The following is a 57431-nucleotide window of genomic DNA, read 5'->3' on the forward strand; positions in this document are numbered from 1 at the left end:
CGCTGGGCGATGTGACGCTGGCACCGGGTGAGGGCAAATATGCCGGCCGCTATCAGGTGCCCACGCTTAAGCCCGTGATTGAGGATGTTCTGGCAAGCGAAACCACTGTGCGAGCCGAAGAAATTGTTGCCATCAGCGGGCGGGACCGCGTGTTCCTGGGGCGCCATACGCCTGTCAGGAATGAAAAGGGCGATATCGTTGCTGTCGCGGGAACGTACGAAGATGTAACCGTGCAGGTCCGCGGGATCGAGGAAGCCAACAAGACGCAGGCCCGTTTCCAGGATTTTGCACGCGCGAGCTCTGACTGGTTTTTTGAATGTGACGCTGACATGCGTATCCGCTCACTGTCTGAACGCTTCACTGCGATCGTGGGCCAGCCAGCATCGCTGTTTATCGGGTCCAAGTTCGAGCAGTTCGGCCGTCTTGAGGAAAATCTTGAGAAGCGCATGGACGGCCCGCAGGCTATCCGCATGCGCAAGCCGTTCCGCGAACAGCTTTTTGTCATTACTGAACCTTCGGGTGCTGAGCTGAAGTTCCACCTGTCAGCGGTGCCGGTGTTCGAGCGCCAGAGTGGTGATTTCCGCGGCTATCGCGGTGTGGGCATGGACGTGACGGCGCGCTACAAGCAGGCAGCTGAAGCCGAGGGCATTCGCCGCAATCTGGAAAGCCTGCTGCAGGAGCTGACGCGCAAGAATATGGCGCTTGATGAAGCGACAGAACAGGCGACCAGCGCCCTGAGGGCCAAGAACGAATTCCTGGCAGCCATGAGCCACGAGCTGAGGACGCCCTTGAATGCCATTATCGGTTTCGCTGAGGCATTCGAAAGTGAGACTTTCGGCAGCCTTGAGCGCGCCTATGTGGATTACGCATCCGATATTCGTAAGTCGGGCCAACACCTGCTGGGGCTGATCAACGATATTCTGGATGTTGCCGTGATCGAAAGCGGTGGGCTGTCGCTGAATATTGATGAACAGGAGTTGAGCCAGCTGCTGACCAAGGCTGTGCACATGAATATCGATGCGGCCCGCAACAAGGGCCTGGATGTGGAAGCCCTTACCGTGTCTTCGGGCCTGTGTGTGAAGGTGGATGACCGCCGCACGACGCAAATTCTGGTCAACCTGCTCTCTAACGCCATCAAGTTCACCCCGGAGGGTGGGTCGATCGGGATCGACGTAGTGCCGAATGAGGCAGCGCAGCAAGTTGCTATCACTGTTTGGGATACTGGGATTGGCATTTCCGAAGAGCATGCCGAGCATGTGTTCGAAAAATTCCATCAGGTAACAGAGCATATTTACAGCCGCACCCAGGAGGGTACAGGCCTTGGGCTGCATATCAGCCGGGAGCTGGCCCGCAAGATGGATGGCGATATCACGCTCGAAAGCAAGGTGGGTGAAGGCAGCCGCTTTACGGTGACCTTGCCGCTGTCTGACGGGAATGCGGCAGATACTGGTTATATCTAAGAGATAAAAACCCTGATAAGGGACGGGAGATGGGGCGCAGGCGGATAACCGTCGCGCCCCATTTTTATTCTACTCGCCGCGGATAAAGGTGCGGATGTCCTTCACCAGCGCTTCGATTGATGGTTGGTGCACATACATCATGTGGCCAGCCTCATAATAGGTGAACCAGACGCGGTCTGTATCTATGCCGTTGGCGTTGAACGTGTTTTCTGACGCGAAGAAAGGCGTTGCCAGGTCATAATAGCCGTTCGCCACCATGGTGCGCAGGTCCTTGTTTTCACGCATGGCTGTACCAACGTACGGCGCCACATTTGGATAGCCTTCGCTGTAGCCGCGCTTGCGGGGCTCGGCCCAGTGGCGTCCCGGTGTGCGGGAAAGCACTTCATAGCGGCGCTCGATATCCACGCCCAGGTCGTTTTGCAGATACTGGTAGATGCCAGCCGTATAGGCCGCGTCGATGCCGTATCCTGATGGGTCATTATCGAACGTATCGCCTGTGCCTTCATAGTCTTCGCCAACAAAACGGCTGTCCAGGCGGCCAACGGTTTTACCTTCATTGCGCAGCAGCTCCTTCATGAAGCGCATGTTGTTGACGCGCAGGTTGGCGTTCTTCACATACTGTTCACTGAGGCCCGTGTAAGCCGCGACTTTGGCTGCAATAGCACCAAACTCTTCATCGCTCAGGCGGTTGCCTTGCAGAAGCGCACTGGCATAGTCGCCCAGCGTGAAGGCGCGCACTTCATCAATGAAGCCCTCAAGTGTGCGACCCGCTTTGTCCACCTTGCCGTGGTACCAGGCAGTGGCCGCCATCGTAGGCAGGTAGGAAATATACGGCGTGTCGTTGCCTGGCTGGTAGCGCGCGGTCTGGAAATCCAGGATAGAGGAGATAAACACCACGCCGTTGATGGCAATATCCGACCAGCCGCCCTGAAGCTCGTTCAGGAGCGCGGCTGCGCGGGTGGTGCCATAGCTTTCGCCCGATAGGTATTTCGGCGAATTCCAGCGCTTGTGTTTCACAAGCCAAAGGCGGATGAATTCAGCGATCGACTGTGCGTCGTTATCGATGCCCCAGAAATCTTTGCCGTCCCCCTTGCCAATCGCGCGGCTATAGCCAGTGCCAACCGGGTCGATGAACACCATGTCAGCCATGTCGAGGATCGACAGCGGGTTGTCTTCAAGCCTGTATGGGGCGGCGCCATCGTCCTCTGCGTCAGACGGCAGAACCACACGTTTCGGGCCATAGACCCCTAGGTGCAGCCACAGGCTGGCAGAGCCAGGACCACCATTAAAAATGAAGAAAACCGGGCGCTCCGCATTGTTTTTCACATCGGTGCGCAGGTAAGACACGGAAAAGATCGACGCGGTGGCCTCGCCCTTGTCGTTCTTCAGGTGGGTTTCGCCGGCGATGGCCTTGTATTTGACCCTTTCACCGCCGAAAGTGCCCGACTTTTCAACTTCATAGACCTTCGGCGCCTCGACCGGCGTGCTGGTTTCTTCTTTCTTGTCGGCGGCAAGTGCAGACAGCGTCATGGACGCGGCGAGCAGCAGTCCGACGCAGGATTTGGCGAGCTTAAGCATGGTATACCCCTGATGGTTGACGTTTAAGGCTTGCTAGCCCTTTCGTTTAGTCGTGTCGCCCAGTTCGCGATGAGGCGTGCGCCTTAGTAGGCGAACTGTTCGGTAAAGATCCGTTCCGCCAGCGTATGTTCGCTGTCGAACAGAAGCGTTAGCGATACGTCGCGCGCCTCTTCAATCAATACGTGGCGCACATCCCGCACTTCGTGCATGTCTGCCACAGCCGACACGGGCCGTTTTTGCGGCTGGTTGATCGTCAGCGCCACTGTCACATGGTGCGGCAGCAGGGCACCGCCCCAGCGGCGTGGCCGGAAGGCGCTAAGTGGCGTCAGGGCCAGAAGGTCTGCGCCCAGTGGGATGATCGGGCCATGGGCAGACAGGTTATAGGCCGTACTGCCCGCCGGAGTTGCAACAAGCACGCCGTCGCCAACCAGTTCCGGCAGGCGGACCTTGCCGTCGATTGCCACGCGGATATTCGCGGCCTGCCGGGTTTCCCGCAGGAGCGACACTTCATTGATGGCCAGATGCTCGACCACTTCGCCGTCGCAGCGCGTGGCGCGCATGCGCAAGGGGTGCAGGGTGAAACTGTCTGCCTTGGTAATACGTTCCAGAAGGTCGTCATCATTGAATTCATTCATCAAGAACCCGACAGTGCCCTTGTTCATGCCGAAAATCGGGATGTTTTTCCCCATATAGGCATGCAAGGTCTGCAGCATGAAGCCGTCGCCGCCAAGCGCGACGATAACGTCTGCGTCGCTTGTGCTGACTGCTTTATAACGGTTCCGTAATATTTGCGCAGCTTTGCTTGCTTCACCAAACTCGCTGGCAATGATGGCAATCTTCATATGCTTGTTCCCTCTTGGGCGTGAGTATAGGCAAAAATCCGCAGAGGGCGAGGGGGAATTTTTACGCAGAGATTTTAGGTGCTGGGATCAGCCGCCTGTCTGGCTCATATGGCGGCCGACAGTGCCTGTCATGCGGTCGCCCTCCATGGCAAAATCATGGCCTTTGGGCTTTTCCAGCATGGCTTTGCCGAGCGCGAGATCAAGCGCAGCGTGTGGCTTGTCCGACCGGAGCGCTGCGCGCAGGTCCACATGGTCATCCTGGCCCAGGCACATATAGATGCGCCCGGTGCAGGTAACCCGCACGCGGTTGCAGCCGTCGCAGAAATTGCCGGTGAGCGGCGTGATCAGGCCCAAGCGGCTCTGGTGGCCTGCAACCTCAAAATAGCGGGCAGGGCCACCGGTCCGGTGCAGGCTGGGCGTCAACTTCCAGCGATTTTCGAGGGCCGGCAACAGCGATGTCAGCGGCAGGTAGCGGTCTTCCCGTGCGTCGTCAATGTCGCCCAAAGGCATGGTCTCAATAAGCGTCAGGTCGAGGCCTTCTTCAAGGCACCATGCCATTAGGTCCGGGATTTCAGTGTCATTCAGGCCTTTGAGTGCCACGGTGTTGATCTTGACCTCAAGACCGGCAGCCTTGGCCGCCCGAATGCCCTCCAGCACCTGCGCAAGCCGGTTGCGGCGGGAGATTTCCTCGAACAGGTCCGGCTTGAGGGTGTCCAGCGATACATTGATGCGCCGGATGCCAGCCTTGTAAAGATCAGCCGCCATATGCGGCAGTTGCGTGCCATTGGTGGTCAGCGTGACCTCATCCAGCGTGCCGCGCGCCACGTCCTCCCCCAATCGTCCGATAAGCGTCAGGATGCCTTTCCTTACCAGCGGTTCGCCACCCGTCAGGCGAATGCGGCGGACGCCCCGATCCATAAAGGCTTTGGAGAGGTCGTAAAGTTCCTCAAGTGTCAGAACATCGGCTTTGGGCAGGAACACCATGTCTTCGGCCATGCAGTAACGGCAGCGCAGGTCGCAGCGGTCAGTCACCGACAAGCGCAGATAGCTGATCTGCCGCCCGAATGTGTCGGTCAGTGTTTTTGTGCGCGGCATATGGTCATGGCTATCGGGCATAGCTGCAATGTCGTGCGCAAGGGGCCTGTCGTCAAGTCATTAGGATGTGATAAGGGCGTTAGAAGGTGGGAGCGGCTTAGCTGTCTTCGTCGAAGAAGGAGCCAAGCGCTTCGTCATAGGCTTCATCAAGACGCTTGAACACGGTGGCATTGGCCCTGAAGGCATGCTCTTCCGCCTTAAGGTCCACCATATTCTGCAGCACATCTGAGTAGCCGGCGCCGGAAGGGCTGGTTTTTGGCGACGAAAGCGCGGCTGTGTTCTGACTTTGTGCAGCGCCATCGTCGAGGCTGAAGGAGGAGGCTTCGCTGGTCTTCTTCAGGATTTCCGAAGCCAGGTCGGTCGCCCGGCTTTCAGACTTCATCAGTCCCTGTGCCGCGATGTTCAGCGCTTTGATCATGAAATCGTGATACCTCGTTCAAACCTGCTGTCACTATACACTTACGGCTATGAATTGGCAGTAAACAATTAGATACAATTGTAGTCACCGCTGACCGCGCTATGTTGTTGGTTGAAAAAGAGTGGAGGCTATTGTGGAACTTGATCTTGTCATCGATGTGGTGTGCCCTTGGTGCTTTGTTGGCAAACGCCAGTTGGACAAGGCGCTGGAGATGCGCCCCGGCAGCATTTCGGGTGTGCGCTACCGGCCATACCAGCTTGCGCCCGACACGCCAGCTGAAGGCGTGGACCGCAAAAGCTATTACCGGAAAAAGTTCGGCGACGGGCCTGAGCTCAGTGCCATGCGCGAGCACCTGAGGGCGCAGGGTGAGAGCCTGGGCATCAGTTTCGATTTCGATAGCGACTGCACCATTGCCAACAGCCTCGATGCCCACCGGCTGATCCGCTGGGCCATGAGCTCTGGAAAGCAGGCCGAAGTGGCAGATGCCGTGATGAAGGCTTATTTCGAGGACTGCGCCTTCATTGGCGATCATGCGCTGCTAGCTGATATCGCGGCACAGGCGGGGATGGACCGTGACCTGGTGGCGGAGCTGCTGGCATCTGATCAGGACAAGGACTTGATAAGGGCGGAGGTCGCCCACGCCCAGCAGGCGGGCATCCGCGGTGTGCCCATGTATATCTTTGACAGCAAATATGCCGTCTCCGGCGCGCAGGGGCCGGAGGCTCTTGTACAGGTGATTGACAAGTTGGCTGAGCAACAATCTGCCTGAATGAAAACAGGCAGCCTTTCTGGAAAAGACTGCCTGCTACTCAGGACACTGGTACTCGGAACAAAGGCCAGGGAAAGCCGTTTAGTCAGGCCCTGGGAATTTCAGGTTCCCAGGGGAGCGGGCCCCGCTGATTGGAGAGGAGAGACAGTAGGGCCCACGAGGGAGCTCGTTAGAAGCGGGCGATCAGGCCAGCTTTTGTGGTCCAGGCGCTTTTGTCGTTGCCGTAGGTAGTGTAGTCGGCACCCACGCGGAAGCTCAGGCTTTCGCTCAGGGCGCGCTCATATCCGCCGCCAAAACGCCAACCGTCGTCATTGAAGGCGTCGCCTTCTGCTGTGGTTGGGTCGAAGCGAGTGCGAACAAAGCCGGCTTTACCATAGATCAGGTTCGCGCCGTCAGAGCCGAAAGCCTGACCGAGGGTGAGGGATGCACCCCATTCATATTCGCTTTTCAGGCCTGTGGCGTGGTTATTGTAGCCCGTGTCGCCAAACGTGCCTTCAAGGCCGACAACAAAATTGTTGTCCATCTGGTTGCGGAAGCCGATCACGCCGCCATAATAGAGGCTACGATCACGTTTTGCGTCGCCTGCCAGTTTGGTCCAGTCCACACCGGCCTCAATACCGGCATAGGCACCGTCGAATTTCTTCTCGCCGTCTGCAGCACTTGCTGCCGCTGTCATCAGCGTTGACGCCGCTACCACACCCAAAATCGTTTTCGAGAATTTCATGACTGTCCTCCGTGTCGTTTCTCAAAGCGCCGAGGCATTCTTTCGTGCTCGGCTTCGATGAGTTGAATTTGGAGGGGATTTGGGGCGCGTCTATGGGCGATCAGTGGCAGATTTAAGAAACATTATGGCGCATTGCGGCGCTCAGCTTAACATCTGTTCAGAAAAGGGAGTGAAAGCGGGTTTCACCCCCTGTTTTTCTTATTTTACTCGGCTGACGGCTTTGCCCGCGACAACACGGCCCAGCCCGCCAGCACGGACAGCAGACTCGCAGCCAAAACACCAAGCCGGACATCCGCCTGCAGCTCCACTGATCGGTAGGCCAGGCTGCCGATAAAGAGACTCATGGTAAAACCGATCCCTGCAAGGTGACCGGCGCCCCAAACATGCGCCATGGTGAGCTTGCCTGGCAGCTTGGCGCGGAACAGCCATACAGCGGCCATGGCGCCAGCCATGACGCCCAAAGGTTTGCCGATTGCGAGGCCCGCGAGAATACCTGAGCTCACCGGTGCCAGCAGCTTCTCAACGGAGAGGCCAGCCAGTGATACGCCAGCGTTGGCAAAAGCGAACAGCGGCAGCACCATCAATGCCACGGGCGTGTGAAGGTTATGCTCGAGATCCTCAAGCGGGGAATGGCCTTCCTCGTCCTTGGTTGCCGGGATAGCAAGGCCCACAGCAACGCCTGCGAGCGTTGCGTGCACGCCCGACTTGAGAACAGCCAGCCACACCAGAGCGCCAATGAACAAGTAGGCGGACGTATTTCGGATGCCAGCGCGGTTGAGAGCAAACAGCGCCACACAGCCCAGCGCAGCAAGCGTCAGGGAGGTCACTGAAAGATCGGCAGTATAGAAGGCTGCGATGATGATCACGGCGCCCAAGTCATCAAGGATCGCAAGCGTCAGCAGAAAGAGCTTCAGTTCAGGTGGCACCCGGCTGCCCATCATGGCCAGGATGCCGATGGCAAAAGCGATGTCTGTTGCTGTTGGGATGGCCCAACCGCTCATGGCTTGTGCGTCGCCGCCTGTCGCGAGCCAGAAAAGAAGGGCCGGGACAGCCATGCCACCCACAGCGGCCAGGCCGGGCAGTGCCAGGCTCTTGAGGCTCGATAGCTCGCCTGTGACCACTTCGCGTTTGATCTCAAGGCCAACCAGCAGGAAGAATATGGCCATCAGGCCTTCGTTGATCCACAGCAGGATTGGTTTCGACAGGCCATATTCACCAATGGCGATAGTGCCTTTGGTGTTAAGAAGCGCGTCATAGAGCGGTGCGAAGCCTGAGTTGTCCAGAATAATGGCGAACGCGGCTGCGGCGATTAGCAAAAGACCCCCGATAGCATCGGGCGACAAAGACAGTTTCATTGTGATCTCCAAGACATTCCACCCCCATATTGGAGCAGAAAGCAGAAGATACAATGTTAAATCGACCGAACTGGTCCGATTTCTATGGGGGCGAAATTCGGCGTACTAGATCATGAAAAGGTAAGCAACGAAGCCGCTTACGGCGATCAGGTTAAGGGCAGTGCCCCAACCGGCAGAAACTGTATTTTGGCTGTGTTTCATTATTCTATCCTCAGGCTATCCTCTGTTCGCTGGCTGCAGGTTTTCCTGTCTGTCCAACGTATGGCTGTCGTGTTTCGGGCGCTAGAGCGGTCATTGCCAACCCCGTGTCGCCCGATCTGCAACGTCACCCTTTTTGACTTATCAGCTGCCGGATGATCTTTCTGTGCTGCAGATCACTGCGACATATAGGGAGCCTGGCGCCGATAACAATCTATAAAAAAGTTAGGGCAGCTATGCGTTTTTGGACAAGCTATTGGAATTTCAGAGTAAATGAGCAAGCAGAAAAGCGGCTTGCTGCCCACACAGACAGGTGCTGATGAATTCCTGATCGTCATCCGGTCAAATCAGGAAGAGGTAGGTGACAAAGGCGCTGACACCCAGAAGGTTGAGCCCGGCAACCAGACTGGAAAGGGCAGGGGTGGGCTTCATGACACGTCCCCGGTAACTGTCCTGTTGGCCTGAACAACGGGAGGCGGTGTAGGTCTAGCGGCTGCCTTTTGCCGCCGGTGAAGTAAAGTTACTCCCAAAGGGTACCACCCGGGGCTTAACACTTTCTGATCAAAGAGGGTTAACAAAAGGTAGGAGTTACTCTGCGGCTTTGGTTGCCACGGCTGCCAGCCTTTTGGCAACGGCGTTCACGGCCTTGAGACGCGCGCCAATCTTGTCCATGCGGGCATAGTAGGTCAGCTTGTGATCGGGCCGCAGTTTGGCCGACGCACCTGTGCCTGAGATGAATTCAACAAGGCCTGCCGGGTTGGCGAACTGGTCATTCCTGAAGCTGATGGTCATGCCCTTGGGGCCAGCGTCCAGCTTGTCGATCCCCGCGCGTTTGCACGAGCCCTTGATGATCATGATCGCCGCCAACTGCTTCACGGCGCCCGGCAAAGGGCCGAACCGATCGATCAGCTCCGCGCAGAAGGCGTCCACGTCTTCCCGCGTTTCCAGATCCGCCAGGCGGCGGTAGAGCGCCATGCGCTGGGTCAGGTCAGGCACATATTTTTCCGGGATCATCACGGTGGCGCCCAGGTTCAATTGTGGTGACCACTCGAGATCATCGTAGCTCTCGTCGGCGCTGCCAGCACGGGCTTCCGCCACGGCTTCCTCCAGCATCTTCTGGTACAGTTCAACACCCACTTCCTTGATGTGGCCGGATTGCTCATCACCCAACAGGTTGCCGGCCCCGCGAATATCCATGTCGTGGCTGGCGATCGTGAAGCCTGCGCCCAGGGTATCCAGCGCCTGCAGCACCTGAAGCCGCTTATCGGCATTCTCACTGAGCATCCTGTTCGCGGGCGTCGTGAGGTACGCATAGGCGCGGGTTTTTGATCGACCCACGCGGCCCCGAAGCTGGTAAAGCTGCGCCAGGCCGAACATGTCTGCCCGGTGCACCACCATGGTATTGGCGTTCGAGATATCGATCCCGCTTTCAACAATGGTGGTGGACAGCAGCACGTCATACCGGCCCTCATAGAAGGCGGTCATCACATCCTCGATGGTCTTGGGTGTCATCTGGCCGTGGCCGATGATGAATTTTACCTCTGGCACATGTTCCTTCAGGAAGGTGGCTGCTTCTTCAAGATCCGCGATACGCGGCACCACATAGAAGCTCTGGCCGCCGCGGTAGTGTTCACGCAGCAAGGCCTCGCGCACCACGACCGGATCAAACGGCAGCACAAAGGTGCGCACGGCCAGGCGGTCCACCGGTGGGGTCGCGATGATCGAAAGGTCGCGAATGCCGGACATGGCCATCTGCAGTGTGCGCGGGATCGGTGTGGCTGTCAGCGTCAGTACATGCACGTCCGCCTTCAGTTCCTTTAGCTTTTCCTTATGGGCAACGCCGAAGTGCTGCTCCTCATCCACGATCACCATGCCCAGATTCTTGAACTCAACCCCCTTGGACAACAGCGCGTGGGTTCCGATCACGATATCGCACGTGCCCTTGCGCATCTCTTCCTTTGTGGCCTTCTGGTCCTTGGATGAGACCAGCCGCGACAGCTGGCCAATGCGCACGGGCAGGCCCTTGAAGCGTTCAGTGAAGTTCAGATAGTGCTGGCGCGAAAGCAGTGTGGTAGGCGCAATGATCGCCACCTGCAGTCCGGCCATGGTGGCCAGGAAGGCTGCCCGAAGCGCCACTTCTGTTTTGCCAAATCCAACGTCGCCACACACCAGCCGGTCCATCGGTCTGCCGGATGACAGGTCAGCCGCCACCTGCTCGATGGCTCGCAATTGGTCTTCGGTTTCCGTAAACGGGAAGCGGGCGGCAAATTCGTCATAAAGGCCTTCGGGTGTTGTCACCCGTGTGCCTTCCTTCAGTTCGCGTTCTGCGGCCAGTTTGATCAGCGCGCCTGCCATCTCGCGGATGCGGGCCTTGGCGCGGGCTTTCCGCGCCTGCCATGCCACGCCGCCCAGCTTGTCCAGCTGCCCGCCTGCGTCCTCGCCGCCGAAGCGGGACAGGACCTCAATATTTTCAACGGGCACATAAAGCTTGTCGCCGCCCAGGTAGGTCAAGAGCAGGCAATCGTGCGCCGCGCCAGTGACTTTCACGGTCTCAAGGCCTTCGAACTTACCGATGCCGTGGCTGGCGTGCACCACCAGATCACCGGGCGACAGCGCGCTGGCTTCCTTGAGGAAATTGTCGGCCTTCTTGCTGCGCCGTGCCTTGCGGACCAGCCTGTCCCCCAGCACGTCCTGTTCGGAAATAACCGCCAGGTCTTTGGTCTCAAACCCACGCTCAAGCGGCAGCACGGTGACTGCGATCAGGGTCTTGTTCTCGCGCCGGATGTCTTCCCAGCTTTCGGCTAGCCCCACCGGCATCAGGCCGTGGTCCTCGAGCACGCCCTTAAGGCGGTCGGCGGCGCCAGCGGAGTAGCTTGCGAACACCACACGTTTCTCGCTGGCACGCAGCGACTTCACATGGTCGCGCACGGCGTCATACACATTGATATCGCGGTTATTGCGTTCGGGGCCGAAGTCTCGTCCCTGGCGGGCTTCAAAGCTCACCACATTCAGGGCAGGGGGTTCCTCGAACGGTGTCAGGCGGATGGCGTTCAGCTCATCCAACCGGTCCTGCCATTCGGCTTCGCTCAAATAGAGCTGCGCGCTTGGCACCGGTTTATAGGGCGGCGCGGTGATGCTTTTCTCGTTTTTGGCAATCTTCCAGGCTTCCCGGCGTGCCTCATAATAGTCGTCCACCGCCTTGAAGCGTTCGCCTGCCGCGTCATCCACCTGATGGTCGAAGGTGAAGACGGGGGCGTCCAGATAGTCGAACAGCGTGGCCATCTTGTCGTGGAAGAAGGGCAGCCAATGTTCGGCGCCCTGATATTTGCGGCCTTCACTGATGGCCTCGTACAGCAGATCATCACCCTTTGCCGGGCCGAAGGTGTTCACATAATTCCGCCGGAAGCGCTCAATACCTTCTTTGGACAGGGAAAATTCGGATGCCGGTTTCAGATGCAGGCGCGGGGCCTTGCCTGTGGTGCGCTGGTCCAGCGGGTCAAATCGGCGGATGGTGTCAAGCTCATCGCCAAAGAAATCCAGCCGCAGCGGGCTGTCTTCACCCGGAGGGAAGATGTCGATCAGACCGCCGCGCACGGCAAACTCGCCGGGTTCCATCACCTGGCCGGACCGGGTGTAGCCATTTGATGCCAGGAAGTCCGTCAGCGCCAGCAGGTCCACCTCGTCGCCCGGTTCGGCATGGAAGGTGGCATCCTTGACGGCCGCGGGGGCCGGGACGCGCTGAAGCGCGGCGTTGATGGTTGTCAGCACCAGAAGCGGTCTTGATTGCTTGCCTGCAGTCAGGCGCGACAGGGTCGCCATACGGCGCGCCACGATGTCGCTTTGCGGGCTGACACGGTCATAGGGCAGGCAGTCCCACGCGGGGAACAGAAGCACTTCGATATCCGGCGCGAAAAACTTTACCGCTGCCGCCATTGCAGCCAAGCGCCCGTCGTCAGACGCCACATAGAGAACTGGACGCTTGGCGTTGCGGCCCGCCAGGTCTGCAAGCAGCATGGCGTCAAAGCCGCCGGGCACGCCCGAGGCAATCAGCGGCATCTCCGCGTCTATCAGTTGGTCCAGTGGCATGGTGGTTGGGTGTCCGGTTTACTTGGCCTTGAGCGTCATGAAGTCCAGCTTCTGAAGCCGGTCCATCATCTCACCCTGAAACTTTTCAGGCACATCGATGCCTTTGGTTACCCAACCCAGAATTTCATGGTCCTGCTCTTCAAAGAGCGTCTCGAACCAGGCGCAGTCTTCTGCGCTGAAACTGTCCTTGTTGGCCTCAACGAAATTGCCGAAAATCAGGTCCAGTTCCTTGATGCCGCGGTGCCACGCCCGAAACAACAGGCGGCGCCTGCGGTCTTCAAGGTTGATGTCCTTGTGCGGGTTATAGCCCTGGTCGCTCATTGCTCAAACCTTCCCTCGGGAAACTGGAAAAATACATCGCCACCAGCAGATTTTGATCTGTCTGTTTGATGGGCGGCACACCATAGGCTAAGGTCCGCTTTGGTTAAAGGGAAACTTTCATGATTTTCGGGGGAATTCCGCCCTATGCGGCCTGAAGCGCTGTTTGATTATTTCGCGGATATCGAGCGCCTGCCGGGCATCGGCAAGCGTAACAAGCTGGCGATAGAGCGTCTGGCCGGCGCGCGCACGCGCGACCTTTTGTTCCACCTACCCACGGGACTGGTGGACCGGCGTTACCGCCCGAAAGTAAGGGACGCCGCGCCCGGCAGTATCGCGACGCTTGAGGTGGTGGTGGATGAACACCTGCCGCCGCACAACAAGCGCGCGCCCTATAAGGTGCGCTGTCATGACGACACAGCGGAGCTGACGCTGGTGTTTTTCCATGCCCGCGCGGATTACCTGAGGAAGCAGCTCCCCGAAGGCGAAACGCGGATCATTAGCGGAAAACTTGAGCATTTCCAAGGGGATGCTCAGATGACCCACCCCGATTATATGGTCTCCCTGGATGCTGCTGACGAGCTTCCGCTTCTCGAGACCGTCTATCCGCTGACAGCCGGGCTGTCGGGCAAGGTGCTTCGGAAGGCCATCCATGCGGCGATTGAAACCGTGCCCCCGCTGCCGGAATGGCAGCTGAAGGATATCGTTGACCGCGAAGGGTGGCCTGATTTCCTGAGCTGTATCAAACATTTACATAGCCCTTCCGGACCCGAAACATTAGCACCCAAAAGCCCCGAGCGGCGGCGGCTGGCGGCGGATGAGCTGCTGGCCACCCAGCTTGCGCTGGCGATTGTGCGCGACCGCACGCAGAAAAAACGGGGCAGGGCACTTAAGGGCAATGGGCACATAAGGGGCACACTCATAGGGAATCTTTCCTACAGCCTCACGGGGGACCAGGAAAAGGCGCTTCAGGAGATCATCACCGACCTTGAAAGCGGCCGCGCCATGCTGCGGTTGATGCAGGGCGATGTCGGCAGCGGCAAGACGGTGGTTGCGCTTCTTGTGATGGCGGCGGCGGTGGAAGCGGGTGTGCAGGCAGCCCTTTTGGCGCCCACGGAAATTCTGGCGAACCAGCATCTGGAAACCATCGCGCCGCTCGCGGAAAAAGCCGGGCTCAGGGTTGAAAAACTGACGGGCCGTTTCAAGGGTAAGCACCGCAAGGAAATCCTGGCGCGCTTGGCGGCGGGTGAGATCGACATCCTTGTCGGCACCCACGCCATCATTCAGGATGATGTGCATTTCAAGGATCTGGGCCTCGCGATCATTGATGAGCAGCACCGCTTCGGTGTGCAGCAGCGCCTGGCACTCGCCGCCAAGGCGACGGCAGGGATTGATGTGCTGGGCATGACCGCCACCCCCATCCCGCGCACGCTCACGCTGACGGCGTATGGCGACATGGATGTGTCGCGCATTCAGGAAAAACCACCCGGCCGCCAGCCAGTGGACACCCGCGTGGTGTCGCTGGACCGCATCGGCGAAGTGGCGCAAGGCATCGCCCGCGCCGTCGAGAAAGGCCAGCGTGCCTACTGGGTTTGCCCGCTGGTGGAAGAGAGCGAAAAGCTTGATCTGGCGGCGGCCGAGGACCGCTACCTTGCCTTCCAGCAGATGCTGGGCCCGCGCGTGGGGCTGGTGCACGGCAAAATGAAGGGGCCGGAGAAAGACGCGGTGATGGAAAAATTCCAGACCGGCGAGATCAGCGTGCTGGTTTCCACCACGGTGATTGAGGTGGGCGTGAACGTGCCGGAAGCCACCATCATGGTGATCGAACATGCCGAACGCTTTGGTCTGGCGCAACTGCACCAGCTTCGGGGGCGTGTGGGGCGCGGGGCAGGCAAGTCCAGCTGTATTCTGCTGCGGTCAAACGAGATTGGCGAGGTCGCGCGCGCGCGCCTCAAGACCATGCGCGAAAGCGAGGACGGCTTCCTGATCGCGGAAGAAGACCTGAAGCTTCGGGGTGGCGGCGAAATTCTGGGCACGCGCCAAAGCGGCCTGCCGGAATTCAAGATGGTTGATTTCCTTGAGCACGCTGACCTGATCGAGCTCGCCCGGGACGACGCGCGGCTGATCGTCAACAAGGACCCTGAGCTTCAATCAGAGCGCGGCAAGGCGCTTCGGCACCTTCTTTATCTGTTCGAACGCGACGAGGGCGTGCGCCTGATGCAGTCAGGGTAACCCCACGCTGTCATTCGCTGACTTGATCAGCGAATCCATGTTCGGCCTCGGCTCTCAGGTCAAGCCGACGAGTGACGATGGTGTAAGTTGTGCTCATCCCATTTGACTATCTCCCATCCACGCTATTTTACCTTTTAAACAAGGTTTTAAGGGGCGGATACACATGGCGTGGGAAAAAGAATTAGCCGAGAAGAGGAAGCGTGAGGCGCTGGCCGAAAAGATGGGCGGCGAGGAAAAGCTGGCGCGCCAGCACGCCCGCGGCAAGCTGGATGTCCGTGCCCGCCTTGCCAAAATGGCTGACCCTGGCAGCTTCCGCGAGATCGGCAGGCTGGCAGGCAAGGGCAGCTATGACGAGAACGGCGACCTCGTGGACGCGTCGCCCGCCAACTTCCTGTTTGGCCGCGCTGACGTGGGTCGCCGCCCTGTGGTGCTGACCGGCGATGATTTCACCGTCAGGGGCGGGGCCGCAGACGCCGCCATCTGGCGCAAGGCCGAGCAGGCCGAACAGATGGCGCATGAATATGGCCTGCCGCTCATTCGCCTGATTGACGGCACCGGCGGCGGCGGCAGCGTGAAGATGCTGGAAGACATGGGGCTGACCTACGTGCCGTACCTGCCGGGCTGGCAGCATGTGGTCAAGAATTTGGAGAGCGTGCCCGTGGTGGCGCTGGCGCTTGGGTCCGTCGCGGGGCTTGGGGCCGCGCGGGTGGTGGCCAGCCACTATAGCGTGATGGTCAAGGGCATGAGCCACATGTTCACCGCCGGGCCTGCGGTGGTAGCTGCCATCGGCGAAAACTTGGACAAGGAAGCGCTGGGCGGCGCTGAGATCCATGCGCGCAACGGTGCGGTGGATGAGCTGGTGGAAAGCGAAGAGGCGGCATTTGAGGCCGCAAAACGCTTCCTCAGCTATCTGCCGAGTGCGGCGGGACAGCCAGCGCCGCGCGGTGACACCAGTGACGGCGTGGAGCGCCGCGACGAAAAGCTGCTGGACGCCGTGCCAGAAGACCGGCGCAAGGCCTATAGCATGCGCCGGATTTTGGACAGCGTGATGGACCGTGGCAGCGTGTTCGAAATTGGCAAGCGCTGGGGCCAGTCGGCCATCACGGCGCTCGCGCGGCTCGACGGATGGCCGGTGGCGGTGATCGCATCCGATCCATCCTTCATGGGCGGCTCATGGACCGCCGATGCAGCGCGCAAGATCGAACGGTTCGTGAAGCTCGCGAACACCTTCCGTCTGCCGGTGGTGCATTTTGTTGATAACCCCGGCTTCATGATCGGGCTGGAGGCTGAAAAAGCCGCCACCATCCGGTACGGCGTTGAGGCGCTGAATGGCATCTACAGCTCCACGGTGCCGTGGGCCAGCGTGATTGTGCGCAAGGCGTATGGCGTTGCGGGCGCGGCCATGAGCGACCACACAAAATTCCAGTACCGCTTCGCCTGGCCATCAGGCGACTGGGGCAGCCTGCCGCTCGAGGGCGGAATTGAGGTGGCTTATAAGGCTGAGTTAGAGAAGGCCGAAGACCCACAGGCGGCACTGGCGGAAATCAAGGCGCGGCTGGATAAAGTACGTAGCCCGTTCCGCACGGCGGAAGCCTTCATGGTCGAAGACGTCATCGATCCCCGCGAAACACGGCCGCTCCTATGCGAATTCGCCAACCTCGCCCAAGGCAAGCTGGCGGTTGAGGGGTGATGATGGACCCTGAAACAAGTTCAGGGTGACGAACGAGTAGGGTGCTCCGCTTGAGTAAAACAAACTGTCATGCTGAACTTGTTTCAGCATCCATTAGGCAGTCAGGGAAGGATACAGGTCTTTCCAATCAGGGTTATGTTCTTCAATCAGGTTGATTTTCCATTGCCGGTGCCAGCGCTTTAGCTGCTTCTCTCGTTCAATAGCCGAATTGATGTCGTCGAATGCCTCGAAGTGAACAAGCGCATGCACACCATACTTTTTGGTGAAACCATCAGCATGGTCTTCTTTATGTTCCCAAACGCGCTTGACCAGATCGGACGTGACGCCCACATAGAGCGTGCCGTGCTTCTTCGATGCAAGAATGTATGTGTAACCCTGCTTGTCCATGGCTTGAGTTAAGCAATATATGGACCCTGAAACAAGTTCAGGGTGACGAACGATTAGGGTGCTCCGCTTGAGTAAAACAAACTGTCATGCTGAACTTGATTCAGCATCCATAGCCAACCAGTGCAAGGCAGGCGCCTGTTGCATCTCGAAGTATTCTGGAACAACGCCCAGGGACGGCGCTTCTATGAAAAGCAAGGCTACAAGGCCGAGACGATCAATTTGATCAAAGAGCTCTAAGTTATTGCTGGAAGTAAATTTTTACGTCGGGCAGGGTGCCGTATCTATTGTCACCCCGTCTTGGCACATGTGGGATTAGTTCCTTGATGTCCTCGTAGGTCACACCATCTGGCATCTCCATGAAGTCCATAAAATTGCCAGTTGTATATGCATATTCGTGACCTTCATTGGTTACTAAGGTGAAGTGCATATATCCCATGCCGGACTCACCAATCCTGTAAAGGAATTCCCGGTGTTTTTTGGGAAGTCTATTGGGTGATGAGCGTATGGCTTTGATCCGGGCGCTTAACTGAGGGTTTTTCAGATATTGGTCCCAAGAGCCGTAATAGGATGCGTTTTCTTGGGAGCGGCCATCAATTAGGTAAACGTTTTCGAGGATCGAACCGTCTTCCAGCTCGATGCTGCAAGGGTACCAATTGCCAGCAAAACCATTGGATGGTTCTATCGATTGCAGTTGGGCGAGCATTTTTCCGGAAAGTTTGGGAAGTCCAGCATACCATTTTGCATATTGCCGCTGACTTTCCTCAATCATCTCGGGCGTTATGTCAGCAGGGGTGATCATTGCGTTTTGAGGCATAAGTCCTGCTTCAGGTTGAGCCTGATCGTTATCACAGGCAGAGAGCAGCATCAGCAGCGCAATGTTCGCAACATGAACTGCTCGTTTCATACTTAGGTCCTCACCCAATCGCTTTCTCATAGACGCGGTAGGTCTTGTAAATCTCGCAGCCGATCTCTTCGAGAATGCTGATCATCCCCTCGTTATCCTCAAGAATCCAGCCAAGCTCGCCAAAGTAAGCCCCGCGGTCCATCACGTTCCTTTGGCTTACCTGGATCATCCACATGGCCATGGCGGCGCCGAGGGGGCCTTTCTGGAACTTCTTGCGCACACCCATCAGCGGCACGCGGCAGCGGTCCTCTTTGCCGTTCATCATGCGCCAGGCCACCTTGGCCCAGCCGAACGGGAACAGTTTGCCGTCAAGATCGCGGATCTTGTGGTTCACGTCCGGGATTGTCAGCATGAAGGCGACGGGCTCGCCCTCATATTCACAAATCATGGTGCGGTAGGGCTTCACCACCGGCTTCAGGGCTTTGGCGCCATGCTCGACTTCGTGTTTGGTGAAGGGCACATAGCCCCAGTTTTCCGACCATGCCTCGTTATAAATTTCGAGCACCGTGGCGACCTCGGCGTCGAAACGCTTCATGTCGATCTCGCGCATGGTGACCTTCTTGTTCTTCTCGGCCATCTTGACGATGCGTTTGGCGCGCTCGGGCACGGGCATGTTCAGGTCGAGCCGGAAGGCATGCATGTCCTTGGCTTTCTCAAGGCCGTGGGCCTTCAGCCAGCCGTCGTATTCGGGCCGGCCGTGGGGCATCATGAACACGGGCGGCGTGTCAAAGCCCTTGATCAGCGTGCCGACCTCTTCGGCGGTGTTGAGGGACCACGGCCCCTGCATGCGCGTCATGCCGCGGGCCTTGAGCCAGGCTTCGGCGGTGGCCAGCAGCTTGTCGGCCACGTCCTTCGTGGTGGCTTCAAAAAAGCCGAAATGACCAAGGTTCGGGCCCCATTTTTCCTGCGCCAGCGCGTCCACTTGGGCGGTGATGCGGCCAACGGGCTTCCCGCCTTCATAGGCCACCCAGTGGGCGACTTCCGCATGCTCATAATAGGGGTTCTTGTCGCGGCGAATGGCGTCCATCCGCTCCATCATCAGGGGCTGGATCCAGTTGGGGTCATTCGCATACACCTGCCGCGTGGCGTTCACGAAGTCCTTCAGGCCCTTCACATCGGTGATTTCTTTGATGATGATGTCGCTCACGCGTCGCTCCCCGGAAATATTGACTGTGTTCTGACTTAAGGCAGGCAGGGCCTTAAAGCAAGCGGGTGCCGTTCGGCACGGGCTTGGATGGCGTGATCAGCACGGTGCGGCCATCTTCTTCCATGGTCGCCAGCGTCAGCACCTCTGATTTCACGCCAGCCACGCGCTTGGGTGGGAAATTCATGACCGCCAGCACCTGCATGCCCACAAGGCCTTCCTTTGTGTGTTCTTCGGTGATCTGGGCCGAGGTTGTCTTGACGCCAAAGTCCGGGCCGAAATCCACTTCAAGCACATAGGCGGGCTTGCGCGCCTTGGCGTTATCGGTGGCGGAAAGGATGGTGCCTGCGCGGATGTCTACGCGTAGGAAGTCTTCGAATGTAATCTCAGCGGTCATGTCAGGGGGCCAGCTTTTTCAGGGGTTTCAGCTTGCCGATGCGGCCAAGGGCGTTTGCGTCTTCGTGGTTCAGGCCGTAGCGCACCAGGATCATCACAGATATCAAGAGGCCCGCGATTGCCCCCACGATGCCCACAGGAACCGGCCAGTGGTTGCTGGCAGGGATAAGCGACAGCATGATGCCGCTTGTGAAAAGCGATACGATCAGGGGGCGCAGGGCATGGCGGTCATAAGGCCATAGCTTGAAAATGAAATAGGTTTCTGCAAGCCCCAGGAGTGCCGTGACATTAAGGCCGGATGCGGCGGCAATGGCAGCGCCTGTAACATCGTACAGGGGGATCAGCCAGTTGCCGAGAAGCAAAAGGGTGATAAGGCCGAACACGCCGTTGATGGTGGGCAGTGACCTGTGGCCGAGCATTTCAATGATCGCGCTTGATGGGCCTGTTGCGGCTTCAAGAACGCGCCCCGCGCACAGGATGGACATGGCAGCGGCTGCGGCCTGGAATTCAGGTTCCATGGCGGCAAGGATATCATTGCGCGCCAGCACAAGGGCGGCACCAAATGGCAGCGCAAGCGTGACCGACAGGCGGGTTGCGTAGCTGAACATGTCCTGCAGTGCGGCGTGGTCGCCGTGGCCATCCTTTTCTGCCGCCAGGGGCGCCATGACATACTCAAACGTCATGCGCACGGCCTGCAGGGCGCTGGCGATCTTGCGGGCTACGGCATAATAGCCACCCGCCGCCGCGCCATCGGCGCCCGGCAGCAGGTAATTGAGGAACATGACCGGGAACTCGCTGAACAGCTTCTTGATCAGGTTTGCCGGCATCACGGTGAAGCCATACTGACGCATGGCCCTGGGCATAGGGCCGGTCATTGGCGCGCGCAGTACCATCGCGAAATCATAATGTTTGGCCACCAAGCGAAGTGCCAGCGCCGCAGACAATACCACGCTGACAAGATGTGCCAGGAAAAGCCCGTAGGTCATATAGTCCATCAGCGCGAAGCCGACAGCGGCCATCAGGCGAAGGCCCTGTTCGTAGAAAACCCGCACGCGGATTTCGGGGCCGAACTTCCTGCGTGCGCGGATGGCGGCGGTCCCCACCTCAACCATCGTCCAGAAAGGCAGCACCCAGACATAGACCCGGATCACGCTGATCAGGTGGTCTGCGTCATCTTCGGCGGCGCTGATCATGGTTGCAAGCTTCGGTGCGGCATAGAAGGTGGCAATGGCAATGGCTGCGGCGATCAGGAAGCTGAACTTCAGTGCATAGCCCACGGCCAGTTCGGGGTCGCTCCCGTTCGCCTTGGGCACAAACCGCTGCAATGCGGTGGTCATGGCGGCGTCGGACACGGCGGTTGAGACTTTCACATAGGACCAGAGAACCGCGAACAGGCCGAAGGTGGGGGCGCCATAATACCAAGTGAAGGCGATAACCGAGACAGCCTCAATCAGTGCGCCCATGCGCCCAAGGAAAGCGAACCCCGCGCCACCGGCCACTTGTGCCCTGTTCTGGTTTTTTTCAGGCCGGGCAGGCGGCTGCTTCTTGTCCATGTCACTCACCGGCTATGGGCTTCTCTTGGAGCTTCTTGGCTTTTCTGGGCAGACGGCCTTCCTCAGTATGGAAAATCACGGCATAGCCAACCACAAGGAACAGGAAGAAGGGCGCCCATGCTGCCAGGAACGGCGGTGCGACGCCAAATTCGCCCATTGCCAGCATGAAATTGTCGGCCACGAAGAAGCTGAAACCAAGCGCCATGCCGAACACGACCCGGATCACCAGGTTGCCCGCACGGTGCACGCCGAAGGCGGCGACAGCGGCCAGAAGCGGCATCAGGAGCGATGAGGCAGGCCCGGCCATCTTTTGCAGGAAGCTGGCCATCAGGCGCGCGGTGGGTAGGCCGTCTTTCTTTAGTTCCTGCATCGACTGCCACAGTTTGGGGAAGGACACATGGTCCGGCTTAACCGTCAGGGCCTGAAAGCGTTCCGGGCGGGTCTCCAAATCCCATGGCTGGCTTGGGTGAATGGTCATCTCATGCGTGCCCGCGTCGAACCGGCGTACTTCATGAAGGGTCCAGCGGCCGTCCTGATACCAAGCGAAATCTGCATGGACCATCGCCTCAAGCTTGCCCTTGTCGTCGCGCTCAAACAGGGAGACTTTATCGAGCACCACCCGGTTCCGTATCTGGCTCACGGCTTCAACCAACACCACCGTTTTGTGTTCCTTGATCCAGACACGGCCTGACGGGCCAGCGCTTGGCGGCAGATCGACGGCATAGCCATTGTCCTGCCAATATTCCAGATCGGCGTTTGCCTTTACAACAACTGTCTCGTTAAAGAGGAAATGGCTGGCGGCGATAATGAATGACGCGATGCCGAGCGGCAGCAAAATACGGTGCGCCGACAGGCCGCTTGCCTTCATCACCACCACTTCGGAATGCTGATTAAGCGTCGCGAGCGTCAGGAGCGTTGCCAATAGGGCGGTAAAGGGCACGAACTGGCTGATCAGTTGGGGTGCCCGCATGCTGACATAAGACAGTAGCGAAACCCAGTTGGCGCCTTCGGCTGCCATGATTTCGTCAGACGTAGCCAGAAGGTCCAGCATCTGCAAAACCGCCGTGAGGCCGATGAGGATGCCGAAGAAGCGGCCAAGGTGCATGCGCACCATATAGCGTGCCAGCGTCCGGGACGGCACAAACAGGCGGCGAAGTGTGCGTCTATCAAGCATCAGTCGCTAACCCCCATGACTTTCTTGGACAGGCGCTTGATCGGCCCGCTGATGAAGGCCCAGCTCTTGTCGACCCAGGCGAGCGGTTCACCGCCCACCTTGTTGGCCGCAATATGGAACAGGGTGAAACTCAAGAGAGAGAATGCGGCGAATAACAGCCAGATGGTGCCATAGGGCGATGCCCCGTTCTGAACCGCAGTCTCCATCGCTTCCATGAATTCGTTATAGAGGATCAAAAGCGTCAGCCCGACCACGATGCCGGTGCCTTTACCCGTTCGTTTGTTGGTAATCCCCAGGGGGATCGCCAGGAACGGCAGGATCAGGAAGGTTATTGAATGCATCACACGCCAATGGAAGTTGCCGTTGAAGGCGGCGCGTTCTTCAGTGGGCAGGGTCGGATTGTCCTTCTCCTGCCAAAGCTCAGGCAGCGTCATCTCCAGCTCTTCGCCGCCGCGTTCGCGGAAGGCCTCCTTGGCGGGGAGTTTCACGGTCAGGTCCTGCTGGTCAAATTTGAGAACGCGTGGCTTGTTCTGGCCTTCGTTAAGATCAATCAGCACGCCGTTGAAAAGGCGAAGCAGAATGGTGTTCTCGTCATCTGTCGCGAAAAAGCCGCCGCGTTCGGCGCTGACGGCCAGGCTGCGGCCGTCACTGCGGCGTTCCATGAAGATTCCCAGAAGCTCTGCGCCCTGGTCGCGAGATTCTTCGATCATCAGCGTAATGTTGTCGCCAATATCGACAAACTCGCCCACGCGGATGCTTGCGCCCAGAGCGCCGCTTCTGAGGTCGAACACCAGGCTTCTATAGGCATAGCGGCCATAAGGCTGCACCCAGCCCACAAGAATGGTGTTTACAATTACCAGCACCAGCGACAGCGCAAGCACTGGCCTTACCAGCCGGTTCAGGCCAATGCCCGACGATGTAATGGCGTCATACTCGCTGGAAAGGGAGATTTTGCGGAAGGCCAGAAGTGTGCCCAGCATCAATCCGATCGGCAGCGCCAGCCCCATATAATGCGGCACCTGGTTCGCCAGCATCTGGAACACGACCTCAACCGGCCCGCCCTGGTTGACGACAAAATCAAACAACCTGAGCATACGTTCAAGAATCAGCAACAAAGCTGCGATACCCAGGGTCGTGAAAAGCGGTCCCAGAATTTGCCGCAGAATATATTGATCGATGCGAGTAAACATGCTTTGGCGCTACACCCCTATGAGCCTTGTTGCAAGAGCCTTTTCTTCTTTGAGGTGGCAAAGAAGGCAAAAGCATGTTGAGTTATACCCAATTTGTCGTCATATGGGACATATTTTCGCCACCATCGGCCGCCATTTGCAAACATATGCGGGGCACCTGGAGAAGTATATGCTGATTAAATCGAGTCATGTTTCGAGTATGATGGTGGCAGCCTGCATGATTGCAGGGGGAATAAGCCTGCCAGCTCTAGCTTCAGCAGAAGTTGACCCGGCGACTGTCGAGCATGACATGGCGCAGTGTGAGGCGCCTGATGTGGGTCAGTCATTTGTAAAGGTATCCATTCAAGGCCTTAAGGACCTTGAAGGCAACATCCGGGTGCAGGTGTATGGCCCCACGGCAGATGATTTCCTTGAAAAAGGCAAGAAGCTGGTTCGGGTTGACGTAAAGACGGAAGCCGAAGGCCAGGAAATCTGCGTTCCCATGCCTGGGCTGGGCGATTACACGCTGGTCGTCATGCATGACCGGAATGCCAACGGTAAAGCAGACTTCTTTTCGGAAGGTTTCGGCTTTTCCAACAATCCCAAGCTGGGGCTCGGTAAGCCAGATGTGGAAGAGGTGGTTTTCACCGCTGAAGAGGGCGTGAAAGACATGCCCGTGAACCTGAAATACATTTTCGGGGCCGATGAGGAACAGAAGGAAAAGCGGCGGAAGCTGCGCAGGCGCTGATGAAGGCTGCGGCGAAAGGCCGCGAAAAGCCCTACTCTATTTGCGTCAGGGCCCATTTCACTGTATGAAGGCGGCGAAAGTTTGATAGAAGCGTCCGAACCTAGTGTTTAGGCGGGCTTTGTTACAAGAGTTTGACACCATGCAACTGGAAAAAAGCAGTATTCAGTCTGGCGCGACTGTGCCGCTTATCGCGATTATTTCCAATCCGCTCAGCACCACCAATGCCGCGCGGATTGAGGCGATCCGTCGTGTGGTGGATGAAAGCGCCAATGTGGTGCATTTTGAACTGAGTGGCATCGATAGCATTGATGAGGCGCTGGCGCTGTTTGCGCGCGCCAACCCAGACATGCTGATTATCAATGGCGGCGACGGTACGATTGGTGCTGTATTGGCTTCCATTCTGCACAACAACCCGTTCACTGTTATTCCGCCGATTGCCTTCCTGCCTGGCGGCAAGACCAACATGACGGCAGCCGACCTTGGCTTCAAGGGGCGGCCGGAGAAGGTCTTCAGGCGGTTGATCCAGATTGCCAAGGAAGGCGGCATCGCAGACAGGCTGGTGAGCATGAACCTGATCGAACTTGATCTGGGTGACGGCAAACCTCCTCGTGTAGGGACATTCTTTGGCACGGCGGGTGTTGTGAAAGGTATTCACTGGTGCCGTGACCACGCCTATAATGCGGGCATGCCCAATGGTCTTGCTCATGTTGTGGCCATACTGAAGCTGCTGGCGTCTGCTTTTGGGCTGAGCCGGGACAAGCGCCTGATGGTTTCTGATCCGATGACCGTAACCATCAAGGGTGGTGGCCGCTTCACTGGCGAATTTGCCGCTGTGATGATGACGACCCTCGACAGGCTTCTTCTTGGTATGCGACCATACGGGAAAGAAGGCCGGGGCGGTTTGAAGTTTTCAGCCGTAGAAGCCGGTGCCGGAAATGTGTTCCGTGCGGTAAAGGGGCTGTTGACTGGCGGCTTCGGCAAGAAGACAATTGGTGGGGTCCATACCCGCCGCGCCGACGAGATTCGCATCGATGGTATTGATCCTGTAACACTTGATGGCGAAATATATTACCCAACACCGGGGAAAGAAATTATACTCCGTGGCAATAGGGCATTAACATTTGTGTCGCTAAAATAGGGACCATGATGACTAGTAAAGCTGATCAGGAACTGACGACCTTTATCCTGGACGAGTGGAAGCGCCCGGTGCCGGATGCTGTCAACCAGGCCGCTCGGGCTGTGGCTGACAAATTCGGCGACTGTGTATCGGGCATTCTCTTCTATGGCTCGTGCCTGCGCACAGGAGACATTGAGGAAAAAGTCCTGGATTTCTACGTTATCGTGGACAGCTACAAGGAAGCGTACAAGAAACGATGGCTTGCGATCGCGAACCAGATCTGCCCACCAAATGTTTTCTACCACGAGCAGGAAGTGGCCGGCATGACGGTGCGCTGCAAATATGCGGTGCTGTCGCGTTCTGATTTCGCTTTCCGGGTGCGCCCCGAATGCCTGAATGTTTCCGTGTGGGCGCGTTTCTGCCAGCCTTGTATCCTCCTTCTGCCAAAGGATGAGATGACGAAACAGTCGATCGCGGGCGATGTGGCGCAGGCGATGAAAACAATGATCAATAATCTGCTGGAACTGATCCCTGGTGCGACCAACTCGCGCGACCTGTGGGTGGAAGCGTTCGAGCAGACCTACGCAGCAGAACTTCGTTCCGAGCGCCGCGGCAAGGGCCTTGAGATTTACCTCCTGGACCAGGACCGCTATGACGCGCTGACAGCACTTGCGGAAGAAGCCATGGGCATTGTCCCGGGGCCAATCCCGCCGATCAAGCAGCCGCCACGCACTGAGCGCGTTGTGCCGCGTCTTAAATGGTTTGCGCGCCGCTGCAACGGCAAGTTTGTCAGCTTCATGCGCCTTGTGAAGGCCGCTATGACGTTCGACGGCGGCATTGATTATCTGGCCTGGAAGATCAAGCGCCACTCAGGCGTTGAGATCACGGTCACGGACCGCATGCGCAGGCACCCGATCCTGTCGGGCATTTCCCTTTTCTGGGGCCTCAAGCGCAAGGGCGCTTTCAAGTAAGCCCTTCAAATAGGAAAAGAAAAAGGCGGCCAGTGAGCCGCCTTTGTTTTATCCAGCTTGGATAACTGCTAGGGCTTCAGGTCAAGGCCGACCTTTTCGGCCGTGATCTTGAAGCGCTTGATGATCTCGTCGATCTGCTCAGTGGTGTGCTGGGCGCACACGCTGACGCGCATCAGGAACATGCCTGCGGGCGTCGCAGGCGGTGCCGCCATATTCACATACACACCTTCCATGATCAGCTGTTCCCAGAATTTGGTGCCGATCATCACATCAGGTAGGTGCACGGCGATGATGGGGCTCTCAGCCTTGTCGGTACACAGGTCGAAACCCGCTTCCTTAAGGCCCGCATGCAGGCGCTTGGCGTTTTCCCACAGGTGGGCCCGGCGGTTGGAGCCGCGCTTGATCGCCTCGATTGATTTGATCGCGCTGGCCACCACGCTTGGTGGTGGGCTGGCGGTAAAAATGTAGGGCCTGCTGACGTACCGCAGTACATCGAATTTAGGGTGGTTGGAGACGGCAAAGCCGCCAACGGTGCCGACAGATTTAGAGAAAGTGCCGACATAAAAGTCCACCAGGTGCTCCACACCTTCGGCTTCGGCGATGCCGCGGCCGTTTTCGCCGCAGAAGCCCATCGAGTGAGCTTCGTCAACCAGCGTCATGCAGCCGTATTTCTTTGCAACTTCAAGGAGCTCCTTAACTGGCGCCGCGTCGCCCAGCATGGAATAAATACCTTCGATCACCACAAGCTTGCCAGCATCTTCGGGCAGGCGCTTGAGGCGACGTTCCATGTTTTCCACGTCATTGTGCTTGAAGCGCACGATGGTGGCATTGCCCATGGAGCAACCGTCATAGATGGAAGCGTGGCTATCGGCGTCGATGATGACAAAGTCGTCCTTGCCGCCGAGCGCGGAGATCATCCCCAGGTTGGCCTGATAGCCGGTCGAGAAGACCATGCAGTGCTCCATCCCGTAGAAATCGGCGATGGTCTCTTCAAGCTTCTTGTGGCTCAGGTAGGTGCCGTTCAGGGACCGGCTGCCAGTTGTTCCGGTGCCGAAATCATCCAGCGCCTGCTTGGCTGCTTCGATGGCATCCTCGTTGAAGGTCATGCCCATATAGTTGTTGGTGCCAGCAAGGATGGTGCGGCGACCGCCGATCACGGCTTCGGTTTCGGAGATGATCTCTTCCATCACAACGGTGAAGGGGTCGGCCTTCTCGAAAGGAAGCGAGGCGCGAAGTGCGCTAATTGAATCAAACTTATCCAGCAAGTCCACGGGTAATCAGCCTTTTTCCAGGATTTTCTCTACGGCATCGGCAACGTGGGCGATGGTTTCTAGCTCAGGCAACAGATTGAGCGGCAAAACAATGTCGAACTCGTCCTCAATGTCGGCCACAAGGTCCATAACCGTCAGGGAATCAAGTTCAAGGTCAGACGCGAACGTAACTTCCGGCGCGAGATCGATACCCTTTTTATTCAGCGGTTCGATCAATTCGTAAATCTTTTCAATGGTTTCCGCTTTAGCCATCGTGTCTGCCTATCTCAAATAATTTTGTGCGGGATTGCATAGCGTCCTTATATCGGGACGCGCGCCATCATAAAAGCCCGTTTTTTCGATACCAGTCGATCGTGCTCTTTAGGCCTGCTTTAAGGTCATATTGCGGCGACCAGTTGGCCAGATGCGGGCGGCGTGCATTTCGGACCGTCCAGTCCTTGTGGCACAGGTAGCGTGCGGTGGACATGGTCAGCATTGCTGGCCGCCGGATCAGATTGGCTGCCAGGCCGTTGATGAAGCCAATGAGACCCAGGACGGGGAAGGGGATCGGCAGGATGAAAGGAGGCTTGTCATGCTTGCCCGCCAGCGCTTCCGCGACATCCGCAAGCGTGTAGCCACCCGCTTTGCCGTCATCCAGTTCTAGGACCGCGCTTTTGTTGTTGCCGTCAGATAGCGCCACCAAGGCTGACGCCATATCGCGGCCATGGATCATGGCGAAGCGATTGTGGCGGCTGCCGGGTGCGGGCAGAAGGCGGAATTTAAGCGCCTTGAAAAGCTTCAGGATTTCCTTGTCACCAGGACCATAGATGGCGGGTGGGCGCACGATGGTCCAGGTAAAGGGCCAATTGCGGGCTGTCAGCACCAGTTCTGACGCGCGTTTACTGGCGCCATAGTGGGACAGCATCGGCTCCCGCGCGGCCATGGAGGATACATGCACCACGTGGCTGACGTCTGCTTTCGCGGCGATATCCATCAGGCGCTTGGTGCCGCCCACATTCACGTCGAAAAAAGTGTCGCGGTTGAGCGCTTTGGTGAGGCCTGCGATATGCACCAGTACATCGGCGCCAGCGCACAGGCTCTTGAGGGCGGTGTCGTCATCCAGGTCTCCGGAAACCCAGGTCACGCCCTCCCGTTCGGGTTGTTGACGGCGGGTAAGCGCCTTTACAGAGTAGCCGGCCTCAAGGTAGCAATCGACAGCATGGCCGCCAAGAAAGCCGGTCGCGCCCGTAAGTGCGACAGTTTTCTGGTCACCCTTCAGGGAAGCGGTCTTGGCCATGTCTAGCTTGCGATGGCTTGGAGGTTACCGGCGAGATACTCGTTGCGGGCCTTTACGCGGCTCAGCTTGCCCGAAGACGTGCGGGGCAGGGACCGTGGCGGCACCAGTTCGATCATGCAATTGATGCCGGTCGAGGACTGGATATGTTTCTTGAGCGCCGCTACGAACTTGATCCGGTCGTCGGTCTCGAGAATTCGGCACTGCGCAAGAATGAGCGGTACTTCTTCGGCGTTTTCGCCAGGGATGGAGATCGCGGCCACATCGCCGGTTTTCACGCCCGGCAGCTGTTCGGCAGCCCATTCGATGTCCTGCGGCCAATGGTTGCGACCGTTGACAATGATCATATCCTTGGCGCGGCCCACGATATAGATGCAGCCGTCCTTCATGTAACCCATGTCGCCGGTATCTAACCAGCCTTCAGGGCTCAGGACCGCGCGGGTTGTCTCCGGGTCATTGAAATATTCACGCATCACCGACGTGCCGCGCAGGAACACACGGCCAACGGTGCGCTCAGGCACCACATTGCCGTCTTCATCGCGCATCTCAACGTCATATTCCGGCAGCGGCTTGCCGCAGTTGACAACCTCACGCATGCGCGGTGCCTCGTCGGAGCCGTTGACCAGCACATGTTTGTCGCCGGTGAGCATGCTTTCTTCAATAAGGTCTACCTCAATGCCTTTGCCAACAGCGCCGAAGCTGACGCCAAGGGTGCATTCCGCAAGGCCATAGCTTGGCAGGAAGGCTTCCATCTTGAAGCCGATATCCTTGAAGGTCTCATAGAAGGCGCGCATCACTTCAGGGCGGATCATTTCCGCGCCGCAACCGGCCACACGCACGTGTGAAAGGTCAAGGCCTTCCATGGCGCTGGAGCGGAGCGCTGCCCGGCGTGAGCAGATGTCAAACCCGAAGGTCGGGCTGTAGGTGATGGTGCCTTTGTTGGCGCTGAGCACGCGCAGCCATGAAAGCGGACGGCGCGCGAATTCTTCGGTCGGGATAAAGTCAACCGACACCTGGGTCGTCAGCGTGGTCAACAATGTGCCCACGAGGCCCATGTCATGATAAAACGGCAGCCATGAGCAGCAGCGGTCATCTTCGCCGATGTGAACGCCGTGGTAGCCCATGCCGTGGGTGTTGGACAAGAGCGACCGATGCGTTACAGCCACACCGTGCGGGAAGCGGGTAGAACCCGAGCTATACTGCAGGTAGGCCAAATCATCAGGCTCAGGCAGGCGAACATCGCCATTGCCTTCGGCATTCAGATAGTCCTGGTATGAGCCGGAGAAGCGCAGTTTTATGCCTTCAATGGCTTCTGAGACGATCTCATCCATGAAGGAGGGGGCCATCAGGCCATTGGCGTCACAGCTTTGCATCTGCATCTGAAGCTGGGACACATAGCCGTCCTTACCACCAAAGGAGGTCGGAAGGGGCAGTGGCACCGGCAGTACGCTGGCGTACTGGCAGCCTACGAAGAAACAGACGAAATCAGCGCTGGTTTCGGCGATGAGGGCGATCCGGTCGCCTTTCTCGAATCCCATGCCGACAAGTTTGCGGCCGATCACTTCGGCACGGTCGCGTACTTCTCGCCACGGAAGTGATTCCACCAAGTCGCCACGGGCGTTAAAGAAATTCGGGCCGCGAAGCCCTTTGGCCGCGTACTCGATTGCTTCAACAAGCGTGTCAAAATCCGAATAGCGCCGTGGAAGCGTTGGATCTTGTGTTGGTGTCACATCAGTCATTACGTCGGCTTCAACCATATTTGCCCCAAGATTTTACCTTGGCCGGACCCTAACAAAACAAAACACAAAGCCTTCGGCACGCCGAAACTTTATATAAATTACATATTTAGCACACAAATGCCTAGGCCAAAAAAGCGCTTGATTTTGACCTACCATTCCCTGTTCACTCAGAAACAGTCATGTGCTTGAATATTACGGCTGAATTACAGTCTGTTCCCTGACTGCGCAAGTGAATTCTGGCCCTTTAGTTAAACGCACCGCCCGAATAGAAGAGGATTGAGGCCAAAAAATGACACTGCTGTCATCCAGTTTCAGTAACGATTTGATCAATAGTGTGAGGGAACAGACCCCGGGCACAAACACTACGCTTCATCTGGATAATTGCGGTTCCTCGCTGATGCCGACGCCGGTGATCGACGCGATTGAGGCCCATCTGGCGCAGGAGATTTACCACGGCGGCTATGTTGCGCAAGAGCAACAGTCTGAGGCCCTTGAGGGCGCTTATGAGGCCATTGCAAGCCTTCTGGGTGCGCGCAGGGACGAGATGGCGCTGACGGGGAGTGCGGTCGAAGCCTGGGCAAAGGCCTTCTACAGTGTGCCGTTTGAGCGCGGCGACAATATCGTGACGGCTTTCAATGAATACTGCAGCAACTTCGTTTCCTTCCTGCAGCTTCGGGACCGCTTTGGTCTGGAAGTTCGGGTGGCGCGGGCAGGCCAGGACGGGACGCTGGATGTTGACCATCTTGAAAGCCTGGTTGATGACCGGACCAAACTGATCGCCATTGCCATGGTGCCTTCATCGAGCGGGCAGGTGAACCCAGTGGCTGATGTGGGGCGCATCGCGCGCGACCGGGGCGTGCTTTACTTGCTGGATGCCTGCCAGACCGTGGGGCAGATGCGCGTGGATGTGGGTGAGATCGGCTGCCATATGCTGGCGGGTACATCACGCAAATTCCTGCGCGGGCCGCGCGGCGTCGGGTTCTTGTATGTGCAGTCTGACGCGCTCAAGCGCCTTGATCCGGTATTTCTGTCAAACCAGGCGGCAGCCTGGGTGGCCGAAGACAGCTACGACTTGCGCACAGACGCAGGGGTGTTTGAGGACTGGGAGCGGTCAGTCGTTAACCAGTTAGGGTTTGGTGCAGCGGTGCGGTATCTGCAGTCGTTGGGGCCAGAGGCCTGCTATGAGCGAATTCAGACGCTGGCAGGCTATCTGCGCGATAAGCTTTACCGGTTGCCGGGGGTGATCGGCACCTGTCCTGCAGATGCCAATGCCGCCATCATTACCTTCAACCGCGAAGGCCTGCAGGCGGGGGACGTCAAGAAGCACCTGGCGGCAGAGGGGATCAATGTTCAGATTGCCAGCGTGGTTCACACCCGCCTTGACCTGGCTGCCCGCGGGATCGACACCACAGTGCGCGTATCACCGCACTATTATAATACCAAGGAGGAGATTGATCGCTTTCTTGGTGCGGTGGAGGCCATGTGACCCAGGGCAAGGAAGAAAAACCCAATGCCCGAAAGCAGGGGCGGCGCAAGGTCAGCGAAGGCTATCTTGAGCGCGCGGCGCTGCATTATCTTGGGCGCTTCGCCACCACAGAAGCCAACCTGCGCGCGGTGTTGGAACGCAAAATCAGGCGCCGTAATGAGGACAGCGCCCCGCCAACCGACGAGCAGCGCGGCTGGGTGGATACTGTGGTCGCCAAATGTGTTCGCTACGGCTATGTGGACGATGCAACATATGCCCGCAGCCGCGTGGAGGCGCTGATCCGCAAGGGCAAGCCCACGCGCATGATTGCGCAGGATCTCCGCTATAAGGGTGTTCCCGCGGATATTGCAGAGGCCGCGCTGAATGAAGCGCGTGAGGATGGCGACGTTGATGCAGACAGGCAGGCCGCCGCAGCCTATGTGCGTCGCCGCCGGTTTGGTTCCTTTCGCCGCGCGGACAGGGATGTGGAAGGCAAGCTGGAAAAAGAGAAAGCAGCCATGATGCGCGCTGGGTTTTCCTATGGCCTGGTTGCGGAAGTGCTGGCCATGAGCCAAGATGAAATCCTGGAGCTGCTGCCTTAGCCTAATCCGGCGTGGCTCCAAACTGGGCCAGTGCCTCTGGCGTATCCAGGTCAATCAATATGCCCGGGTCGTCCACCGGCACCTCGCAGACCAGTGCCTCCTGATCATGAATAAGGTGCCTGCCGCCCTTGTCGCCTTCAACGGTCATCAGCATGTCCACCATATCCCGGTGCCACAGCACTGGGTTGCCGCGTTTGCCGTTGAAGGTGGGGATGAATATCTTGAACTCTGACAGGCGCCTGCCAGCTTGCCATAAAGCTTGCAGGGTCTCTGGTTTTACAAAGGGCATGTCACCAAGGCACACGCAGGCGAACTCTGCGCTTTCGGGCATTTCGGCGAGCCCCATTTTCAGGCTGCTGGCCATGCCGGTTTGGAAGCCATCATTGTGAAGGCGCCTGTATTTCATGCCGGAAAGGGCGGCTTCAACGGCATCGCCTTCATGACCAGTGACCACGATTGGGGGGCTAAACGCTGCCTGGGTTATTGCGGAAAGGCTTTGCCGGATAACACTGTGGCCGTTCATGCGCGACAGCAGCTTGTTTTGCGCACCTGACCTGCTTGAGCGACCAGCCGCCAATACAATGGGCTGAACCTGAATTTGGCCTTGTGCATGCAGGGGTGCGCGAGGCTCTGGCCGATATGGTGTTTCCTTTAGAAGCCCGCCAACGCCCATGCCTGCGATATGATCGCGGCCAATGGGTAGCCGGGCGGCGAAGCGCTCCAGAACCCAGTCAAGGCCATTCAGGGCAGGGGATCGGGCACAGCCGGGCAGGCCGATCACAGTGATTCCCTTCAGGCTGCCCAGCATCAAAAGATTTCCCGGGTCCACCGGCATGCCAAGCGAGATAATCTCGCCGCCGGCGGCTTCCAGCGCGGCGGGGATGACATCGCGTCGGTCACTGATGGCGGAAAGCCCCAGGATTAAAAGAAGGTCCGGGGTCTGGTCCGCAGCGTGCTTCAATGCCGCGCCGAGGGCTTTGACGGTATGACCGCAACTGGTGTGGGCCTCAATCGTACCCTGAAGGCCCGACAGCCGGTTTTCCGTCATTCGGTAGGCTTTGTCCGAGAGTTCCTGGCCGGTTGCCAGCAAGTGGGCCTTAAATGGCAGGAAGGGCGCGACCGAGAGCTTGCCTTCTAGCGCAGACACCCTGTCCAGGCTGGCGCGCTTGACCGCATAGGGGATGATCTTTGCGGTCGCCACCAATTGTCCTTCTGCCACGGGGGCAAAGTCCGGCAGGGTGGACAGCGCGATTGCCTCATCTGCCTCATTCACGCTGTTCAGCGCGGCTGGCGCCAGCAAAAGACCAGCTTGTACAGCATGCAGATTGCATCGGCCGCGTGTGGAAAGCCCAAGTTTCAGGCCCGGGCCTGCGACCTGTCGGGCCACAGCCCCAGCGGCTTCATCTTCCGGGATGTCATCCTTATCCAAGCGAAAAGCATACAGCCTGCTGATTCCCTGCGCGCTAAGGGCTGCAATATGATCCGCCGTCAGCGTCAGGCCTTTGGGTAGTTTCTTATCGCCCGCCCGCACGCTGTGCGCCAGCGACCATCCTTCGGCTTCCTGCGTGCTAATCTCCCGGAATTCCATCAGTGGCCCCTGCGTACAAGTGTGATTTCCGCCATGATGGAGATGGCGATTTCTGCCGGGGTCTTGGCACCGATATCCAGCCCCACAGGGCCATGGATGCGCTTGAGGTCTTCGTTGCTGAAGTCCTTCTTCTCAAGGCGGCTCAGGCGCGCGCTGTGGGTTTTCCTGCTGCCCAGGCTGCCGATATAGAAAACATCACTTTTCAGTGCCGGGATAAGGGCCACGTCATCGATCTTTGGATCATGCGTCAGGGTGACAACGGCCGTATGACCATCCAGGCTTGCCTTGGCTAGATAGTCGTCCGGCCAGTCTTCAATGAGGGTCGCATCACCGAAGGAACGGCTTTCGGTAAAGGCCGCGCGCGGGTCAATGATGGTCACGTCATATCCGGCATCGGTCGCGATCGGCGCCAGATGCTGGGCGATGTGCACAGCCCCAATGATCATCAGCCGGTATTTCGGCGTTACCGGCAGTGTCAGTCTGTTATCGTCAAAAGCGAGGTCAGATGGTGCACCCGTGGGCTGAAACTCGAATGTGCCGGTGTTCAGGTCAAATGCTACATAGCCCGCGTTCCGTGCTTTGATTGCGTCACAGAGTGCCCGGGCTTTGCCCGATACATCACCGGACAGGGCAATGATTAAAATCTCAATCTGTCCCCCGCATGCCAGGCTGACTTCCCAGGCTTGCTCGCTGGAGACGGTGAAGCTCAGAAACTTGCTGCCGCCGACATGGGCCAGTTGATTGGCTTCCGCGATCACGGTGCCTTCAACGCAGCCGCCGGATACCGACCCTTCGAAACGGCCATCGCTTGCGATTGCCATGAGGCTGCCGACGCCTCTGGGTGCCGATCCCCATGTCTTGGTGACCACGGCAAGTGCGGTCTTGAGCCCGGACTGATGCCAGTCAGACAGAGATGCGAAAATTTTTTCCATGAATTGTTGCCGTTCTCACCCGCTTGATCGTCTTATTAACGGTAATCTGCAGAGCAAGCATGCGCAAGATCAACCTTTGACCCATGCTGCATGCCCGGTCAAAGGGTTTGGCTTGATTTGGGTCCCGTCGCGCAGTAAAAGCAAGCCCTGTATCTTTTGCCTGAAACAAAACGGGCTGAACAGTAAAGAGGAAAATAATATGGCGTCGCTTTTCGCGAACCCAGCGGGTAGGAACTTCCTGGGTAACTCCGCCGAATGGTACAAATTTACCATTCTGGCCTTTCTGATCATCAACCCACTGCTATTCTATTTCGTCAGCCCTTACGTGGCTGGTTGGGCTTTGGTTCTTGAATTTATCTTTACTCTTGCGATGGCCCTCAAGTGCTATCCGCTTCAGCCGGGCGGTCTTCTCGCCTTTGAAGCTGTCGTCATCGGCATGACGTCGCCAGCGACGCTGGAGCATGAAATTGAAGCAAACCTTGAGGTTATCCTCCTTTTGGTCTTCATGGTTGCCGGTATCTACTTCATGAAGAACATGCTTTTGTTCGTGTTCACCAAGATTTTGGTGAAGGTACGCAACAAAGTAATGCTGTCGCTGCTGTTCTGCTTTATGGCCGCTTTCCTGTCCGCGTTCCTTGACGCGCTTACGGTGACGGCTGTTGTGATCGCCATCTCGGTTGGTTTCTACTCGATCTACCACAAGGTGGCTTCGGGCAAGGAATTCCATCACGACCACGACCACATGCAAGACCACGAGCTTGATAAGCTGAGGGCAGAAGACCTGGAAGGTTTCCGTGCCTTCCTGCGTAGCCTGATGATGCACGCGGCTGTTGGTACTGCCCTTGGCGGCGTGATGACACTGGTGGGCGAGCCACAGAACATTCTGATCGCGACGCAGGCTAACTGGGAATTTGTTGAATTCTTCTTCCGCATGCTGCCGGTAACCTTGCCTGTTCTGATCGCAGGCCTGGCTACTTGTGCAGCCCTGGAGATGACAGGCATCATGGGTTATGGCTCCAAGATTCCTGAAAAGGTTATGCACGTCATTGCCGATTATGACGCCTATCAGGGCGAGCGTCGGACGGCGCGCGACAAGGCCTCGCTGGTTATCCAGGGCATTGTCGGCGTGTGGCTTATCGTGGCGCTCCTGTTCCACTTCGCGGCTGTTGGCATCATCGGCCTGTCGGTTATCGTGCTGGCATCTGCCTTCACAGGCATTACCGAAGAGCATCAGATTGGTCACGCGTTTGAAGAGGCCCTGCCTTTCACCGCGCTTCTGGTGGTGTTCTTTGCCGTTGTGGGCGTGATTGCGGATAACAACCTGTTCAAGCCTGTTACAGACTTTGTTCTGGGCCTTGATGGCCACGGCCAGATCACTGCGCTATACATGGCCAACGGCTTCCTGTCTGCCATTTCGGATAATGTCTTTGTGGCAACGGTCTATATCAGTGAAATGACCAAGGCGCTTGCCAATGACGTGATTTCCCGTGACACGTTCGACCTGATGGCTGTTGCCATCAACACGGGCACCAATATCCCGTCGGTTGCTACGCCAAATGGTCAGGCTGCATTCCTGTTTCTGTTGACGTCGGCACTCGCACCTCTGATCCGCCTGTCTTACATGACCATGGTGAAAATGGCGCTGCCATACACAATTGTCATGTCCATCGTGGGCTATATCGGGGTGGCAAATTTCCTCGAGCCAATGACGGATAAGTTGTACGAAAACCACTATATCGAGCATCATCACGAGAAGGTTGGTGAGGCTCCAGACGTAGGCGATCACTAAAAAATCGCCTGCTAAACAACAAGTTGCTTTGCGGCGCCTGCGACAAAATGGTTGCGGGCGCCGTTTTTTATGACTAGCATTGTCTGATATTGCTAATTTTTAGTGCCTGTGCAGGGTATTCCTAAGGGGGGAATGGTATGGACGGCCGTAGTACGATCTGTTCAGAGGAACGGCCCGATGAAGTGAGTCAGCTTGTGACTGGCAGGGTCAAGTGGTTTGACGCCGTGAAGGGGTACGGCTTTATCGTGCCCGATGAAGATGACGGCGATGTGCTTTTGCACTTTTCTGTTTTGAGAGACGTTGGGCGCCGGTCAGTGCCTGAAGGAACAACTGTTGTTTGTCAGGCTGTTGTGCGTGATAAAGGACGGCAGGCGACTGAGGTTCAGTCGCTCGATCTGTCCACAGCCGTTGCACCTGAAGATCTGGGCCGCTCGTCTTTCTCGCATCCCGGTATGGATATTGATGTTTCGCCAGACTTCGAAGATGTCGTGGTGAAATGGTTCAATCGCACCAAAGGATATGGTTTCGTATCCCGCGGCGAAGGAACTCAGGATATTTTCGTCCATATCGAAACGCTGCGTCGTGCGGGGCTCACGGACCTGGAACCAAGCCAGGAAGTGCGGGTACGCATCGGTACCGGCGAGCGTGGGCCTCTGGTAGCACAAATTGCGCTTCCGGGGGATGCGTGACGCATCTGTTTGCCATGAAGCGTGCAAAAATGAATATGCGACAAGGATGGGCGATTAGCGCTTTCTTCTTGTCGCTTTTTCTTATTGTACTGGGTGTCAGCACACACGCGCGGGCCGATATGGGGCTCGTTCGCGTAGACAGTGAAAACGGTTCCCATGAGTTTGGTGTTGAGTTGGCATTGACGCCGCCTGCCCAGGCACGTGGCCTCATGTTCCGAGGAAAGCTCGATCCCGACAAGGGGATGCTATTTGTGTTTCCAAGCGCGGATATGCGGTCTTTCTGGATGAAAAATACGCTGATCCCGCTTGATATTATCTTCATCCGTGAAAACGGCAGCATCATCAATATCGTTGAGAATGCTGAGCCCCAGACGCTGACACCACGCCGGTCCCTGGCGCCAGCTGTGGCTGTGCTGGAAATTGCTGGTGGTCGTGCCCGCGAACTGGGCATCAAGCCCGGTGATGTGGTGCGGCACGATTTCCTGGGCAATATGGGGTCGCGCTGATGCGCTCTGAGCCACGTCGCGCCACACCCGATATGGTGGCGGCTGCCAACCCGCCGGAAGGCTTTGAGCCCATTCTATCAAACAGCCCGTTTGGTTGGGAAAATGGACCGATTTTCGAAAAAGCTGACGATAGCGGTAGGGTACGCGGATTTCGCGTGGCTGACCGGCATATTAATGCTGGCGGCGCGTGCCACGGCGGCATGATCATGACGTTTGCTGATATCCTGCTGGCAACGGCCGTATTTGATGTGGCCGAACCGCCATTCGTGACCGTGCGCCTGACCACTGATTTTATCGGCCCGGCCTTCAAGGACGAATGGCTGGAGGGCAGGGCGGAGGTTACAGGTGTTGATGATGGCCTTGTAGCGGTGACAGGGCGGATGGTTGCCGAAGGGCGACAGGTAGCGAGCGTGAGCGGCCTTTTTAAGGTAATCCGTTCACGCTCCCGCCCTTAAAGCCCCCGCGACTACAGCTCAATGACGAGGTCAGTCAGCTTGTCGACCCCGATAAGAAAGATGCTGTCGCCTTCACCCAGATTAAGCATCAGGCCCTGGGCGCCATTCTGTGTTGTCAGGTGGGCTGACGTTAAAATCTGGGAAATACTGTCGAACCGGTCGCTATAGCCTTCAAGCATCAGTGTGTCGTTCCCGAGGCCGAAGTCCAGAATGATATCTGCGCCGCTGCCTTCCTTGAAATAGAAAGCATCATCGCCGGTACCGCCCGAAAGAATATCGTTCCCGGTGCCGCCATATATATCATCATGTCCGCCGTCGCCATCCAGCGTATCGTTGCCGGCCCCGCCAAAGAGCGTGTCATTATCAGCGCCGCCCGAGACGTCATCCGCGCCCCCGGATGCAAAGACCAGATCGTTGCCTTCCCCTGCATCAATAACATCGTTTGTGCCGGTGTCATTTGCATCGTTCTTGCCGCCATAGATGACGTCATGGCCTTCGCCGCCATAGATGATGTCGTCGCCTTCACCGCCACCGATGATATCATCGCCACGTGCGCCATAGACCTTGTCATTGCCGCTGCCGCCATAAATGGCGTTCTTGGCTGGTGAGCCATAGTCATACGGATTGCCCTCAGCGTCCGTGTCGTCGTCCAGGAGCGGGTTACCGCCGTGGATGGTATCATCTCCGGCGCCCCCGAAGATGGTGTCCTCGCCGTCCAGTCGTTCTTCATAAGCCACGAACACAAGGTCGCGGATGTCGCTGGTGCTAAGCTGCCCGCCCACAATAAGGTCGTTGCCCGCGCCGCCGCCAATGACATCATCGCCTGCGCCGCCGATAATGGTGTCGTCGCCTGCGTCACCTGCGCCAGCCCATGCCACGTCGTCGCCATCGCCCAGCGTGATGGAATCGTCGCCGCCGCCGCCGGTGACGGTGTCATCGCCGGACCGCGCGGCAATCACATTGGCTGCTGCGTCTCCCTGGATTTTGTTGGCGCTAACGTCTCCGCCATAGGGATTGATGACGGTGAAGCTTTTCTCCGCCAGCGCAAGTGTTGTCCGGTTGAAAGCCGCGTCATTCAGGGATAGGCGCTCAATGGTGAAGTTCCCATCGGGGAAGATATTGGCAAACTCGAAGGTGGCTGTGCCGCCTGTGGCATCATCATTCAGAACGGCTGCAGCATTCAATTGGTAAAGCCCGCCTTTATCGCTTCTGAGCATCAGGGATGCGCTTTTGATGCCGGTATCGTCCAGTCCGTTGTCTGTGGCCTCGAACGTCAGAACCAGGCTACCGCCATCGGCCCCGATGGTAACGGCTTGATCGATGGTGAAGCCCGTCACGGCAGGCGAAGAGGAATCCTCAAGGGCCGCCCGGTCAGCGACATTGATGATGGTCTCATAGCCCAGTTCCTGCAGCTTATCGGTGCCGAGAAGGTGCGTGTTACCCTGGTCGTCCGAGATGCGCAGGCGGGTCAGGACATAGTCACCCGCGGGGGCTGCTGTATTGAATGCCGAAAGACCGATCATGCCGCCCTTGATGTCGCCGAACAATCCCCATTCGCCGCCCACGACGGCTGGTGAGCCTTCGCCGATGTCGAATTCGAACTCTATCAGGTTCAGACCTGATGAAGGGTCCTCCACCCCTAGGCTGAAACTGATTTCGACGGAGTCATCGTCATTTGTTGAGAACGGGTTATCGGACGCGATCGTGAAACTACGGCTGGGCAGGTCCAGTGAAGAGATATCCGGCGCGATGCGGTCTTCTTGTGGCACCTCCAGAAAAACGAAGCGCGTTTCCGCCAGGCTGGACAGTGCATCTGCCTCGAATACATGGGAATAAGGCAAATCAGGATTTGTCTCTGTGTCGAAGTCGATGGTCACCCGGTCGAGCGCCCATTCGCCGCTGGGGTCATATTCGTCCAGTTCTACGGTGACAAATTCCAGATTATCGCTATCGGACAAGTCAACAGAGCCATGGGCTGTTCGCCCAGTTGGTGAGACAAGCACGACCGATACTTCATTGATGAAGGCAACCATGCTGGTTGCCAAATCAACATGGACAGTGACACTAGGCGCGTCGGCTTCACCGCCGCCGGGCACTGGTGTGCCGATGGTGACGGCATTGATGACAAGCTCACCGCCTTCGGGCAGGGTCCCAGGGTCCTGCTCGGTTGCGCTCTGCCTAGAGCCGTCTTTTGCGGAACCCCGCCACGAATCTTTGCTTTTGGTCGCCATAATTTCCCCCAATCATAAGCGATAGCCCAATGGCTTGGCCACCACTTGAGTGAACAATATAGGTAAAATTAAGGCGGGAAAATATTTTATCCCTGGTTGCGGTCACAATGCTGTTAACTGCATTTCTGGTTTTTGAGGGCACGACATGGTAGGGGCGGAACGCTTGGTCGGAAATGCAAAGCACCAATTTAGAAGGAAGCACATGTCTGTTGAAAAAATGTATGCCGGTTTTCTGGGGGAATGGCAGCTGGAGCCTGCTCGATCGCACTTCGGGCAGGGGGAAGCCCCTGTCGCTGGTGGATATACCATCAGTGAAAGCCGTGAAGGGCTGGTGTTTGTGATCAGTTGGCAGGACGGTGAGGGCAAAGACCATTCCTTCAGTTTCACAGGCATCCCAGACGGGGAAGCGCGGCCGTTCGCGGGCGATGACCTGATCGATTCAATGTCGGTTTCTGCGCCGACCGAGTCCGAGCTTACAAGCAGGGCCTTTTACAAGGGGCGTGAATTGATGACGGCGAAGCGTGTTCTTATGGAAGATGGTGCGGTGATGGAGATTACCCAGTCTGTGCTGCTCCCTGATGGTTCACAGCCCGCGAACCTTGCACGCTACAGGCGGAAACTGCATTCCTGAGGACGCCGAAAATATTTTGAAGTTTTTTTGAATTTTCCACTTGCATTCAAAATCGCCAAACATTAGAAAGCGCGGGCGTCGGGGAGTGGCGCAGCCTGGTAGCGCACCTGTTTTGGGTACAGGGGGTCGCTAGTTCGAATCTAGTCTCCCCGACCATTTCTCTCCTTATCAGGAGGAGAGCAAGAGAGAGGCCTCTGTCGGTATCGGCGAGGCCTCTTTTTTCTTGGCATCCCGTGATGGGGATAGCATATTTCGGTGTTCCCTTTCCCGACACTTTGGGATAGGGTGCGCAGCCGTCGGCCTGGGTTGGCCGATGAGTGAATTGTTTGCCGCCCACTGGGGCGGTGTTGGTGAACCAATGGGGCTCAATGATGAAGGCACGCATTTACCAACCTGCAAAGAATGCCATGCAATCTGGCACTGCGAACACGCACCAGTGGATTCTCGAGTTTGAGCCGGAGCTCGCTCGCAAGATTGATCCGCTCATGGGCTGGACCAGCTCTGCCGATATGCGCAGCCAGGTGAAGATGAAGTTCGAAAGCCTTGAAGCGGCGCAGGCCTATGCTGAACGGAACGGCATACCCTATGACGTGAAGCCGGTTCACAAGAAGAAGCGCCACATCCAGGCCTACGCCGACAACTTCAAATAAGATTTCAAGAGTGCGGTCCCGTAGCTCAACTGGATAGAGCAGCTGACTTCTAATCAGCAGGTTGGGGGTTCGAGTCCTCCCGGGATCGCCAGTCTTTCTAGTAATTTCTTGCTGTAAAAACCTTAATTTGTCACACTGGCGTCACACTGAAATGGCGGGAGTGGCTTTTTTGGCAACGATTCGACAGCGCAAGAACCAGGACGGTTCGAAAACATGGCAGGTGCAGATCAGGCGCAAGGGTCATGCACCAATTTCCAGGACATTTGATAGCAAGAAAGATGCGGAGCTGTGGGCCCGTGGCCATGAACGAACCATGGACTTGGGCGAGTACAAGGACCTTAGGGTTGCGCAGGCTTTAACTCTTTCTGATGCTCTTGATCGATATGTGGAAACACGCGAGAGGGGCGGCAAGCCGCTAAGCGCGCCTTCGATGCGGATGGTAAGGAAGTGGCAGAAACATAGGTTGGCCCTGGTAGCATTAGCCAATTTGACAGCTGCAGATTTGGCGAGTTGGCGCGATGAAAGACTGGCAGAAGGTCGATCTGCGAGTACAATACGAAATGAGATTAGCCATATTTCCAATGTCTTCACGCTAGCTCGCACAGAGTGGGCTCTTGGGAAGATCAAAAATCCCGTTAGGGATGTGAATTGGCCTTCTACTAATGGCAATGGGCGCGATCGTCGTCTTGCACCAGGTGAAGAAGAGAAGATCCTTGAGCAATGTGACACATCCGTCAAGAGTATCTGGGTCAAGCCCATGATTATCTTAGCCTTGGAAACGGCTGCGCGGCGTGGTGAGCTGCTATCTGTTGTTTGGGAGGATGTGGACCTGGAAAAGCGTGAGATGAGGTTCAGGGGTACTAAAAATGGCGATGATCGCTCCATCCCGTTATCAACCCGTGCGGTTGAGGTGTTGAAGGGCCTACCCTCTGCGGATGCGAAGCAGGGCAGGGTAATAGACTGCAAGGAGGTGGCATTTGTTCAATGTTGGCAACGCTTGCAGAAGCAGCTTTGCAAGAAAGGTATAAGGGACCTGCGCTTTCATGATCTGCGCCATGAGGCAACAAGTCGGCTCATTGAAAAAGGATTGGGCGTGATGGAGGCCGCGCATGTCACAGGGCACCGAAGCCTGCAGATGCTCAAGCGCTACACCCACATCAGACCGCAAAGCCTGCTGGATAAGATTGGTTGAGAGATTGTGTGATATAGTCCATTTTGGGCGAGGGGTGTATTTCCTCAAGTGGCTCTATGGGTTTTAGACTAAGTTAGTAGCGAGTATGAAGATGGAACTTAAAGGGAAAAATTTGCTGCGAGATCAAGATATTAGACTGTCTTTGGTTGAATACCTGGCAAAGTCGTTTGGAGGGGCGGAACATTTTATCGCCCTTGAAGCACGTTACTCTGAAAATGAACGAAGAGCTGATGTCCTGGCGGTTTCTAAGGAAATGCACGCCTATGAGATAAAGTCTGACGTCGATAAATTGGATCGCTTGGAGGATCAGGTTGCAGATTATCGAGCGACGTTTGACTTCGTCACTGTTGTGACCACACCAAGGCACATTGGAAGCGTGCGTAAAATTGTAAGCCCATATGTTGGCCTGTTGATGGTTTCACAGGGGCTTGTGAAAAGTGTCCGTAAACCTAAACGAAACAAGAGAATTCTGAAGAGAAATCTCATTTCCATTTGCGCGAAAGGGGCCCTTCTAGAGTTGGCTGGGCAGTCTTTTCAGAGCACTTCCATAGCTGACTTGAAGAAAGTCGTTGAGCGAGACGTTCCCTACGAAAATGTCAGAACCGCAGCGCATGAAGAGCTCTGTAGGCGATTTCGAGAGAGATACGCTGATTTTCAAGAAGAGGCTCGACATCCTTTTAGGCATGTGGACCTTAGCCTATTATCTGCAACAGAAAGTATTCAGGCAAACTTATTGATGGCCTGAAGACAAACGTCTTAGCTGCTGCAAAATATGTATCTCCATCCTGACTGAAATCCAGAAACTTGGCGACTTTCCAGGAGGATGGCTTAATGGAGGGTTGCTGCGAGCCGCTAACTCAATCTGCCTCACGCCCCATGAGTTAGGTAAGAGTTCATAGGCCGAGTCATGTTTCACTTTTCGGGCAACCGAAGCATAATGCAGCCCGTAATCATTTTTATTGCCATCCTCATCTTTCCCGCGTTTCTCGCGATAGTAATAGGTCCTTCGATTTGAGGTGGGGAAATCGATGCGAGGGCGCCAAGCGGTCGCGAAAATTATATCATTTCTGATAGGATTGATGGACCCATAGTCCCCGTAATGGATGGCTTCGTCGGGATTGTTCTTTTGTTGTAGCTTAAAGATGTTGTCAAAAAGAAGCACTTCTTCCTGAGAGAAGCTGTCGTGTTCTGCTTCACCAATATCCTCGACGGACCTGGGAAATGATGTTGAAAGAATGACAATTTCGGCTTTCGGAATGATCTCTCTGATCCTAGAGATCAGCTCACTGGTTCTGGCTGCGTGCACGATTCCCGTTCCAGGGCGAATAAACTCGTGATCTAGCTCGATGTAGAACCGTTTGCCAGCCTCCAGATAGCTATTGATCATGTCTTTGAGTACGAGTAGGTCGTAGAAAAAATCAGGGTCGATCAGGATTGATGCGCGGTACGCAACGCCATCGAAGGTCTCCATGTGACTTGCTAGCTGGGATAGAATGTTTGCTTTATATTCCTCATCAGTTTCGCCTTCGGCCGGATTGATGATCAATGTGGGAAGCAGGTTGTGAAAATTTTCTTGTTCATTACGTACAAACTGCACCCATGCTTCGTATCCGTTGTGTGAAGCTGTCAGCTGATCCAATTCATGGCAGCTGAGTTCTTCTTCGCGTGTTAGATCTAATACGACCGTGTTGCATTCTTTGAAATAGTGTCTGACTTTTGCCCAATTTCCCTCGAAATCATAAATTCCAGGGGTATGGGGCCATTGTGACTCATGGATGTCTTTTCCTGACCGTGGAATCTTCCGGCCACGGGTAATCTCAATGATAGGAAGTATCTCTGGCTTGAGGTCGTCGTTCAAATTGTCCCAAGCACGGAATTCCGCTTGCGCGGTTTTGAAGAGTAAAAAATAGTTAAAGACCATGACCACCTATGCCTAAAGTTTTCGCTCTGTAGCGTACTGCAAGCTGTGATACGTCAAACTCACTTGCAATTCTCTCAATCGACCCTTTGCTGGCCCGAGCAACTTGGAAAAACGTTTGCTCTGGCATGAGAATTTCCGCAGCTAATTGATTGGCTTGGTACTCAATCGAATTACGTTCTTCATTGCGATGTAAAATCCTTTCCCCCTTAGGCATGCGCTCAATTTCATCTCGATGAAGCTGATAATGAATATACTCATGAGCCATAGAAAAACGTTGGCGCGTACGGGAATGCCGTGCGTTGATGACGATGCGGTACATTTGATCATCGATCTTCTCAATGAAGGCGTCATTTTCACCAATGTCATCAAACTCTAAGCGCAAAAATGGATTGCTTTCGATTACCGCTTTAATATCGGTAGAAGCACCATTGATGAAGCCTTTACTCCTGCAGTAACTTAGAATTCGCTCTGGGGTGTCCAAAGCTGTGGCATCGAGTTCTGGGCCTTCGTTATATAGCGATCTATCAATTGGTCTCTGGGGCCGCTTCTTCATCTTCTATCTCCAATTGGCCATCGATGAGTACTTCCGCTTCCACCAGTGCTAGTTTTAGATCATCAATCTCAGTGTGAATTTCACGCATTTGTTTTTCGATCTCGGTGCGCCGACTTTCTGCAACTTTGGTCAAAGATGTTGAAACCATCTTTTCAGCGGCAACAGTACTGAAATAGCGCTTGATTTCATCTTCAATCGCCTCCTCGGATTGTCGTATTGCGTCGCCTCGAATTACGAAGAAGGCGAAAGCTGCAACTACACCGAGGAGACCAACCAAAATTGTAATGATGGTTCCATAAAAGCCGGTTATTACAGAGAGGTAAGTCTCAGAGTCCCAAGCGTCATCGTAAAAGCAAACACGCCCAGGATATTTTTTGTCGCATAAAACCTCGGGTAAGAAGCCTACGTCAAAAAATATCGCAATCAGGGTGAACACTGCTAGTACTGCAAGCAGCGAACCTGCCGCGCCCAGAAAAAATGCTTTTCTTGAAATCCTGCGCTCAGTTTCAGCATCCAGGGCACCATTATATGAGTTCTTGGCTATGTCGGTCTCCGGCTGCATCTTTTGCCCTTTTATAGTTGACAGTCAAAACGATCATGCGCCTTAAAGCAAGCACTTATCTACCATAGGTGGATATTTCAGTTCATCAAATGTTCTTGTTATGTTCCATAAATGGTGCGAAAAGGCGACTAAGTCAAGGACAGAGACGGGTAGGGGGGGGAGCCCAATTAGTAATATGCATATTACTAATTGGGCTCCCCCCCCTACCTATTCTTCTAACATTGCCACATTCCATATCGTCCATAGGTGCAGAGAAACCTGCATATTTCGGCGCACCTGTGGGCCCATGTGGAATGCTGCATCTCCTCTATTGATCTACTTCTGCCGCCAGGGCACCAGCCGCTTCTTCATCTGAGATCGCTACAGGTTGCTCTTTTCCTGGTACTTGCCTGGATGCATGGTTCATGCTCGTGAGATTGCCGATGTTGGTAAGATCTTCCGAGGATGTGACCGATGCCAGCTTTTGAGCTTCGGCACCAAAGCGGCGCATCTCCTGATCGAGCTCATTGCACAGGGCGTCATTCTTGTTCATAGCCAACAGCCACCTTGACTGTTCCAGGTTATACCGACCAGACACGGCAAAAGTGGAAGTCACAGCGTCACAGACCCACAGATAGTAGGACAGACGCGATTGAATGACCGTGTTTTCGCTAAGTGTTGAATCGTGAATTGATTTACCCGTCGCTACCTTTGCCTCAGTGAAGGTGCCTTCCAGGCGCAGGAAGGCTAGGCTGGAAACAAAGTTGATTTCTGCCCAGAATGCATGGGCGGCCTGGGCGAGAAATTTGGCGTACATGGCCATCGATACCGGCAGAACAAGGGCTTCATACCATGCGGGCCCATTTTCGAATGGGTTATTCAACAGGAAACTGAATAGCCAAATCCCGGCAACCAGCATTAGCGCATGACCGGCTAGGCCCGAGACGTTCTGGGCTTGTTTGAAGATGGTTGCATGCTCCGGCGTTGTCGGTTTCGGCTGCACTTCGACCAAATACATGCCCTCGAATTTGCCGCGCTTGGTTCCTTCCTCCCAGGTCAGGTCTGGCCGCATCTTCATGTATTCGCGGTTTGGGATCTCGAGATAGCGATGCTTTGTCAGCTGGATCTCCACTGACCGCATCAGATCAGACGGATGAACACCTGCTTCAAGGTGCTCGATGCGTTCAGCCACTTCTGTCAAGGGCTTTGCTTCACGGGCGCGTAAGATGCAAATGGCCAAGGTAATGACCGATGCGACAATCGAAGCCACTGCGAAAAACATCAGCCACCCGCCCCCGGACACTGGCGGGGAAGTAAAGGCGAAATTGGATTTTTGCTGGGCGATGCTCAACACAACAGGGGCGAGAATCGTCAAAAGGATCAGGTAACCACCAATTCCTACATGCCCATCCTGCAATTGTTTGTCGCTGAGGGTGGATTTGTAGGGAAAATTTGCAAGGGCGGCGAGGAAGATACTAGCGCTCCCTAGAAGGTAAAGCCACTCAGTCGCAGCCGCTGGCATCGCGATTACACCAATGCTACCAGACAAGAGCGCGAGACCGACCAAGGCCAAAACAAAAACAGTGATAAAGAGGTTGTGCGCAGCGCGTACCGCGATGATGCGTAAAGGCAAAGGAATGTAAAGAAGGGCAGGAAAAAGGCTATGGATACCTCGCCCGATCAAGCCGACTGGCTCAAGGAAATGTTGGTTCACACGTTCGCGCATCATTTTTGCGACATCGACGCCCTGATCGTTGCGCGGCAGATTTGCCGGGACATTACGACCGACATAAAAACGAAAGAGTTTGAACAGTCCCTTCACCAAGCTGCTGAGTCCAACGGACAGAAACAATATACCTGCCACCAAGAGTGCAATTTCCGTTGGGGTCGGCTCGCCAGCAACTTGGGCTCTGGCTGACAGCAATAGTATGACCCCAAGGCCAGTGTTTACCGCACCTCGTACCGCATAAAGCGCGCCCTCAAGCTTGAATGGATTGGAAATCGAAAGATCGGCTGACCCATAGTCAAATGACATATATACCCCCTAAAGATGCACTCAGATCTATCTATAATTTAAATTATAGGGGCTAGGTCAATTAGAAAGATTTGCCGGGTAGCCTCGTTCTTCAAATGTCTTCAGCGGCGATGTGGCATCAAATGTTGGGTGTAAAAGGACTGAGACTGACCGTAACAGCCGATTTTCTGACTGTAACAACCAGGTGAGTGGTGTGTAACAGCATTTTTGATGGCCGTAACAGTTTGGTTTGGCAGTGTAACATCCCGTGCCCTGGTGAAAGGCGTGGGTGTAACATTGGTTTTCACCGCCCTTTTCCGCGCGAGGGTGATGGCCCGGATTTGTCAGCAAGGTTCGGGAGCTTTGTTTGAAGCGCCTTGAGGCCAGTTTTCAAGCCCTGGCGCTCTAGCTGATCGCCGACGCTGTTTCCCAAACCCTCCAAGCGGCTCTTGGTTGCCAGGTATGTTGCTTCGAGCTGATGAGATGTAAGGCCTGCAGCCATTTTGTTTGCTTGCTCCAGGTTTTTTGCCTTCAGCGGCTCGGCTCTAAACTCTTCATGGGCGGATTGTTCTTTCGTGGCCTTTTTTAGGCCAAGCGATTCTCGGACAAATTGCCACAATTCCGGGCTGCCACCATTTTCTAAGTCCCGCTGGAAATCTGCTGGATTTCGTCCAGATGCTTTTAATAGGTCTGTCGCAAGAGTTCTGGCTTCTTTAGTCATCGCTTTTCGGCCTGGAGGTATGGCTTTTCTCTTTTGAGTATCCAGCGCCCTCTCAGCGGCTTCTAGGCGTGCCTCAGCAGCAAGCAGCCGTTCTGCTAGTTGGAGCGCCGTCTTTCGTTCGCTACGGCTCTGTGAGCGTGCTTTGACCATCTCCTTTTGGAACTGTGGCGCACGGTCAGCTTGTTTTTGAAGCTCAGACTTTCTTGCCTCGCGTCGTCTTTCGCGTTCGTGGCGAACCTTTGCCGCTTGGTCTCGGGCTTCCGATTGCTGTTTGTGATAGTCTGCTGCGGCCTTCTCATCTCGCTCACGTATACCCTTGGCCCAGTCGGCTTCCCGAACGCGCTTTTTGGCTTCTCGTTCAATGCCAGTTTCTTTAAGCGTGCCTCCATGCCAATTTCCCTCATGGCCATGTGCTTCTAGGACCTGGTTGATGATTCCTGCTGCTACTTGTCTGCGGAATAGTTTTATCTCATCTCGGTTTGCAAACATGCGCCCTTTCTGGGCGTTTCCGCGTACACCTTCTTTGGCGATGACCCAGCCGCCAGACTCCGCCCCAAAGAATTGGGGTGGATCATCGATGCTTCGTGTGGGCCTGCTGGTGGTAAGGAGGTGCATATGCGGCTGCTCTTTCCCGTTTCCGTGAATGACAGCGATTGCCGGATGATTGTGTGCCTCGAAATACTCGCAGAATTTTTGAGCGATTTCATTGCGGCCGTCCGCGGTTAGGTCGTTTGGCATTTCAACGGTGATAGGGATGGCGACGCGGCCATTTTTCCGGTTGGTGGTCTCATGGACCGCGTCCAATATGCTTTTCATCTGTTCTGGGTCGCGTCCCGCCAAACTTTCAAAATCGGCGCGTTTGTTTGAATAGTCGCCTTGGCGGGCAATATAATCGACACTGGCACCTTTGCCGACGGGCTGAGCCTTTGTGGCAGAACCGACTTTCAAGTGAAAGGTTCGTCCCTTAGGCCCAATGCGACCAGATTTAAGGTGCAGCTTTTGGGGCTCTTGGCTATAGCCGCGTCGGCGGCGAAATTCTTGGTCATCAAACATGACTTTTCCTCGTGGTGAGGCTCACCCACTTGGGTCCACAATCGCGCCGCAAAATTGGGGTTGCCTTGCTCGTGTGGACTAAGTGAGTGGGACCATATGAGGGCGGACACAGATCCGTAGTGAGGGTTTATTGCTCTTTGGCGAGGTCGATTGGCGATTTCCTGCCATGGTCTTGAGGTGCTCCTCCGTTAGACAGCATACCTTCCATGAACGATCTAGCGGCCATGCCTGATTCTGCTCCCTTTGCGGCATCAAAACCGTTCCGAACCATAGATAGCAATGCTTTGGGATTGGCCGATGTTAAGGCACCAATGCTAAGAGCTTTAGTGGCAGCTGCCGTAGCAAATGCTGCACCGCCAGAGTCTTGTGCACCGCTGAAGTTAGCTGCGAACTTGCTAGCTTGATAATGGAGCAGTAGTGAAACACCGCCCATAACGAGTAGAATAAAGTAGGCGCTATTCCCTGGTTCTAGGGGTGATGCGTCATCAAACGCAGCCTTAAGTTCGTCAAGCTCTTCGGTGGCTTGTCTGCATTTTTCTGCATTGAAATCTGAGTTTGGCTCATTGCTTATACTGTGTGTACTGGATTGCCAGATGGTCTTTGGGCAGTGCTTCAAATATAGAGCATATTGTTGGTTGATTCTTGGCTGGAAGTATTCGGTTAGGCCTTGAACTGTTGATATTTTTCTTCCTACTGTATCTATTGCGGTGACGGAAAACGCCATCGCGAGACAGATGAAGAAAGTTGTGAAGCCACCAAGTTTAGCCAGAGACCAGCTTGCTTGCCATGTGCTGCGAAAACGTGGAAAGGGTATTCCCAGAATTGCGATGGGCAGCGAAGCGCCAGCTGCAAGGAAGCTAAAGCTTGCTGTCAACAACAAGAAGGTGAAGTAGATAAGTAATAGTCCATATGGGATGAGAAGCAGTACGCCTGCGATTGCCCCTGATACGTTTCCTCCGACCAGAGTCCATGAAAGGTTCATTAGGTAAAAAACTGACCTTTCGACCGCAAAGCCCAGTTGGGCGTATCTGTTGGTTACCTCCATCCCCAAAATTTCAACCGTAACCAGTTCCTTCGGAGCGTCAATGGGGACATCCGCAACGTCAAGAAGTTCCAGTCCTGCGCTGAGGGCCAGCTGTTCGACAGGGTCAACCAGCCAAGAGAAAACGATTGGTCTTTCGTCTGGGCGAACAGAAAGAAGGACTATAACCAGGGAAGACCAGGCTAGAACGGGAACTAGCCTCCGGACGCGGTCTGCGAGGGTATTTTCAAGCATTCCAAAAAGGATCTGAGCATAACAGTAGATCATTAGTACAATTCCAAACAGTGCCAGACTTAGGGGGGCTAGTTTGATAAAGATCTTGGCGGATAAAGTGGCGCTGATCGTATGAAGTTCGTTAAGCAGCTCGCAGGAGAGGCACTCAGCAGACATGGTAGGCCTCCTGTTCGTCGAAGCATTTCAGCAACACTAGCGTTGCCTTCAAATCCGGAAGCCATTCGGATAGTTCCTGTTCTGCAGGCGAGCCAGGGGCAGTCGTGGCAGGAAGGGAGGGTGCGATGTTTGCCAGCCTCGCGAATATCGGATTCCAGAAGAGGAATCTGGCCGGACTTCTCATGCAAGCAGCTGGGGGAATGTTGCCAGCAAGCATGCCATGTTCTTTCATTGCGTTGATCAAGGTTTGGTCTGAATTTCCTTCAGCTAGTTTCTCGAGCAATGCAGTGCGCTCAAACTTTTGCGCCAAGAGAATACTGAAATTGAAGTTATCCACCTCCAGTTGGGGTGAGGGCAGGTGAAGGGAAAGTGCGTATAGCGGCTGACCGCTAAACCATGGCGTCCATGTAAGGTCTTGCAGGTTGTCAAAATCAGTTTCCGACTTTTCCACACGCGATAGTGTGGGTATGTTGGCGGTTGCCAGCATAATAATTCTCCATTTTTCAGGTGGGTTTTGTGATGATTGGCCGGCAGGTCAGGGTGGCCGCCCTGATCTGCCAACTTGCTAGTCTTGGTTTTCTTTTCTGTCCTCCAGGTAGATGCTTAGGAACCAATCGCGGGTCAGGATGGCGATGAGTCCGCCAAGTGCCCAGCCAGCCCAGAAGGCACCGTCTTTGGCGAACAGGGTGTCAAAAGCGATCGCTGAAAAGCCAGCGATGGTCAGCGCAGCAAGCGCTGTAGTTAGTTCAAGCCTTGCGGACATTTTTCTTGTCTCCAATTGATGCAAGCCAGCCCCAAGATGGGCCATATTCTGCCAAGATTTGAGATGGGATATGTTTGTTGCAGGATCGCCAAGGCGAGGGACCAAGCAGAGCTGGGTTCCAGTGATTTTCGTGACGTTCGCGCATCGCTCGGTTTGACGGATCTCCGAGCAAACGACGCCAGTCGTCTGGGTTTTCTGGGTTGAAACGCCATTCCTCGCGCACGTGTTTTTTATTTTTATTTCTTAATTCTATTATCTTCGCGTCACTCGTGCGCCCTTTGCTCGTCGAGCGTGCGTCAGTGCCCATGATTGGTCTAGGGTTTATGTAATTGCCAAGGTCTTGAATTTCATCGTAGTTACATACTGTTATGGTGTTCACGCCGCGATCATTTGAAACGCTTATCAGTGCGTCACGCGTATTGCTCATTCGTTTTAGCAACCGTCTCACGGACGCTTCGCTATGCATGAATTCTGCTGCTAAACGGCGATTGGAGATAGCGACTTGGCCTCTTTCCAATTGAATAACTCGCCCCATCATGTTGATCTCACATTCTTCGAATGCAGCCCTGCGTAACAGGAAAAGATATATGGCGACTTCAAGTTCATTCTTGAAAGCTGGGTGTGATGCCGCGCTACGAGGGGCTATGAAGTAGCCTTTTCGATAACTGACCATGTCATACGCTTGATGCTTGGCGCGGCCTACCTCTGCGCCCGCTGTTTGATGGGGTAGCTTTCTTGTCCGCGATATCAATTCCCCGATGAAGCCATGCTTTGAGGCTGGGGAGATGATACCAGGCTCTGTTGGCCACAAGCTTGTAGCAGTCAATATCCTCTCTATGATTTTTCAGAAAGTTGGGTGTGAACATTGGCAGGTATTTGCAGACCTCTTCGCGTGTCACCCAGTCTGGCCTCTCGTGGTTAGTTTCTGTTGTGGGTTTCATTAGGTGCTTCCTTTCTACTAATGGGCCGTATCTAGTCGCCTTTAGCGTAGAGAGGTCTTTTCTGTGGAATCAAGGAAAATATTCAGCTTAAACAATGGCTTAATCCAAAATGGATTGCTTGTGCAAAGTGCAATCCATTTTGGATTTCTAACCATGACGACAATATTCAGCAAAATGGCTAAAGTCTGCCATTCTAGGGAGGTTGCAGTAATCTAATTTGGCGTCAGGTGCTGAGGTGCGATCCAAATCGGCGTTTTTTGGCGTTCAAAAAAAATCTACCACAGAACAGGTGACGCGAACTTAACCGATTCTGATACTCATGTATGGCACTATTCATACGAATCAGCGCTAGACGGACAGAGAATGTTTAATCTGCAGGAAATGCCCTGCGTCACACTGGTGTCACAATAAGAAGTGGAAAATAGTGGAAGAGCATGACGTCAGATTGCCAGAAACTACCCTTAAGTGGCTTTAATATATATGTTTATACAAAAAACATGGCGGCATCATTTTAACCAACCTGCTGACTTCTAATCAGCAGGTTGGGGGTTCGAGTCCTCCCGGGATCGCCATATTGCCTGACGCCTTTATTCTCCTGCGTCATGGAATCCTTGGTTGATGTATCTGTAATCCGTTATCTTCTGTCATCTTCTGTCATCTTCTGTTGTGGCACCCAGCTGTGACGGCTGTTTGTTGTCCGTACTATCTACTTCCGGGGTTTCCTTCAGCGTCGCCAGCCAGGCAATGAGGTTGGCGCGGTCGATGGGGCCTTTGAGTGTCCTGAATGCCCTGTGCGTGCCCTGGCGAAACGATTTTCGTTCCAGAAAGAAGTTTTCAAGCGCCTCTGGTGTCCAGTAGCCGCCGCGCCGGAGATGCTGGTCGCTATAGTCATAGCCTTCCGCGCCCGCGACCTTGCGGCCGATAACCCCAAACAGGTTTGGGCCAATTTTATGGCCTTCCTCCGGCCGGAAATTGTGACAAACCTGACAGGGCCTGGATAAGGCACGCCCCCGTTCGGGGGCTCCGCGGCTATAAATGCCAAGCGGCTTATCGACGCTTTCGTCCAGTTTCGGATCGCTGGAAGCCAGCATAAGCCAGTCCAGCAGGTCAGCGCGGTCATGAGGGTTCATCAACCCGGAATAGGGCATCTTGTTGCCTGGGAGCGCAAGATGAGGCTTTGCGATGAAAGCGTTCAGTCGCTTGCGGTCCCAGCGGCCCGCTTGGTCAAGAAGTGTCTGGCTATAGTCAAAGCCAGGTGCGCTGGCAATGTCACGTTCCATCAACCCGTGAAGGTTGGGGCCATATCGGTGGGGGGCGTCTTTGGCAATGGTGTGGCAGCGAACGCAGTTCTGAAACAGGGCAGGGCCACGGCTATCTTCCGCCTCCGGTTGCCCAGCCATAGCGGAGTGGGAAAGCGCCAGAAAGGCCAGCAAAATCAAACACCAAGGGCGGTAAGCCGAACTTAACATACTTAATCTATACTCATTAGCTCATTGCGTACTGGACCCCGTCAGGCACATTCTTAATGGCAGCAGCAGATTTTGTCATGGCGGTGTTTTGTCGCGCATGGCGTCTTCTTTATAAACGCAGGCCAATGACAGTAACATTGCAGGCAGGCGAGAATGCATCAATGCTGATTTAGGTGCAATTTTCAGGAAGGCTGTCATGGAGTGGGGCATGATGGTATAACAAGCTGCCAGTGGGGGTGGCGATGAGCGGAGTGAAGTGAGTGGCCGATATTACAAATGACCTGACGACGACCGCCTCCGTGGCCGAAGGCGAGGAGTTCGAAGGAGCGATCGAGTCTGTCGGGGACGAGGACTGGATTGCCGTTACGCTGACTGCGGGTGTGACATACGGTTTTAGTCTTAGGGGGCTTTTATCGAATAATGGTACGCTTGAGGACCCCTACATCAAGGGTATATACGATTCCAACGGCAATTCTCTGGGTGTTGAGGACGACGACAGTGGCGATGGTCGGGAAAGCCTCCTTGTGTTTACGCCTGACACAAGCGGAACCTATTATATCTCCGCCGGTAGCTGGGATGGTCCATTTGATGGGTATGACCCCACGGGCACCTATACTTTCAGCTATGGGGAATATGCCGGTACTGCTGTAACGCCTTTTTCAGAAGCTTTTGCCGAACAAACCGAGGCAAGCGGCATCACCGAAGTCGACGCGCTTTTGTCGCTATGGCGCTATAAGAACCTGGAAGGCACGGAGGCCACTGAGGTCACTTACAGCTATCCGACAGACGGCAGTATTTATTCCGAAGACCCGGATTTTGGTTATGGGTCGGAATCCGCAGACTCTGAGCCGTGGGCAGGCATCAGCTATCTGATAGAGGCGGAAAAAGACCTGTTTGACGACGCCCTGTCGCAGATTTCCAGTTTTGCCAATATCGTCTTCACCCTGGTGCCTGACAATGCCGAAAGTGCAGGCGTTATCCGCCCGGCCTGGACCAATCTTGCAGACGAAGACGCTGCGGCATGGGCCTACCTGCCTTATTCATCATCGCAGGCTGGCGATATCTGGTTTCTTTCTCAGAACCAGAGTACAGGCGGAGAAGGGTCTTATTTCCATACGGTGCTTTTGCATGAGCTCGGCCATGCAGTCGGCCTGAAGCACACATTCGACAGCGACGGGTCGGGTGTTGTGATGCCGGCAGAATATGACGGCCTCGAATATACTGTGATGTCTTATAATTCGTCAGTGGATACAGACATCCACTCGCTCGATTTCTACCCAACGACCTACATGTATTACGATATTCTGGCGTTGCAGCACCTTTATGGGGCAATCGATGCCAATGAAGGCGACACCACATACAGCTTTCTGGCTGGCACCAGATATTATGAAACTGTCTGGGATACCGGCGGGACCGATACATACGATGCATCAAGCCAGACCAAAGCCGTTCATCTGGACCTGACGCCCGGAAGTTGGAGCAATGTCGGTACGACCGTTCTGACGTTTGGCGGGAGTAGCGCCAGCAAGACTGACACTGTGTTCACACCGCCTGAGATCACGATCGAGCGGGCCCTTGGCGGGCTGGGTGATGATACCCTAACCGGGAACGATGCCGCCAACCTGCTTGCAGGAAACGCAGGTGACGACAGCATTACAGGCGGTGGCGGCGATGATACGCTGCGGGGCAATGCAGGCGAGGACACACTTAAAGGTGGCCTTGGAAACGATGCCCTGTGGGCGGGCGCTGGTGATGCGAGTGCGGACCGCATGTCGGGCGGCCTTGGAAACGATACACTTGGCGGCGGCGCTGGCAATGACCTGCTGGATGGCGGAAACGGCGCAGACGTTGTCTTTGGCGGTTCCGGCGATGATACCATTGCAGGGGGCGGCTGGGTCAACGGTGCAGCCGTGACTGATGAAACCAGTGCAGCACAGCTCTGGGCTGGCGATGGCAATGACTTTGTTTTTGGTGCAGACGGCAATGATCAGCTTGGTGGCGGCGATGATGACGATAATATCTCAGGATTCGGCGGCGACGATGTGATCTACGCTGGTAAAACCGGGGCCGATACGCTGGATGGCGGCGACGGCGACGATGTCATCTTCGGCGGCTCGGAAAACGACGTGGTTTCTGGCGGTGGCGGCAATGATGAAATATACGGCGGCGGCGGTAATGATGTCGTGACAGGCGGTACAGGCGTCGACACGCTTTATGGTGGCACCGGCGATGATACGCTCACAGGCGGTGGCGGTGACGATATCCTGCGTGGCGGGGACGGGGCCGATGTGTTTGTCTTCTCCGGAAGCGGCGGCGATGATCAGATCGACGGTTTCACAATTGGCGAGGACATTCTCGACCTTGGTGACACCACGACAGATTTCACCAACCTGGCAAGCGTGCAGGCCGCCGCATCGGAAACAGCCGATGGCCTGTTGATCGACCTTGGCGGTGGCGACAGCCTGCTGCTCACAGGTCTCTCGGTGGCTGACCTGTCGGGCATCGATATTCTTTATAGCTAGAGCCGTTAAAGGCTGAACGACAAGGCGCTACCGACGGGTGGCGCCTTTTTATTTTGCGCTCATGTTTAGCGCTCAGGGCGGTGCCGTCTCTCAAATAAAAAGCCGGGGCGAACCCCGGCTTCGTTAAGGCGTTTCAGAGGCTTATTTCCCCATGCGGTCG

Annotated in this window: 52 protein-coding genes and 2 tRNA genes (2 of these 54 cut by a window edge); 21 read left to right on the plus strand and 33 right to left on the minus strand. The window is 55.8% G+C overall.

Annotated elements, in window-relative coordinates:
* A protein-coding gene (locus tag KORM41_RS10750; RefSeq protein ID WP_068147449.1) for a sensor histidine kinase crosses the window boundary here: on the plus strand, positions 1-1460 show its 3' portion. It extends 250 nt beyond the left edge of the window; only the last 1460 of its 1710 coding nucleotides appear in the window; its start codon lies off the left edge, out of view; its stop codon occupies positions 1458-1460.
* A gap of 69 nt (positions 1461-1529) precedes the next feature.
* Here KORM41_RS10750 and KORM41_RS10755 read toward each other — a convergent pair whose 3' ends face one another.
* The 4 genes from KORM41_RS10755 to KORM41_RS10770 form a co-directional block, all read right to left on the minus strand.
* The gene (locus tag KORM41_RS10755; protein WP_068147452.1) at positions 1530-3038 is read right to left on the minus strand and encodes a S10 family peptidase; all 1509 of its coding nucleotides are present in this window, start codon (positions 3036-3038) and stop codon (positions 1530-1532) included.
* An 83-nt stretch (positions 3039-3121) separates the two neighbouring features.
* The gene (locus tag KORM41_RS10760) at positions 3122-3880 is read right to left on the minus strand and encodes an NAD kinase (RefSeq protein ID WP_068147456.1); all 759 of its coding nucleotides are present in this window, start codon (positions 3878-3880) and stop codon (positions 3122-3124) included.
* Positions 3881-3967: 87 nt separating this feature from the next.
* Positions 3968-4996 carry a GTP 3',8-cyclase MoaA gene (moaA, locus tag KORM41_RS10765; protein WP_156431947.1) on the minus strand — a complete coding sequence of 343 codons (1029 nt, stop codon included), beginning with the start codon at positions 4994-4996 and terminating at the stop codon, positions 3968-3970.
* A gap of 76 nt (positions 4997-5072) precedes the next feature.
* Complete coding sequence (locus tag KORM41_RS10770; RefSeq protein ID WP_068147459.1) at positions 5073-5393, minus strand: hypothetical protein; 321 nt, start codon at positions 5391-5393, stop codon at positions 5073-5075.
* Positions 5394-5526: 133 nt separating this feature from the next.
* Here KORM41_RS10770 and KORM41_RS10775 point away from each other — a divergent pair, with 133 nt between their 5' ends.
* Complete coding sequence (locus KORM41_RS10775; RefSeq protein ID WP_068147462.1) at positions 5527-6162, plus strand: DsbA family oxidoreductase; 636 nt, start codon at positions 5527-5529, stop codon at positions 6160-6162.
* 169 nt (positions 6163-6331) lie between these two features.
* On the opposite strand, the gene KORM41_RS10780 is transcribed toward KORM41_RS10775, so the two are convergent.
* On the minus strand, positions 6332-6886 hold the full coding sequence (locus KORM41_RS10780) for an outer membrane protein (RefSeq protein ID WP_068147465.1): 555 nt from the start codon (positions 6884-6886) through the stop codon (positions 6332-6334).
* 203 nt (positions 6887-7089) lie between these two features.
* Entirely contained in the window at positions 7090-8241 is a 1152-nt protein-coding gene (gene nhaA / locus KORM41_RS10785) for a Na+/H+ antiporter NhaA (RefSeq protein ID WP_068147468.1), read from the minus strand.
* Positions 8242-8712: 471 nt separating this feature from the next.
* Here nhaA and KORM41_RS10790 point away from each other — a divergent pair, with 471 nt between their 5' ends.
* Complete coding sequence (locus tag KORM41_RS10790) at positions 8713-8904, plus strand: hypothetical protein (RefSeq protein WP_068147472.1); 192 nt, start codon at positions 8713-8715, stop codon at positions 8902-8904.
* A gap of 123 nt (positions 8905-9027) precedes the next feature.
* Here KORM41_RS10790 and mfd read toward each other — a convergent pair whose 3' ends face one another.
* A complete protein-coding gene (gene mfd, locus KORM41_RS10795; RefSeq protein WP_068147475.1) occupies positions 9028-12525 on the minus strand; it encodes a transcription-repair coupling factor in 3498 nt (1165 codons plus the stop codon).
* Positions 12526-12543: 18 nt separating this feature from the next.
* Positions 12544-12846, minus strand: coding sequence for an FAD assembly factor SdhE (locus KORM41_RS10800; protein WP_068147476.1), 303 nt, complete (start codon positions 12844-12846; stop codon positions 12544-12546).
* Between the two features lie 144 nt (positions 12847-12990).
* Between KORM41_RS10800 and recG the strand changes: the two genes are divergently transcribed.
* Both recG and KORM41_RS10810 read left to right on the plus strand, forming a co-directional pair.
* Positions 12991-15075 (plus strand): ATP-dependent DNA helicase RecG, encoded by a 2085-nt coding sequence (recG, locus tag KORM41_RS10805; protein ID WP_068147479.1) that lies wholly within the window; start codon positions 12991-12993, stop codon positions 15073-15075.
* A 163-nt stretch (positions 15076-15238) separates the two neighbouring features.
* The gene (locus tag KORM41_RS10810; RefSeq protein ID WP_068147482.1) at positions 15239-16765 is read left to right on the plus strand and encodes an acyl-CoA carboxylase subunit beta; all 1527 of its coding nucleotides are present in this window, start codon (positions 15239-15241) and stop codon (positions 16763-16765) included.
* A 93-nt stretch (positions 16766-16858) separates the two neighbouring features.
* On the opposite strand, the gene KORM41_RS10815 is transcribed toward KORM41_RS10810, so the two are convergent.
* The 7 genes from KORM41_RS10815 to lptF all read right to left on the minus strand — a co-directional run bounded on the left by KORM41_RS10815 (position 16859) and on the right by lptF (position 23513).
* Positions 16859-17152, minus strand: a complete 294-nt coding sequence (locus KORM41_RS10815) for a GIY-YIG nuclease family protein (RefSeq protein WP_068147486.1) — start codon at positions 17150-17152, stop codon at positions 16859-16861.
* 238 nt (positions 17153-17390) lie between these two features.
* Complete coding sequence (locus tag KORM41_RS10820) at positions 17391-18056, minus strand: hypothetical protein (RefSeq protein ID WP_068147488.1); 666 nt, start codon at positions 18054-18056, stop codon at positions 17391-17393.
* 10 nt (positions 18057-18066) lie between these two features.
* The gene (locus KORM41_RS10825; protein ID WP_068147489.1) at positions 18067-19203 is read right to left on the minus strand and encodes a hypothetical protein; all 1137 of its coding nucleotides are present in this window, start codon (positions 19201-19203) and stop codon (positions 18067-18069) included.
* 52 nt (positions 19204-19255) lie between these two features.
* Positions 19256-19597 carry a tRNA-binding protein gene (locus tag KORM41_RS10830; protein ID WP_068147490.1) on the minus strand — a complete coding sequence of 114 codons (342 nt, stop codon included), beginning with the start codon at positions 19595-19597 and terminating at the stop codon, positions 19256-19258.
* A gap of 1 nt (position 19598) precedes the next feature.
* The gene (locus KORM41_RS10835) at positions 19599-21149 is read right to left on the minus strand and encodes a lipopolysaccharide biosynthesis protein (RefSeq protein WP_068147492.1); all 1551 of its coding nucleotides are present in this window, start codon (positions 21147-21149) and stop codon (positions 19599-19601) included.
* A gap of 1 nt (position 21150) precedes the next feature.
* Entirely contained in the window at positions 21151-22323 is a 1173-nt protein-coding gene (gene lptG, locus KORM41_RS10840) for an LPS export ABC transporter permease LptG (RefSeq protein WP_068147495.1), read from the minus strand.
* Positions 22323-23513: an LPS export ABC transporter permease LptF gene (lptF, locus tag KORM41_RS10845; RefSeq protein ID WP_068147500.1), complete on the minus strand. Its 1191-nt coding sequence runs from the start codon at positions 23511-23513 to the stop codon at positions 22323-22325. The genes lptG and lptF overlap by 1 nt, the downstream gene beginning before the upstream one ends.
* 169 nt (positions 23514-23682) lie before the next feature.
* On the opposite strand from lptF, the gene KORM41_RS10850 reads away from it, so the two are divergent.
* The 3 genes from KORM41_RS10850 (at position 23683) to KORM41_RS10860 (ending at position 26328) form a co-directional block, all read left to right on the plus strand.
* Positions 23683-24240: a DUF2141 domain-containing protein gene (locus tag KORM41_RS10850; protein ID WP_197421056.1), complete on the plus strand. Its 558-nt coding sequence runs from the start codon at positions 23683-23685 to the stop codon at positions 24238-24240.
* Positions 24241-24379: 139 nt separating this feature from the next.
* Positions 24380-25378: a diacylglycerol/lipid kinase family protein gene (locus KORM41_RS10855; RefSeq protein ID WP_068147505.1), complete on the plus strand. Its 999-nt coding sequence runs from the start codon at positions 24380-24382 to the stop codon at positions 25376-25378.
* 5 nt (positions 25379-25383) lie between these two features.
* Positions 25384-26328, plus strand: coding sequence for a hypothetical protein (locus KORM41_RS10860; RefSeq protein WP_231727226.1), 945 nt, complete (start codon positions 25384-25386; stop codon positions 26326-26328).
* A gap of 68 nt (positions 26329-26396) precedes the next feature.
* Here the strand turns inward: KORM41_RS10860 and spt are convergent, their stop codons facing one another.
* The 4 genes from spt to KORM41_RS10880 all read right to left on the minus strand — a co-directional run bounded on the left by spt (position 26397) and on the right by KORM41_RS10880 (position 30629).
* Positions 26397-27599 carry a serine palmitoyltransferase gene (gene spt / locus KORM41_RS10865; protein ID WP_068147510.1) on the minus strand — a complete coding sequence of 401 codons (1203 nt, stop codon included), beginning with the start codon at positions 27597-27599 and terminating at the stop codon, positions 26397-26399.
* Positions 27600-27605: 6 nt separating this feature from the next.
* Positions 27606-27851, minus strand: a complete 246-nt coding sequence (locus KORM41_RS10870) for an acyl carrier protein (protein WP_068147511.1) — start codon at positions 27849-27851, stop codon at positions 27606-27608.
* 67 nt (positions 27852-27918) lie between these two features.
* Positions 27919-28875 carry an NAD-dependent epimerase/dehydratase family protein gene (locus KORM41_RS10875; RefSeq protein WP_068147514.1) on the minus strand — a complete coding sequence of 319 codons (957 nt, stop codon included), beginning with the start codon at positions 28873-28875 and terminating at the stop codon, positions 27919-27921.
* A 2-nt stretch (positions 28876-28877) separates the two neighbouring features.
* The gene (locus KORM41_RS10880; RefSeq protein WP_068147517.1) at positions 28878-30629 is read right to left on the minus strand and encodes a fatty acyl-AMP ligase; all 1752 of its coding nucleotides are present in this window, start codon (positions 30627-30629) and stop codon (positions 28878-28880) included.
* Positions 30630-30900: 271 nt separating this feature from the next.
* Between KORM41_RS10880 and KORM41_RS10885 the strand changes: the two genes are divergently transcribed.
* On the plus strand, positions 30901-32097 hold the full coding sequence (locus KORM41_RS10885; RefSeq protein ID WP_068147520.1) for an aminotransferase class V-fold PLP-dependent enzyme: 1197 nt from the start codon (positions 30901-30903) through the stop codon (positions 32095-32097).
* Positions 32094-32678: a regulatory protein RecX gene (locus KORM41_RS10890; protein WP_068147524.1), complete on the plus strand. Its 585-nt coding sequence runs from the start codon at positions 32094-32096 to the stop codon at positions 32676-32678. Before KORM41_RS10885 ends, KORM41_RS10890 begins: the two co-directional genes overlap by 4 nt.
* Position 32679: 1 nt before the next feature.
* Here the strand turns inward: KORM41_RS10890 and KORM41_RS10895 are convergent, their stop codons facing one another.
* Together KORM41_RS10895 and KORM41_RS10900 are read right to left on the minus strand one after the other, a co-directional pair.
* On the minus strand, positions 32680-34266 hold the full coding sequence (locus tag KORM41_RS10895; RefSeq protein WP_068147527.1) for an NTP transferase domain-containing protein: 1587 nt from the start codon (positions 34264-34266) through the stop codon (positions 32680-32682).
* Positions 34266-35198 (minus strand): XdhC family protein, encoded by a 933-nt coding sequence (locus KORM41_RS10900; protein ID WP_068147530.1) that lies wholly within the window; start codon positions 35196-35198, stop codon positions 34266-34268. The genes KORM41_RS10895 and KORM41_RS10900 overlap by 1 nt, the downstream gene beginning before the upstream one ends.
* Positions 35199-35397: 199 nt before the next feature.
* On the opposite strand from KORM41_RS10900, the gene nhaB reads away from it, so the two are divergent.
* The 4 genes from nhaB (at position 35398) to KORM41_RS10920 (ending at position 38637) form a co-directional block, all read left to right on the plus strand.
* Positions 35398-36987 carry a sodium/proton antiporter NhaB gene (gene nhaB, locus KORM41_RS10905; protein ID WP_068147531.1) on the plus strand — a complete coding sequence of 530 codons (1590 nt, stop codon included), beginning with the start codon at positions 35398-35400 and terminating at the stop codon, positions 36985-36987.
* Positions 36988-37124: 137 nt separating this feature from the next.
* Positions 37125-37676, plus strand: a complete 552-nt coding sequence (locus tag KORM41_RS10910) for a cold-shock protein (RefSeq protein ID WP_068147533.1) — start codon at positions 37125-37127, stop codon at positions 37674-37676.
* A gap of 68 nt (positions 37677-37744) precedes the next feature.
* A complete protein-coding gene (locus KORM41_RS10915) occupies positions 37745-38182 on the plus strand; it encodes a DUF192 domain-containing protein (protein WP_231727227.1) in 438 nt (145 codons plus the stop codon).
* Complete coding sequence (locus KORM41_RS10920) at positions 38182-38637, plus strand: PaaI family thioesterase (protein ID WP_068147535.1); 456 nt, start codon at positions 38182-38184, stop codon at positions 38635-38637. Before KORM41_RS10915 ends, KORM41_RS10920 begins: the two co-directional genes overlap by 1 nt.
* 11 nt (positions 38638-38648) lie before the next feature.
* On the opposite strand, the gene KORM41_RS10925 is transcribed toward KORM41_RS10920, so the two are convergent.
* Complete coding sequence (locus KORM41_RS10925; protein WP_068147539.1) at positions 38649-40868, minus strand: calcium-binding protein; 2220 nt, start codon at positions 40866-40868, stop codon at positions 38649-38651.
* A gap of 202 nt (positions 40869-41070) precedes the next feature.
* Here KORM41_RS10925 and KORM41_RS10930 point away from each other — a divergent pair, with 202 nt between their 5' ends.
* The 6 genes from KORM41_RS10930 to KORM41_RS10955 all read left to right on the plus strand — a co-directional run bounded on the left by KORM41_RS10930 (position 41071) and on the right by KORM41_RS10955 (position 44086).
* Positions 41071-41499, plus strand: coding sequence for a hypothetical protein (locus KORM41_RS10930; RefSeq protein WP_068147542.1), 429 nt, complete (start codon positions 41071-41073; stop codon positions 41497-41499).
* Positions 41500-41578: 79 nt separating this feature from the next.
* Positions 41579-41655 (plus strand) — tRNA-Pro (locus KORM41_RS10935).
* 215 nt (positions 41656-41870) lie between these two features.
* Positions 41871-42149 carry an ETC complex I subunit gene (locus KORM41_RS10940; protein WP_068147544.1) on the plus strand — a complete coding sequence of 93 codons (279 nt, stop codon included), beginning with the start codon at positions 41871-41873 and terminating at the stop codon, positions 42147-42149.
* A 14-nt stretch (positions 42150-42163) separates the two neighbouring features.
* Positions 42164-42240, plus strand: a tRNA-Arg gene (locus KORM41_RS10945).
* Between the two features lie 69 nt (positions 42241-42309).
* Complete coding sequence (locus KORM41_RS10950) at positions 42310-43341, plus strand: site-specific integrase (protein ID WP_231727229.1); 1032 nt, start codon at positions 42310-42312, stop codon at positions 43339-43341.
* A gap of 85 nt (positions 43342-43426) precedes the next feature.
* Positions 43427-44086 (plus strand): sce7726 family protein, encoded by a 660-nt coding sequence (locus tag KORM41_RS10955; RefSeq protein ID WP_156431948.1) that lies wholly within the window; start codon positions 43427-43429, stop codon positions 44084-44086.
* On the opposite strand, the gene KORM41_RS10960 is transcribed toward KORM41_RS10955, so the two are convergent.
* The 10 genes from KORM41_RS10960 to KORM41_RS11000 form a co-directional block, all read right to left on the minus strand.
* Positions 44072-45262 carry a beta family protein gene (locus KORM41_RS10960; protein ID WP_068147553.1) on the minus strand — a complete coding sequence of 397 codons (1191 nt, stop codon included), beginning with the start codon at positions 45260-45262 and terminating at the stop codon, positions 44072-44074. The two genes, KORM41_RS10955 and KORM41_RS10960, sit on opposite strands and share 15 nt — an antisense overlap.
* The gene (locus KORM41_RS10965; protein ID WP_068147556.1) at positions 45252-45815 is read right to left on the minus strand and encodes an ImmA/IrrE family metallo-endopeptidase; all 564 of its coding nucleotides are present in this window, start codon (positions 45813-45815) and stop codon (positions 45252-45254) included. The genes KORM41_RS10960 and KORM41_RS10965 overlap by 11 nt, the downstream gene beginning before the upstream one ends.
* A complete protein-coding gene (locus tag KORM41_RS10970; RefSeq protein WP_068147559.1) occupies positions 45787-46377 on the minus strand; it encodes a hypothetical protein in 591 nt (196 codons plus the stop codon). The genes KORM41_RS10965 and KORM41_RS10970 overlap by 29 nt, the downstream gene beginning before the upstream one ends.
* A gap of 307 nt (positions 46378-46684) precedes the next feature.
* Positions 46685-48391 carry a hypothetical protein gene (locus KORM41_RS10975; RefSeq protein ID WP_068147562.1) on the minus strand — a complete coding sequence of 569 codons (1707 nt, stop codon included), beginning with the start codon at positions 48389-48391 and terminating at the stop codon, positions 46685-46687.
* Between the two features lie 283 nt (positions 48392-48674).
* Positions 48675-50144, minus strand: coding sequence for a MobA/MobL family protein (locus tag KORM41_RS10980; protein ID WP_068147566.1), 1470 nt, complete (start codon positions 50142-50144; stop codon positions 48675-48677).
* Positions 50145-50271: 127 nt separating this feature from the next.
* Positions 50272-51576, minus strand: a complete 1305-nt coding sequence (locus KORM41_RS10985) for a hypothetical protein (RefSeq protein WP_068147569.1) — start codon at positions 51574-51576, stop codon at positions 50272-50274.
* On the minus strand, positions 51566-52063 hold the full coding sequence (locus KORM41_RS10990) for a hypothetical protein (protein WP_068147572.1): 498 nt from the start codon (positions 52061-52063) through the stop codon (positions 51566-51568). The genes KORM41_RS10985 and KORM41_RS10990 overlap by 11 nt, the downstream gene beginning before the upstream one ends.
* A 78-nt stretch (positions 52064-52141) precedes the next feature.
* Positions 52142-52339, minus strand: a complete 198-nt coding sequence (locus KORM41_RS10995; protein WP_068147575.1) for a hypothetical protein — start codon at positions 52337-52339, stop codon at positions 52142-52144.
* Complete coding sequence (locus KORM41_RS21855; RefSeq protein ID WP_156431949.1) at positions 52323-53165, minus strand: hypothetical protein; 843 nt, start codon at positions 53163-53165, stop codon at positions 52323-52325. Before KORM41_RS21855 ends, KORM41_RS10995 begins: the two co-directional genes overlap by 17 nt.
* Before the next feature lie 759 nt (positions 53166-53924).
* Positions 53925-54680: a c-type cytochrome gene (locus KORM41_RS11000; protein WP_068147578.1), complete on the minus strand. Its 756-nt coding sequence runs from the start codon at positions 54678-54680 to the stop codon at positions 53925-53927.
* A 329-nt stretch (positions 54681-55009) separates the two neighbouring features.
* Between KORM41_RS11000 and KORM41_RS22375 the strand changes: the two genes are divergently transcribed.
* Positions 55010-57271 (plus strand): M10 family metallopeptidase, encoded by a 2262-nt coding sequence (locus tag KORM41_RS22375; RefSeq protein ID WP_068147581.1) that lies wholly within the window; start codon positions 55010-55012, stop codon positions 57269-57271.
* Positions 57272-57412: 141 nt separating this feature from the next.
* Here the strand turns inward: KORM41_RS22375 and pepF are convergent, their stop codons facing one another.
* A protein-coding gene (gene pepF, locus KORM41_RS11010) for an oligoendopeptidase F (RefSeq protein ID WP_068147584.1) crosses the window boundary here: on the minus strand, positions 57413-57431 show its final stretch. It continues 1877 nt past the right edge of the window; the window shows 19 of its 1896 coding nt (coding positions 1878-1896); the start codon falls outside the window, past its right edge — the gene reads right to left on this strand; the stop codon is at positions 57413-57415.

Source organism: Kordiimonas lipolytica (assembly GCF_001550065.1).

Excerpts from the sequence above, each read along its gene's own strand:
- KORM41_RS10860 (WP_231727226.1), top strand. The coding sequence starts at position 25,384 with ATGATGACTAGTAAAGCTGATCAGGAACTGACGACCTTTATCCTGGAC.
- KORM41_RS10855 (WP_068147505.1), top strand. The coding sequence starts at position 24,380 with ATGCAACTGGAAAAAAGCAGTATTCAGTCTGGCGCGACTGTGCCGCTT.
- KORM41_RS10970 (WP_068147559.1), bottom strand. The coding sequence starts at position 46,377 with ATGCAGCCGGAGACCGACATAGCCAAGAACTCATATAATGGTGCCCTG.
- KORM41_RS10940 (WP_068147544.1), top strand. The coding sequence starts at position 41,871 with ATGAAGGCACGCATTTACCAACCTGCAAAGAATGCCATGCAATCTGGC.
- lptG (WP_068147495.1), bottom strand. The coding sequence starts at position 22,323 with ATGCTTGATAGACGCACACTTCGCCGCCTGTTTGTGCCGTCCCGGACG.
- KORM41_RS10955 (WP_156431948.1), top strand. The coding sequence starts at position 43,427 with ATGAAGATGGAACTTAAAGGGAAAAATTTGCTGCGAGATCAAGATATT.
- KORM41_RS10780 (WP_068147465.1), bottom strand. The coding sequence starts at position 6,886 with ATGAAATTCTCGAAAACGATTTTGGGTGTGGTAGCGGCGTCAACGCTG.
- KORM41_RS10870 (WP_068147511.1), bottom strand. The coding sequence starts at position 27,851 with ATGGCTAAAGCGGAAACCATTGAAAAGATTTACGAATTGATCGAACCG.
- KORM41_RS10900 (WP_068147530.1), bottom strand. The coding sequence starts at position 35,198 with ATGGAAAAAATTTTCGCATCTCTGTCTGACTGGCATCAGTCCGGGCTC.
- KORM41_RS10760 (WP_068147456.1), bottom strand. The coding sequence starts at position 3,880 with ATGAAGATTGCCATCATTGCCAGCGAGTTTGGTGAAGCAAGCAAAGCT.
- KORM41_RS10925 (WP_068147539.1), bottom strand. The coding sequence starts at position 40,868 with ATGGCGACCAAAAGCAAAGATTCGTGGCGGGGTTCCGCAAAAGACGGC.
- KORM41_RS10895 (WP_068147527.1), bottom strand. The coding sequence starts at position 34,266 with ATGGAATTCCGGGAGATTAGCACGCAGGAAGCCGAAGGATGGTCGCTG.
- KORM41_RS10815 (WP_068147486.1), bottom strand. The coding sequence starts at position 17,152 with ATGGACAAGCAGGGTTACACATACATTCTTGCATCGAAGAAGCACGGC.
- KORM41_RS10875 (WP_068147514.1), bottom strand. The coding sequence starts at position 28,875 with ATGGCCAAGACCGCTTCCCTGAAGGGTGACCAGAAAACTGTCGCACTT.
- KORM41_RS10990 (WP_068147572.1), bottom strand. The coding sequence starts at position 52,063 with ATGCTGGCAACCGCCAACATACCCACACTATCGCGTGTGGAAAAGTCG.
- recG (WP_068147479.1), top strand. The coding sequence starts at position 12,991 with ATGCGGCCTGAAGCGCTGTTTGATTATTTCGCGGATATCGAGCGCCTG.
- KORM41_RS10810 (WP_068147482.1), top strand. The coding sequence starts at position 15,239 with ATGGCGTGGGAAAAAGAATTAGCCGAGAAGAGGAAGCGTGAGGCGCTG.
- KORM41_RS10820 (WP_068147488.1), bottom strand. The coding sequence starts at position 18,056 with ATGAAACGAGCAGTTCATGTTGCGAACATTGCGCTGCTGATGCTGCTC.
- KORM41_RS10920 (WP_068147535.1), top strand. The coding sequence starts at position 38,182 with ATGCGCTCTGAGCCACGTCGCGCCACACCCGATATGGTGGCGGCTGCC.
- KORM41_RS10965 (WP_068147556.1), bottom strand. The coding sequence starts at position 45,815 with ATGAAGAAGCGGCCCCAGAGACCAATTGATAGATCGCTATATAACGAA.
- KORM41_RS10770 (WP_068147459.1), bottom strand. The coding sequence starts at position 5,393 with ATGATCAAAGCGCTGAACATCGCGGCACAGGGACTGATGAAGTCTGAA.
- KORM41_RS10835 (WP_068147492.1), bottom strand. The coding sequence starts at position 21,149 with ATGGACAAGAAGCAGCCGCCTGCCCGGCCTGAAAAAAACCAGAACAGG.
- KORM41_RS10985 (WP_068147569.1), bottom strand. The coding sequence starts at position 51,576 with ATGTCTGCTGAGTGCCTCTCCTGCGAGCTGCTTAACGAACTTCATACG.
- nhaB (WP_068147531.1), top strand. The coding sequence starts at position 35,398 with ATGGCGTCGCTTTTCGCGAACCCAGCGGGTAGGAACTTCCTGGGTAAC.
- KORM41_RS10850 (WP_197421056.1), top strand. The coding sequence starts at position 23,683 with ATGCTGATTAAATCGAGTCATGTTTCGAGTATGATGGTGGCAGCCTGC.
- moaA (WP_156431947.1), bottom strand. The coding sequence starts at position 4,996 with ATGCCCGATAGCCATGACCATATGCCGCGCACAAAAACACTGACCGAC.
- KORM41_RS11000 (WP_068147578.1), bottom strand. The coding sequence starts at position 54,680 with ATGGCTGGGCAACCGGAGGCGGAAGATAGCCGTGGCCCTGCCCTGTTT.
- nhaA (WP_068147468.1), bottom strand. The coding sequence starts at position 8,241 with ATGAAACTGTCTTTGTCGCCCGATGCTATCGGGGGTCTTTTGCTAATC.
- KORM41_RS10980 (WP_068147566.1), bottom strand. The coding sequence starts at position 50,144 with ATGTTTGATGACCAAGAATTTCGCCGCCGACGCGGCTATAGCCAAGAG.
- KORM41_RS10830 (WP_068147490.1), bottom strand. The coding sequence starts at position 19,597 with ATGACCGCTGAGATTACATTCGAAGACTTCCTACGCGTAGACATCCGC.
- KORM41_RS10975 (WP_068147562.1), bottom strand. The coding sequence starts at position 48,391 with ATGTCATTTGACTATGGGTCAGCCGATCTTTCGATTTCCAATCCATTC.
- KORM41_RS10880 (WP_068147517.1), bottom strand. The coding sequence starts at position 30,629 with ATGGTTGAAGCCGACGTAATGACTGATGTGACACCAACACAAGATCCA.
- KORM41_RS10960 (WP_068147553.1), bottom strand. The coding sequence starts at position 45,262 with ATGGTCTTTAACTATTTTTTACTCTTCAAAACCGCGCAAGCGGAATTC.
- lptF (WP_068147500.1), bottom strand. The coding sequence starts at position 23,513 with ATGTTTACTCGCATCGATCAATATATTCTGCGGCAAATTCTGGGACCG.
- KORM41_RS10755 (WP_068147452.1), bottom strand. The coding sequence starts at position 3,038 with ATGCTTAAGCTCGCCAAATCCTGCGTCGGACTGCTGCTCGCCGCGTCC.
- mfd (WP_068147475.1), bottom strand. The coding sequence starts at position 12,525 with ATGCCACTGGACCAACTGATAGACGCGGAGATGCCGCTGATTGCCTCG.
- KORM41_RS10995 (WP_068147575.1), bottom strand. The coding sequence starts at position 52,339 with ATGTCCGCAAGGCTTGAACTAACTACAGCGCTTGCTGCGCTGACCATC.
- KORM41_RS10910 (WP_068147533.1), top strand. The coding sequence starts at position 37,125 with ATGGACGGCCGTAGTACGATCTGTTCAGAGGAACGGCCCGATGAAGTG.
- KORM41_RS10800 (WP_068147476.1), bottom strand. The coding sequence starts at position 12,846 with ATGAGCGACCAGGGCTATAACCCGCACAAGGACATCAACCTTGAAGAC.
- KORM41_RS10790 (WP_068147472.1), top strand. The coding sequence starts at position 8,713 with ATGAGCAAGCAGAAAAGCGGCTTGCTGCCCACACAGACAGGTGCTGAT.
- KORM41_RS10885 (WP_068147520.1), top strand. The coding sequence starts at position 30,901 with ATGACACTGCTGTCATCCAGTTTCAGTAACGATTTGATCAATAGTGTG.
- KORM41_RS10930 (WP_068147542.1), top strand. The coding sequence starts at position 41,071 with ATGTCTGTTGAAAAAATGTATGCCGGTTTTCTGGGGGAATGGCAGCTG.